Origin of the sequence: uncultured Shewanella sp., assembly GCF_947501665.1 — a bacterium.
Taxonomy (GTDB): domain Bacteria; phylum Pseudomonadota; class Gammaproteobacteria; order Enterobacterales; family Shewanellaceae; genus Shewanella.
On record NZ_CANMWS010000003.1, the window covers coordinates 173,014 to 230,684 of the forward strand.

Sequence of the window (57,671 nt, forward strand, 5' to 3'; positions counted from 1 at the left end):
TGTAAAAGAAACGGGCTCATTGGACACACTTGAACATAAAAGAGAAGCGCTTAATCAATCCTATACGACTCGAATACAGTTACTGGATTGCCAACAATCTTGGTTTAACAATCAGAGTCAATATGAACACATCAAGCTGCTGAGTCAAAAACAAGTGCAGGTTATATCTACTCTTGAGGAGAAACAGCAAACCTTACAGGTGAATGTTGATCAACAAAAACAGCTTATTGATGCCCTGCAGCGGCTGGTGACTCAAGAAGCCCATTTAGCTCGATATAGAAAGCTGCTGAAAGAGGGAGAGGATTGTCCTTTGTGCGGCGCTAAAGCGCATCCTAAGCTTGTTGATGATTCACAGCCACAAGCCGATCCTTTAATAACGCTTGAACAAGCGCAGCAGGTATTTGAGCAAGAAAGTGCTCAGTTATCTGATGTTAAATCACAATGGCATATTCAAGAGCGCTACCAACAAGAGTTGCAGCAAAAACTGAATGAGTTAAGTGTGCAACAACAAGGATCCTTGCAGCATTGGGAGCGATTGAATAATACATTAGGGATCCAATTAGCCTTAGGTGATCTGCAAGCGATGAGGACTTATCAGCAAGCCCAAGAAGAAGCATTCAATACCTTAACTGAGACTATTGCGGCATTAAAGACTTGTGAGCGCGATGAGCAAGCTGCAACACATGCCTGGGAAGTTGCTTGCAGAGCTCAAGAGTCATTAGAGCAAACGCAGTTGTTAGTGACTCAAGATATTAACAATCAACAGGGGATGCTAGATAGCATTTACGCAGATAAACAAGCTCGTCAAGCGAATAAGCACAATATACAAGTGGTGTTAAAGCATCAAACTCTTGATGCTGGTTATAATGAGTTTGATGTTAATGAGATAGACGCTTGGCTTAAACAAAAAAATCAAGATGCGCGAAACTGGAAGGAGCAAAGCCTTCAAAAAGAAGAGCTAACCCATAAATTATTAGCCTTATTACCTCAAATAGAAGGGGCGCAGCTTAGGTTAAGTGAAAAAGTGGAGCAACTAGCACTACTGAAAAAGGAACGGACACAGTTAGCGGCTCAGCTTGAGGAGTTGAAAGGGAGGCGTCATGCGTTATTTGGTGATAAGTGCGCGCAAACAGAAAGAGATCAGGGGTTGCAATGTATTCAGTTGGCTGAAACGGCGTTTAAGGTGAGCTTACAACAAGTACAACTAAGCCAGAATGAACATGTCGCGATGGCGACAGAGGTGAAAACCTTAATGGATCAAATCCAGGTGTTAATGACTAAAACACAAGGTTATCAAGCCAGTTGGCAAGATCAGCTTTTACAAAGCCCATTTGATTCACAATCTAAATTTGAAAAAGCGCTGTTAAGTAAAGAGGAGCATGCACAATTAGTGGCGTTGAAATTTGCATTGGATAAGGCGATCAATGAAGCGAATGCATTACTGCAAAACGCGAAGCAAGCCTTAATGGCTCTGTACGCTAATCCTTTCTTTGATGATTATCTCAAGTTACCTAAAAGTGAGGTTGAAGCTGAGCTGGAAAAAATAGGTTTAACATTAGATGAGCTGAATCAACGAATGGGCGACATTCGCGCGCAACAAAGAACCGATTTTGTTCAAAAACAAACTCAACAGGCGCTCTTTGATGAAATTGAAAATTACACTGAATATTATAATGATACTCAATATCTGCATGCTTTAATTGGTTCTCAAAAGGGTGATAAATTCAGAAAATTTGCCCAAGGGCTGACTTTAGATAACTTAGTGTATTTAGCCAATAAACAATTAGACTGTGTGCACGGTCGCTATCAATTAAAACGAAAACAAGAACAAGCACTGTTATTGGTGGTGATTGATACATGGCAAGGTGACATTGAGCGAGATACGAAAACCTTATCCGGTGGCGAAAGCTTTTTAGTGAGTTTGGCACTCGCATTAGCCTTGTCTGATCTCGTGAGCCATAAGACCAGTATCGACTCTTTATTTTTGGATGAAGGTTTTGGTACGCTTGACAGTGAAACATTGGATATTGCCTTGAATGCATTAGATAACCTCAATGCAAGTGGTAAAATGATTGGCGTGATAAGTCACATAGAAGCGATGAAAGAGCGGATCCCCGCGCAGCTTAAAATCAGGCCTGGTACTGGATTAGGGATCAGTGCATTGAGTCATGAGTACCGAGTTGCAAGTTAAATAGACCGTTATATTGTTGCTTAAATAAATTCAGGGACATATCGGTTATTTAACTCTGGACAGTAAAAACGTATCTTTTGCTTAAGGACCTGTTTAAAAGTTTCTCTTTGCGTAAAACTAAATGCCTTTAGGTCAATGACTAAAGGCATTTTTTGATTAAGTGCAAAAACAATGACACATTGAAAAGGCCCATAGCTATTCATTTGCATGCCAACAAACTTTTTCCAAGGGATACTGTCGATTTCATCGTGCTCCCCATAGTGGATCCCAAGGTGATCAATAATAAACCTAAGGCCGAGTGGTTTTTTTCTGTATTTATGATAGATGATGGTCGTGATGGAAAATAATAATGTGAATAAAGCAGTATATAGTGCAATGAATAAGGGCTGCTGAAACGCAATATTAGTGATATCCAGTTTTAAAGGTTGATTGATGAAGGCCTCATGAAATATTAAGCCAAAGAGCATTGTCACAATACCTGTATGTATCGATGTAATCACATCACAAATTAACACTCTAGACGGCGGTTGAATTAATTGCATGGTACATCCTTGTTTATCAAATAGCATGGGATCATGCCAAGAGACAGTAACATAAAAGTTTTTTAATACAATAAGATGAAAGTCAAAGGCTGAATATTATAGAGTCATTCTCCCCAATATTATTTTCAATAAGAGCCAAAATATTGGAGAGAAACAATTTTATGTTAAAGAGGTGGGATAAGGTTATTAGCTAATAAAATTATTTAAATGTTCATTCCATCTAGAGTTGCCCAAGAAAGCGCCCGTGATCTAAATACATCTTGCATTGTTTGTTCTTGATTGTTGGTTTCTTTTGTATGAGTTGTTTGATTTACGGTTGATGGTCTTTTTTGTATTTCAGACTCTACTTTCTGAAGATCGGATAGTTTTACATCAGAGAAGAGTGGAGGTGCCGTGGGGTCGCTTTTTATTTGTTCGCGAATATCGTTGTTTTTTGAATTTGGTTCTAGATCAACTAATGTTTTATCTACGAGTGCTTTAATATCGGTAAATGCATTTCCTAAGTATTTTGATGAAAATTGATTCGCAATTTTTAATTCATCATCAGTCGGTGCTTGCCCTAATTCATTACCTAATTGATAATTTGCCATATCGATGAGTTCAGAGTTGTGAACATCATACATTTGTTCCATTACTGCTTTTATATCTTCTTTGTTTTGGCCTGATAAATCAAGGTTATATTTTTGTGCGTTTTGCATAAGATGTTCTGCAACGGTATCCATCACATGCTCTTTAGTCGCTGTGGGATTGCTACGAATTACACTAAAACGAGAGTCACCAAACATGTTATAGAGTTGATCGCGTACTGCGGTATGCATCACATAAGTTAATGCCGCTTCTTTATGGGGGGAAAGTTTAGTTAATGGTGATGGTGCGCCATTAAACATTTTATCGACAAGATTAAATGCTATATTGATTTTAGTCTGTTCAGTATCTTTTTTAGCCAGCTCGCTATTGATTTTATTTTCAATTTTTGTAGCTGTACTTCCTGATCCATGAAGCCAAGCTGAAAAAGAGTTGCGCTTAGTTGCACCTTGTTTGCTTAATGAAATGGTACCATCTTCATTGCGATTTATTGAAAATGTTTTTTCACCAACAGTAATAGTATTATTAGTTTGTAATTTATTAATAAAGTCAGTATCGACATTTATATTGCTCAGACTGGGTACAGAAAATCCCATAAATAACCTCAGATTAGTTTAATTATCATTAGAAAAACATTTACTTTATGAAATGTATTTTCACGATTTTTATTTGCTTACCTACTTATTAACTCTTTATCCCACTGTTCAGCTTCTGTGATGAGTTTTTCAATTATTTCCATAACTTGCGTTGGATTGTTTTCGGATAGAAGCACTGTTTGGTAAACTGTGATACGGTTTGACCCCTCTAATATGGCAACCCCAATGTCACCACGTAAAGGACCTGCAGCTGCATGCAGTAATGATTGATACAGCGTTATTCCCATTTCTTGTGAGATGCTATGTTGAGTCATTACTGCAAGACGTAAGCTCATGTTGCTTTGATCACGATACGCAGAAAAAAATAATCCTGAAGAATCATTTTCTTGGGATTCTTCAGTCAGTTCACATGCAAAAACGTTTTCACTATCGAATTGAATTTTGACACCTAACTTGGATAATGCTTCTTCGAATATGTCCATTATAGTTTTTATCAATGAGTTAGAATTTATATAAGTATTAATGCTATTTAAAATTCGAGATATAACAAAAAACAATTAATGCTTTATTCTGGTTTGACCAGACTAAAGTGGTGCAGACTTTTTTTGATAGCGTTTATTTTTTAGTAAAATAGCGCTTAATTGTTTTAATTAGGGGGAATTGAGTAATTCTCATTAAAACATGGTGTTATTCTTATTTATTTCGAACTTCCTATGAAGGCGATCATTTTTTCGAACGCAAGTCTTTTTTTTGAAACAAATGTAAATATGTAATTGTGGAGTTCAAAAATGCAAAAAGCGCTCATTTGAGCGCTTTTTTATGACTTGATGTAATTGAGAGGATGTGAAAGAGATTAAGCTATTTTCTTTTTAGCGCGAACCATGTAGAAAATAAATAAGATTAATACGGCAAGTTGTGCGCTTATGCCTTCCCAGGTTGAGCCAATACCCACCCAGTCCATTTCAATATTAATCGGTAAGTTATTGATGGGGACAATGGCGGCCTCTTGTAAGGCGGTAATGGCTTTGCCCATTAAAATAAAGGACAAAATGAGCAGTAAATAAGTTGTGGTGGAAAAGAACTTAGCCAGCGGTAATTTAATCGAATACTTTAATAACCCCCAGGTGGTTAAGGCTAATAGAGCGATGCCTGATAGTATACCGCCGATGAAGTAATTAAACTGACTACTTTCAGATTGAGTGAGCAATGATTGATAGAAAAGAATGGTTTCAAATATTTCACGGTACACGGCGACAAAAGATAGCAGCGCGATACCCCACAAGGTTCCTGCTTTGAGCTGGCTATTAATTTTCTTATTAATATAGGCTTGCCAATGGGCGGCATGGGTTTTACTGTGCATCCATACACCTACATAAAACAGCATTAAGGCAGCGAAGAGAGAACCAAAACCTTCCATCATTTCTCGGCTGGCCCCACTTATTTCAATTAATGTTTGTGCCGCTACCCAAGTTGCGCCACCTGCTATTAGTGCAACAACCCAACCTAAATGCAGATATTTAAGTGCATCACGTCGATTGGTGCGAATAAGTACGGTCATTAAGGCGATAACCACTAATAAGGCCTCTAATCCCTCTCGCAGTAAAATGACCAAACTTGCACTGAATAAGGTGGTATTGGATAAGTTTGACTCTGTTAATAACGTTTGTGCTTGCGTGAGTTGCAGCATGCTGGTGTTAAAAGTGCTGTTGACTTGCTCTGTATGTTGACTGTTGCTAAATAAATGCCTCAGCTGCATTAAATTAACTTCAATGCTTTTACGTAATTGCTTATCATGGGCATCTAAGCTGTTTTCAACCAGTTCAAAACCATCGAGATAAGCGCTTACTGACAGTGTTTTTGCTTGGGCGTAATGGCCACTGTCAAAGGCTTTTTTAGCTGATGTCAGTAAATTTCTAGCAATAGTGAGCGGTGAGGGCTGATGGTCAAAAAGGGCGCTTGGTTGGGCTCTTAATGCGGCAATATCTTCTGAGGTGATGCCTTGTGATTGAAGCGAGTCGCTCAGTTGTGCAGGGCTGTGGTTTATCCATTCTTGTAGTGTTACTTTAGGGAGTATATTGGCTGTACTATCTTGATTATTTTTTTGAAAAGCAAGGCTGGAAACATAGAAGGCCAGTGACCAGCGTTGTTGTTCTTTTAGCTGTGTAAAGGCGGGCATAGCGGTATCATCTAAGCCATTGGAAATGGCATCAAACAATCCTAAAATAGAGCGGTTATCGGCCCGTTTTTTGTCGGTAAAATCAGTAGGCTCTGGTGATAAGTTAGCCGCTAAAATACCATTTCCTTGCCCTTCAATACCATGGCAAGTGGCACAGTTTTCTTGAAATAATTGTGCTGTAGCTTTACTTGATGAAAGGTGTTTTGGCAGTGAAGATTCAGGCATTAAAGCCAATAAGGCACTGCGAAGTTTGCCTGAAATTTGTCTGATTAAATTGACATCTTGTTTATTTTTAATACTGGTCTGTAAGGCTAAGGCTTCACGATAGAGTTGAGGGTTTTGTTGATTGAGATTAGTATTTTCAGTGAGTTTTTCAACAATTATAGCAGAAAATTCAAGCATTTCTTGATATTCATCTTTATTGACTATCTCGCCTTTTTCAATGGCTGCATCATAATCAACCCCAACATACTCGGCGAGCTGGGCTAATTGCCTTAGCTGTGCTTGCTCATCGCTAGCTTGTTGACTTGATGTCGAGGCAAGGCTGGCCTGTGACCATAATAATATGAGAGGCAATAATAAGAGGCTAAATGGAGGTAATAACCGCATATGAATAGGGCGGTTCATAGAGGCCGAAAGAGGTTGCATTGATGAAGTTTCCTAGTCAATGGACTGGTAATGATAATTATTTTAATTATAAACGTGTTAGCGCCCTCAGAGTCAAAGGATATTATGATTAATTTAGTATAAAGTTGAGCTTAATAGGCCAAAATAAAACAAGAGTGTCGAGTAAAAGGCTGTTAAGTAGAGGATTATTGAATGAAAAAGCTTGAGTCTTGGTTAATGTCATTAACACAAGGTGCGATGCCTGATTTTAAAGAATGTTTAGTTTATTTAGGGGGGTATTTTCCTTTACTTAAGCAATGTGATGCCTTAGAGCAAGCCAAACAGTGGCATAGTGAGGACAATGTCGCTATTCATACCTGTGGGGTGCTAACAGCGCTTTATCAGTTATTTGCCCAGGAGGCCCATCATCTGAGTGGTGAGCAAAAGCAAATATTGATTTTGTCTGTTTTATTACAGGATATAGTTAAGCCTATTACGAGCTGCAGTAGTGTTATTCAAGGGGGGGAGAGAGTTATTGCGCCAACACATGAAGCGCTTGGGCTGGATTGCCTAGCTATTAAGTTACTTGAGCTACCTATTGCATATAAGGCCATTATCAATGTTATGGGGCTGGTGGGGTACCATCGAAAACCTAAATTACTCGTGATAAAAAAGAGTGATTTCTCTGATTATCTATCATTAGCGTTAGAGGTTGATTTAACCATGCTTTATTGGTTAGGGAGGGTAAATTTACAAGGTAGACTTTGTGAAGATTTGCATCAGCAATTGGGTTACCTTGAGTTATTTAAAAGGGTTGCTAAGGAATATCAACTTTGGAATGTTAATGATCCTAGGGCTAATTTAATTAAAAAAGTACAAGTCAAACACAGCGCTGATGAGCAATTGTATATAGATAATTATAGGGTGAGTGAGCTGGCTAGTGGCAAGATTATGAGGGCTGAAGAGCTGGGAGCAACGACCTATACTAATGCAAAAAACTATGGCCATTTACATGTGATGTGCGGGATCAGTGGCAGCGGAAAATCCACTTGGATTGAACAAAACTTACAGAGTGTTGAGGTGATATCTCTTGATAATATTCGTCAAGAAATTAATGGAAAGCGAGCCTGTCAGAAAAACTTAGGCCAAGTATTACAGTTAGCCAAATTTCGTCTAAAAACGGCGTTGGCTAATAAGCGAGATGTGGTATGGGATGCAACTAACCTTCGTTTTGATCATCGAAAAATGATTTGTGATTTAGGCCGAGAACATGGAGCGTTGGTAACGTTAGTGGTGTTTCATCTTAAAGAAGCTACATTAAGATCGGGCAATCGACAACGTTCACATGCGATACCCAATGAGGTGATCACTCGGCAAATCGAGCAATGGCAATGGCCGTCGATGACTGAAGCCCATCGTACCTTGATTGTGGGTGATATTCACTCGCCGATAAAAAAACAAGCGATGAAAGCACATCACCAAAGGCGAAGTACTTTATTGGCATTAGGGTCCTTTTAGGGGAAAAGTTGGTTTTCTTTCACAAATCGTTGGCGAAACTGTTTTGGTGTGAGTCCCATGATGTGAACAAATACCTTTCGGCAAGCACTGCTATCTGAATATCCCACTTCAAGTGCAATGGTATCAAAACTTTTTTGAGTCTGTTCTAATAATTCGCAGGCTTTTTGTATGCGGATCCTTTGTATGTATTCTGAGGGATTGAAACCAGTTGAATGCTGAAAGTGCCTTAAAAAGCTACGTGGACTCATAAAGGCAAGATCGGCGAGAGCTGCGATTTTTATTTTATTAGCGAAATGACAATCTAAATGATCTTGAACCGTTAAAATAGCTTGATGGCCATGATCTCGTTTAGGTTGAAATTGTTGATAATAGCTTTGGGCTCGATAACCGGTATCGACAACCAAGTTTTTTCCCAATTGCCGCATCGCTTGAGCACCGGCGTACTGCTTGACAATATCTAAGCCTAAATCAATCCAAGACATGATCCCACCTGCAGTAATGATCTGTCCGTTGTTGACGAGAATGTGATCGCTGATGAGTTCGGTTTGCTTAAACGCTTGACTAAAGTCTTCGGCCAGAGCCCAGTGAGTGGTGGCTTGACGATGGGCTAAGAGTCCTGCTTTTCCAAGTATAAATGCACCTGAGCAGACTGAGCATAACATGCTGTTTTGTTGATATTGTTGAATGAGCCAATGTAATAAGTTTTTGTCTGGTTCAAGATAGAATTCAGGGGTTAAGGCAGGGGGTAAAATAATAATGTCATAATGTTCAGAATCGTTAAGTTGGTTGATGGACAGCTTATGACATTGGATATTGTCTGTGATCTCGGGTAGTAGATTGGCCATTTCAAAGAGATCTAATAGACCAAATACGGCAGATTGCATCGCAGTAGGGTAATGAATAATAGCAAGTTTCATTTTGGCGTAATTAAACTGTTTTATGTCAATTTAGCCGCTTAAACAGAATTGTTCAAGTTCTTATAATGAATTGATAAATCATTTTGTGTTGGAGCGGTTATGTCACATAGTTTAAGAATTTTAACGAGTATTCCAGAGCTAGAAGCCTTATTTGAACCTTGGAAAGACATTATTGGCGAAGATTATCATGGTTATCGAAACCATGTATATCGTATGGTGCAGTTTTGCTTTGGCTTAAAAGATCTGCGAGGCGAGTTCCTTTCTGACGATGATAGACAAAAAATCATGATTGCAGGTGTCTTTCACGATATTGGTATTTGGGTGCAGGGTACCTTGGATTATATCAGCCCGTCGGTGCAGCCGGCTATGACCTATTTAGCGAATAATGGGCTAAGCCACTGGCAAGAGGAGGTGAGGTTGATGATAGAGAATCATCATAAACTGATCAAATACAAGGGGGAATATCAAGACACTGTTGAGTTGTTTCGTCAAGGAGATGTCGTTGATTTTACTTTAGGCTTGGTTAAATTCGATTTAACTAAAGAGAATATTCAACAAATGAAAACCATGCTGCCGAATAATGGGTTTCATAAAGGATTACTTAAAAAAGGCCAAAAGTGGTTCTTATGTCATCCACTCAATCCCGTACCAATGATGAAATGGTAATTATCTTCAAGAGCTTAAAATAAAAGGAGGTCGTTAATAAAATGAATGAGAAACGTAAAGGAGCAACTCGAGTGACCGATGTGCCTGTTGATATTTTATCTCAGTTAAATCTAGGAACAATAGAAGCGGCAACATTAGCGGAGAATTTGGCCACTGATCTCCCCGAGTTAATGGGCCATGTGTTCCCTAAGTTGTTAGACAAAAAAGTGTGTATCGAGCCTAAATTAGGGATCACTAAAAAAATGGCCATGATTGCGACTCTTATTGAGGAAAACTATGGAGATGAAAAATTAGCTTATTTAACCACTCATAATGCAGACTTAGTGAGAGGGTGGGGGGCTTATTGCGTGGCGCAAAAACGTGACGTTGCTTTATCTGATCGCATTTTACAGATGCAAGTGTTTGCCGATGATCCTCATTTTGGTGTTAGAGAATGGGCATGGTTATCTCTTCGTCCTCACGTGGTGAAGGCCCCGTTAGAAGCCATTGAATATCTCTTACCTTGGGCGAGAGATAGTTCGGCGAATATACGCCGATTTTCCATTGAAGTGATGCGTCCTCGAGGCGTGTGGAGTGCGCACATTGGCTTACTTAAAAAAGAGCCGCAACATGCAGAAACATTACTGAATTCAGTTAATGCAGATCCATCAAAGTATGTGCAAGACTCTGTGGGTAATTGGCTAAACGATGCTTACAAAACGGCGCCTCAATGGGTGGAGCAATGTTGTCAGCAGTGGTTGGAACAAAGCGATTCACCTGCGACGGGTTATATTGTCAAAAGAGGATTACGAAGTGTGGGTTAATTAATCTATGAAATAGGTAAGGTCGTGGCTGAGGGGGGGGATTAAGACGTTAATTGGACTGATTGGGTCTTTAAATTTTTACGAAATAGTCCAAGATTGATTACTGACTCCTGTCGGAAAATGAATTTAAAGAGATTGTTATGATGTTGTCACGAAAGCTTGACGACTATTTACTCCGTTGTAATGTCAGATTTGATATTGATTGTTCATGTCGAGATGATTTGTACTAAGGTTAATTTAATTTATTTTTAGCACAAATTATTACAGACGAACATTTGCTCATTAAACGGAGTTAATCTTATGAAAAGTGACGATAAATCAAGTCAGGTGTCCATTATTGGTGGCGGTGTTTCAGGATTATATAGTGCTTGGCGTTTACTCAAGTCTGGGCATGAAAATGTGAAATTATTTGAAGCAACAGCCCATTTAGGTGGACGCTTGATGACTGTCGATCCGAAGAACTTGCTTTGTGGTGAGTATGATGGGCAATTGAATGTTGGGGCACATTGCGAATTAGGTGGAATGCGTTTACCCAGCAAAGAGTCTTATGATACCTATGCTTTGTCACTTGTCGATGAACTTAAGCAATCATTAATCAATGGACTTAAACAATATAATACCGAAGATAAAAAAGAAGCTGAAGGCTTAATATTGGGTTTAACAACGGTAGACTTTCCAACCGATGAACCTCAAAACTGGCATTATTTAAGAGGCTTTGTTCAGCAAACAGCTGATTTGAATAATCATGAGAAGTATGGTCAATATAAAAATGGTGGTGTGCCATATACATTATCCAGTAATGAAAAAAAATTGATAACCCAGAATTTAGGCATGAGTGGGCCAATGGGTTATGCAATTGAAGGTGCAGAAGATTTATCGATTTTATCACGCCCTTTGATAGATAAAGATAAATTACCTAATTCAACCGATAGAAAGAATAAACTGTTTGAATTTGTCAAAGAGACTTTAACAAATACTGTAGAGATCAATGGGGCGAGGGAAGAGCTATATCAGTACGGTTTCTCTGATATCGTGAATGTCAGTGGACAATTTGATACGCCACAAAAGGGAAGCTTGTCTAATCAGTATTGGCAATTATTTTCCGAAGCTGGAGGGTATGACACTGTTCCTGCGAGCTGGAATGCAGCGACAGCAGCATCCATTATCGGTCTTGATTTTGCTGGCAGTCCAAAATATAAAACCTTAGCGGGTGGACTAAGAACGATCCCTGCGAGTTTAGCATTCTTAATTAATCAATTTGATCCCGATTGCGTTGAGAAAGAGGCTGTTGCCAATCGTATTGTCTATGATGAGATGAATGAAGAGTTTGATCTGACGTTTACTCAACATGACAAATTGATTAATGTCATCACAGACTCCGTGGTGTTAGCGATGCCCCCTGCAGCGATAGAGAAGTTAATCGGTGGTCAAGAAGGCATTTATTTAACAGAAAGATTAAATGATGATAGCGTTATTGAAAGTCAGCGATTGATCAGGCAAAAATTGACTCAAGTAACGCCTATTCCTTTGCTTAAAATTTACCTGATGTATGATATTACCGGTCGAGATGCTTGGTGGGAGAAGTATGTAGGTAAAATAGAACAATACTCTCGAATGACTACGGATTTACCACTGAGGCAGATTTATAACTTTGGTGTTTATGATGATCATTTTTGGATAGAAGGTCCGCAAAAAAGGAAGTATGCCGTATTACAAATATCTTACGATGATGATTTGAATCCTGGATACTGGGCTGGTTTACTGTCTAAAGAGTCCGGTGGTGTTGTTGATTCTGGCATTTTTGGTGATGCGTTCACACAAATTGGGCAAAAAAGTTATCGCTCAGTCATGCCATTAGTGAAACGCTTTAGCTCGCAACATACCGCTTCATTTATACAAGATCATCCTTTGTTTTCTACTGCTCATGAGCAATTTGTCAATATTGTAAAGCAAGTGGCGAATAGAGATAAGAGTGGCGAGCCTATGGCTTTAGAAGGAGTGACGTTACCCACTGCCGGAGCGTGTATGGATTGGGGCGTTGCACCTTATGGTGGAGGGGTGAATTTCTGGAATGTAGGTGTGAATGTGGCAAAAGAATATTGGACTATGATGAGGCCTTATCAGGTAGAGACGAATAGTAAGGATGATAAGCAGCTTTATATTGTGGGTGAAGGTTATTCAATTTTTCAAGGGTGGATAGAAGGAGCTTTGTGGACCGCAGAAGCTGTACTTGAAGATTATTTTGGTCTAAATGAAGAGTCGTGGATGCCCTTTAATGTGAGTGAAAACTTATCTCAAGAGCGTCATGCTCATCCATTAGCGGCCTCAAGTGGAAAAGAAAATACCATTGAGGATCCTAAAGCACATTAATTGAACGCTAATATCTTTTTGTGGGTATAAAAGCTGAGAGTAATGCTCAGCTTTTATCATTTATTGTTCATAATATTCGCGTCTGATGGACTAAAACCGTTTCAATGCCTGTTAGATTATCGGCACAAAAAGAAGTGCTTTTTATCAACTATTTTGAGGATTGAGAATGCGATAAACACCCATTTTAATGATGGATGTTATAGCGAACCAGATTAAAATATAGAGCCAAGCGTAAAATGCCCATGTCCAGCCGATGCCAATAAAGTCATTCGAGTCAAAACCATAAACACTTATTAGCGTCCCCGTAGCGAGTGAGAAAAGGGTGGCACAGGAAAACTTCCATTCAGGAAAAGGGCGGTGCCATGGCATGCCAGTATTGCGGGTTAAATAGATGGTAAGGTTGCCGCCACATAATATGCCCATAAAAGCGACAGTATTGAGTTTGGCTTGTTTCAGTTCTGCAGGAAGCTCGGTAAACCAGTAATGATCGGCAATCCAATATAAACCAAAAGTTGAAATGACACCGACGATAGCGAGTGCTACCGCAACACTGAATACGTCTTTCATTTTCCAAATACCGGGATCTTTCGAGGCGGTCATATTGTCATAAGCAATCATCATAATGGGAATATCATTGAGCAAGGCAATGATAATAATCATAATCGCACTAAGTGGGTGGGTGTTATAAACCATAATGGCGCATAAGAGAAAGAGTAATAAACGAACGGTTTCACTGATCCGATAGATGGCATAACTTTTTAAACGACCAAAAATCTTTCTCGATTCATTAATGGCGTGAGTGATGACAGAAAGGCCAGGTTGTGTTAGTACTAAATCAGCGGCAGCCCTTGCAGCGTCTGTTGCGCCATCAACCGCAATGCCCACATTGGCTTGTTTGATGGCGGGGGCATCATTAACGCCGTCACCTGTCATACCAACAATATGTTGATTTTTTTGTAATGCTTTTACTATTTCAAATTTATCTTCAGGTAATACTTCGGCAAAACCATCTAGGCTATCGAGCGTACGTTTTTGTGTGAGAGGATCGGTATTATTGAATGTGGCCATAGGCATAATATAATTGCCTATGTGTAATGTATGGGCTAATTCTTGAGCGATAGCACTGTGATCACCAGTGATCATTTTAATACTGACACCGCGTTGCATGATCTCGTGCAATGTTTTTTCACTGTCTTCTCTGGGAGGATCGAATAGCGAAATAACCCCAACAAGCTCCCAAGAGTCGAGATTGATTGTGGTCACAGCGACGGTGAGAGCACGATAACCGTGTTGGGCGAGTTGAGTGACGGTTTGTTGGGCTTTATTTGTATCTTCTGCGCACAAATTCAAAATAACTTGTGGTGCGCCTTTTGCTACTTTCCGTTGAGTGTGGTTATGGCTAATGAGTGACTCGGCTTTTTTACTCGTTGGGTTAAAGGGGGTGTAATGTTCAATTTGAAATGATGGCGGATCTGAAGGCAGCCTCTTTTGTTCAGCGAATAGTACTTCATCGATAGCATCATGACCTTGAGGGTTGGAAGCGAGGCATGCATAGTGGATAACATCCTCTGGTGAATAATCATGATAATTGCTAATTTCACCTATTTTGAGTTTGTTTTGAGTGAGGGTGCCGGTTTTGTCGGAGCAAAGCACATTCATGGTCGCCAATTCTTCAATCGCACTTAATTTGGAGACAATCGCTTTGTATGTCGCTAATCGTTTTGCGCCAATGGCCAATGTGACGGACATGACAGCAGGCAGTGCGACAGGGATCCCTGCGATAACTAACACCAGCATAAAAATAATGCTATTCGAGATATCGCCTTGATGCGTGAATAGGCTTAAATATAAATCATGGGCGAGTACGACCCCGCAAATGACTAAGGTCAATATGATTAAAAATCGCCCTATTTGAGTGATGTTTTTCTGTAGATCAGATGGCGTATTGCTCTTATCGATTAATGAGGCTGTTTTACCAAAAAAGGTGTTCATACCTGTTTTATCGACAATGCCAATCATTTCACCTTGTTTAATAATGGTACCTGAATAAACCAAATCACCGACGCGACGTGTGACAGGTAAAGATTCCCCGGTGAGCGAGGCTTGATCAATCGATAAATAATCTCCCGACATTAAATGAATATCGGCTGGAATGATATTACCCAGTTTTATCAGTACCACATCACCAGGGACTAACTTGGAGGCCGATATGTCCTGCCATTGTTCATCACGTTTTACATAAGCGGTTAATGCGAGTGTACTCTTTAAAGCTGATACGGCGCTGTCTGCTTTAAATTCTTGTACTAACTCTAAAATGGCATTGATGATAAGTAGCGTTGTGATCATAATGAAATCAGGCCAACGCTGTAATATTAATGACAATATCGCGGCAATTTCTATCATCCAAGGTATAGGGCCCCAGAGCAGCTTTCGTATTTTTTGATAAAAAGAGATTTTGGTACTGGTGATTTCATTTAAGCCGTATTGTGCAAGTCGTTTTTGTGCAGTCTGTTGAGTCAGTCCCGTTAAATGAGTGCTATCAGGCATAATGGAAAGTGTTGTTGATTGGCTATATTTAGTATTGCAGATTTTGATTAAATTGCGCTTGAGACTTTAGGCCCATTGCTATTTAAGTTTGGTGTCATTAATGTCAAGGCTATATGTTAGTATTATGAGCAAACAATATGAGTATAAAAACAGCTATCGTCGGCTATGGTTTTTCTGCCAAAACCTTTCATATTCCTTTTATAACGACGTCTGCTGAATTTGTTTTCCACGCAGTAAGCAGTTCTAAAGCCGACATTTTGAGTCAAGATTGGCCGCAGGTTCAGCATTATCACACCGCCGCTGACATGATAGTTAACAGTGATGCAGAACTCATTATTATTACGGCGCCCAATGATGTGCATTATCCTCTTGCTAAATTAGCCTTGGAACACCATAAGCACGTGTTGATTGAAAAACCTTTTGTGACTCGTTCAAAAGAAGGGGAGGAACTCATTGCACTTGCTAAAGAAAAAGGCTTGCTGCTTAGTGTGTATCAAAATCGTCGCTATGACGGTGATTATTTGACGGTTAAAAAACTGATTGAGACAAACCAGTTAGGTCAAGTTCATGTGTATGAATCTCATTTTGATCGCTTTCGTCCCCAAGTGCAGCAGCGCTGGCGGGAACAGGCCTGTGATGGTGGTGGGATTTTGTATGATTTGGCGCCGCATTTATTGGATCAAGCGCTAAGTTTGTTTGGGCTGCCTGAAAGCTTGAGTGCCAGTTGCCAAGTGATGCGGGAAGGCGCATCGGTGACAGATTACTTTCATTTGGTATTGCATTATCCTGGCCTTGAAGTGATGTTGCATGCCAGCCTTTTTTGTGCGGGTCCAAACTTACGTTTTAATATTCAAGGAGATAAAGGTAGTTTCGTCAAGTACGGGCTTGATCCACAAGAAGACTGTTTACGTGCAGGGGAGCTGCCAACAAGAGTGGATTGGGGAGTCGAAGAACAGATTCATTTTGGCACACTTTATGACAGTGAAAGAGAAAGCCTGATCCCTACAGAGAAAGGCTGTTATTCTGTTTTTTTCACCGAACTGGCGCTGGCAATAAAGACTGGTGAGCATGTTCAAATGGGCGCACAGCAAAGCTTAAATACGATTAAGTTGATTGAGCTAGCCATGGAAAGCCAGACGACGGGTAAAAGAATGAATGTGGATTTTTAGCTTTTACTGAGGATAGCCAAGAGTCAATTGAGTTGTCTAACTTTTTAAAGTACAGCGGCTCAATTGTTATCTACCATTTTATTGCCTTTTAAGCTGTTGGTTACTTATTCTTTAAAAACAAAATTTTATGTTTGGCCATTTTAGCTTCTATGGTATTTATTTTTCATCTAATTGGGTCTAAGTCATGTGATATCAACTGCGTTGATTAAGGCTAAGTGGCTTGTTTCATTTAATGTATATTTTCGTGTATGTGCTTTATTACGTTTGGATCAACATGCAGCTCAAAGGCATCTGATGCTGTTTTGACTGTAATGGCGACAAGAATGCCAGCAAGCATTATGCCTAATCCTGCAATGAAAATTGATAATATACGCGAGGATTTTTGTTCTGGCCGTATGTCACCATATCCGACAGTGAGGGCGGTAATAAAAGCCCAGTATAGTGAATCAAATCGACTCCAAGACTCAATTTGGCCGACAATGAGTCCTAGGATTATGATAGCAATAAACATCATCAGTAAAATGGGGGCTGTTAACACTAAGCCCCATAAAAAAATCTGAATGAAACTGAAAGTAAATGCCATGTTTACGAGCCTTATGTAGCAGACATAGAAGGTTTAGATATCAATAACCATAGGATTAAAATCGAGTTTGTCAAAAATTGAGTAAAGGAAAGCGTGTTCTTTTACAGTGTTTATTGACTGCTGAACTTAATTTGCGAGATCACCTGTACATACCCATCCTAATAATGGGGCGACGTGTGTGCTTAATGGAGAAAATTGGGAGACATTTGAGCCTCTGTGTGTGTTACAAAATGAAGGGCTTTCGTCTTGTTACACGACTGGAGATGGCTGCCCAAGATTCAATAAATAAGCCTTATGTGGCAATAGGAGTGATGATGTTTATTTTTCTCGTTTGGCCAAGGGGTGGTTTTGGGAATAAATTGACTCTTCTCAGTGTCGATTAAATTTTTTTAGTTATTTTTAATTTTTTTATATTGGCAGACTTTTATTACTTATCATTAATTTAGGTGGTAATAATTTACTGTTTGCTAAATTCATGTCGATTCGAGCGGGATTACTCACTTTACTCTCTTAAAAATATCGATTAGGATTTTTTACGCCTCAAAGGGTTTACATTTGGTTGATGTTGTATTCACAAGTTGTTTTTAAGGCAAATAAAAACAAATTGTTTACTAACATGAAAACTGAAGGAAATCCTATGAAATACACTTCATTTAAACAGGTTTTGCTTGGTGTTGCCGCATTTATTTTCTCTTTGGCCGCATACAGTGGAGGCGGCGGGGGCGGGAGTGACGAGGAGCTCCCTCTACCTGATACCTGTCGGTCAAATTGTGGCTATGAAATAGGTCCCATTCCCACTTTAGACTTTTTACAAGAAGGCAGCGGGCCGCTTTCTGTTTCTTCTACTAGTGTACCGAGTTCCGTTGATGGCTTTGGTGGTGGTACCATCTATTACCCTAATAATGTATCCCAAGCATTGGCTGCTATTTCTATTGCACCAGGGTTTACGAATACACAATCAGCGATCCAGTGGTGGGGCCCCCTTTTGGCTTCTCATGGTTTTGTTGTTATCACGATCAATACTAACTCCCGTTATGATCAGCCTGAGAGCAGAAGTCGCCAGCAAGATAGTGCTTTGTCTTATCTCATTCAGGAAGGAGAGCGTTCGGGTAGCCCTATTTGGGGATTAATTGATGAAAATCGATTGGCAACGATGGGCTACTCTATGGGGGGAGGCGGTGCGCTTCATAGTGCTTCAAGAAACCGTTTAAGTGCCAGTATTCCTTTATCACCTTGGAATACGGGCAGTAATGATTTTGATCTAATTGGTGTTCCTGTGATGATCATGGCCTGTGAAAATGATGCGACTGCGCCAGTGAATAGTCATGCGAGTCCTTTCTACAATACCATTTCAGATAATACTGATAAAGCGTTCATGGAGATCTCGGGGGGGTCTCATGATTGCGCTACTGGCGATAACAGTAATCATGCCTTGTTATCCACTTATGGCGTTTCTTGGATGAAACGTTTTTTAGATAAAGATCATCGCTATAGTCCATTTTTGTGTGGGCCAAACCATGAGTCAAACAGTGGCATCTCTGAATATAGGGACACCTGTGATTATTTATAATTCGAACTAAGGTCAATGGTGTTAAACCTTTATACAAGGGTGGAAGAGTGATGCGATATTTTTCCAATAAACTCATGTTAGTCGCCGTTTCATTGTGTGTACTGATTGCCTGTTTGTTGCTTTCAATGTTTGTACCATTAGGGCAAGCTGAGCGTGATGTGGTGGCCTCGGCTCATAATACCTCTGACGTTGAGGGCAGCCAGAACGCATTAACACGTTATGAAACGGTTGCGAGCAATTGGCGCTGGCAAAGGGGTGAGGCGCAAACGGAGCCGATGTCACTCAATGACCAACAGGTGGCAAAATATCCTTTTACTCCTCAATCTGTGTTTGATGCTTTGCATGCGGTTAAATTGGATGTTGATGGGAATGTCGTACTGGATCATGATGCGCTTGTCTCCTTAGATGAAACATTAGAGAGGATCCATAATCGACTGGATGAGGAGAGTGTGGGCGTGCTGGTGAACTTGATACATCAGAGTCTCCCCGGTCAAGCGGGTTTGCAACTGGGGGAATTAGTAGAGAACTATTATCACTTTTTAGAATCCAAAGAATCATTTAGCCGAATAAATGAAGGTTTATTGGTAAAGCAGGATGTGGATCCACTCATATCGATTGAGCAAGATATAGGGCTTTATGCGGAGCTTCAGGCATTACGAGAAGTGCATTTAGGCAGTGATGTGACTGCTGAGCTATTTCGAGTGAGTGATGCTAACGCTCAGTATATGTTTGAGAGCATGAAACTAGAAGCGACTCAGAATTTAACGTTCCAAGAGCGTGAGCAAAAACGTAAAGATATTCAAGCACAATATATTGCACAATCTGTAAATGTATTGAATTGGCCTGTTCGCTATTCCACTTTTTTAAGCGCTAAACAGGCTATCACCTCTTCTTCGATTGATATTCAAGAAAAGGTTAAGCAAGTGAATGCATTGCTGAGTCAGCATTTTAGTCCTGAAGAACTCACTCGAATTGAGTATTTGAAGTTAAATGAGATTTAAGGTTTTAATTTTTATTAAATCTTATTGTTGTTTTAGCGAGTGAGGGCTAAGTGATGAGACTGAACTCCAGTTTATTGCGGCTGATTTTTTTGATATCTCTTGTGCTTGTGATTGCTTTTGTTCATGTGCACTTGCACCGAAAAGCCTTGCTATCAATAGCATCAAAGCCCGTTGAGCTTGAGCCTCATAATCTTAAGTCCGTTAATGTGTGGCGACAACCAGATGAGGCGTTTCGTTTTTTTCCTGTTCAAATAGGTGAGCAAGATTATCGGTTTCATTTCACGGATTTTGCCTCCATTCTGACTCGAGTCTCATTAGATTCAAATCAATTGCTGGTTATTAATGATCAAACAAAAAATCAACTAAAAAGATTGACAGAAAATTTGCCACCAGACTTGCGAGTGATAGATCGTGCTCGGCTGGATTTTTTAATTCAAAAAAGTATTACAGGGAAAGCAGGCGTGCAATTGACTCAGTTATTTCATGCCTATGTCCGATATAGTGAATTATTGCATGTTCATTTACAGCAAGTGAAAAGTGCTCAAAGTCGAGGCGAATATGAAGTGTTACAAACGAGTATGAAGAGGATAAAGCAACTTCAAGCCACTGTTTTCGGGAAAGAAACGGCAAGCGTTTTTTTTAAACGGGACAATATTAGCATGCACTACCTGATACAGCGCCGAATATTGACTTTGGACAATTCTATGAGCGCAGTGGATAAACAAAATATGGGCTTGCAGTTACAGCAAGCGTATTTATTGGATTTAGCCCAGTTGAAAGTGTTAGAGGAGAGCGAGGATGGCTAAAGTGCTCTTTATGAGCTCAAGGCCATTTCTGACAAGTTGGCGTTTTTGTGCGTCACTATGGCCACTGGCTCAATCATTACTGCTGGTTATGGTATCTGCAGGGCTTTTGTCGTTAGCTTTATTAGATCATGAACGTTTCTATTTAGTCTGGTTTGCCTTTATCCCTATCTTGTATGCGATAGAGAAAGCATCAATGATGATGGCTTATTCATTGGGGGTCATTGCAGGGATGGTGATGTTTGCCAGTTCAACTTATTGGGCGGCCGACTTCTTAGTGATTGCAAAAGGGCAAACTCGCCTAGTCAGTTATTTATGGGCGTCGCTTTATTGGTTTTATTGTGCTCAATTGTTTGGTTTATTATGTTGGCTGTTTACGCTATTGAAATGCTATACAAGAGTACATGAGTTTATTCTTTTTCCTTTAGTTGTTGCCTCATCGATTGCGGCTTTCCCCCAATTATTCTTATTCGATCTTGCACAGACTCAAGTGTCTTTTTTAATTGCCTTACAAGGGATTGCATTTTTTGGTGTATCAGCTCTGGATGCCATTATTGCACTGACTAATATTGTGCTGTTTAGATTGATCTATCAATGGACAACAAAGCCATTTTCTATCAAGCAAAGGGATAGAAGAGCAATGCTTGTTGCCGTCTCTGTGTTGGTGTTTTGGTTTGGATTTGGCATTTTTCAACGCCAAGAGTGGGCGGAAATTGTCAGCGGATCTGAAATGATGAAAGTGGGGTTAGTTCAGGCAAATGAATCACCGAATTTGGGACATGTGCAAGTGATGCCCGGCTTCGGGAAGGTTTATCCCCCTGAAATGGATATGACGACGCGGCTGGGTACTATAGGTGCTGAGTTAGTTATCTGGTCTGAAGCTCGGCCTAAAGGGTATCTAGATGATAGGCAAGTGCAGCGAGCGTATCAGCAGGAAGTCGCGAATATTGGTGTGAGTGTGCTGTTTCAAGATCTGAACAATGTCATTAGCCCTACTAATGGGCTTGTTGAGAATCGATACAATACCGCCGTGATGCTCAATCATGCAGGGAAAGAGGTGGGACATTATCAAAAGATAAAGCGTATTCCTTTTGGAGAATATATTCCTTTTGCTGATAAAGGAACCTGGGTTTACGCTTGGTTCAAATCCTATTTCGGTGGCTTTTCCAGTGAGCTCACTGCGGGTTATCACTTTAACGTCTTTTCTCATGCTAGAGCCGATATTGTGCCGCTTATCTGTTATGAAACCACCTTTTCAACCTTTGTTGCTAAGGGTGTTGCCAATGCCAATAATATCTTAGATCCCAAAGAGATGAATAAGCCTTTATTGCTTGTCGCCATGTCCAACGATGCTTGGTTTGGATCAGTTCATCAATCTCATCAGCATATTCTTGCCTCAGTACTAAGAGCCGTTGAAAATAGAACGCCTTTGGTGCACGTGGTGAACAATGGCCCATCCATTGTGGTATCCCCGACGGGACAAATAATGTTTACTTCTGACTTTAGGCAGGCTGGAGGGTATGTTGCTGAGGTGCCTTTATATCATCATAGTCGTGGCAGTTTTTTTAGTCGTTATCCTTCATTATTTTATCACTGTCTATTGTTTATTTGGGGGATTTTGTTGTTGGTGTTTATTCGAGGTTTGAGGCAAAGAGAGGTGACATAATGAGAGACAGCTTATATCAGTCACTCACTATGTCGGTACATTAATACTACTTATTCAATTATTATGTCTCTTCAATATCTTCAATGATAAAGTCGTCACCCTTTAATATACTAATGCAAGTCTCTGCAACTTCTTTGAGGAGCTCAGCTTGTGATGGGTTAGTTGCCATACCAATGATGTGTGCTTGTTGAATTATAGCCTCTTGTACTGAAAGGTCGGGAACTGATACATCATCAATGGGTAAATCTATTGCATTGATTTCAATTAAGAAACTTTCGTGGTGTTTTTCCAGTACCTCTATTAGCGATGGGTTTCTCGTAAGCCCTTCTATTAGCTTTTCGCACAAAGAAGCAATCCCTTTGGCTCTTGACTCCATGGTATGATTTTGATTTGTTGTGTCTATTTGCGCAAGAGCATTGGTAGTAATTTCGATTAATATTACTTCAATTGCAGGATTCCTTGATAAAGCATATAGCAGTCCACCTCCTATTATCCCTTTAGCAGCTAATGCATGAGTAACCATGTCTTCATCATTGGTGTCATGTTGAGGGGAAGATATGATCATTTCATCGATGGAGGTGATACAAGCCGTTGCGATTTCATTGAGCAATTCAGACAGTGATGGATTATGTGAAGTGTAAATGAGTTGGGCCTGTTGAACGGCTGCTTTATGGTGAACAAAATCGGAAATCATTTCATTACTATTTGATGATACTAATGAATTAATTTCTTGTAAGAAATGGTCATAATAGAGGCTCATTTCATCTGTTAATGAAGGATTTCTCGATACCCCTGCTATAAATCCAGAGCATAGAGCAGCGATACCCGCGGCTTTATGTTCAATGTTATGGTGTTGATTGACTAGTTCTATTTCCATCAGTGCTTTATTTAAGATTTCAACGAAAAAGGACTCGACTGCGGGGTTTCTGGAGTAAGCAATTAACAGACTTTCGCCTAGTATGCCGATAGCTTTTGCTCTGCGAGAATCGATGGTCATTGCTGTGTCTTGCATATCGATTAAGTCGGTTGAAGGCGCGACATCATTGATAAAGTTGATGCAGTCATTGGCGATACCATCTAGAATGTCCCGCAGTGATGGATTACGGGCGGTGTGAATGATTTGAGCACCTCGAATGACGGCTATTTGATGTGTCAAGTCGAGCATAAATTCAACTTCATTGGCAGATGTAAGTGAAGTGATTTTTTGCTCAAAATCGTCATAATAGCTTGTGAGTGAATCTGTCATAGAGGGATTTCTCGCAATCCCTTCTAATAATCTGGCGCACAAATAGGCGATACCGCTGGCTTTGGTCTCTGCTGTGTGGCCATCATCAGTGATGACTATTTGAGCAATTGCTTCGTTTGTAAGGTCAAGAGATTGAACTTTTAGCGAAGGGTTTCTTGATAGGGCATATAAAAAACTTCCTCCTATTCTTCCTATTGCCTCGGCAACGCCACTTTCGCTAACCAAAACGTTGGCAGTTTTTTTCATACCATTTTGTGAAACGGTGATAGTCACTTCGCCACCTGAATGTCCCGTCACTAGACCAGCATGAACACTGGCAACGGTATCGTTACTGCTTGTCCAAAGGGCGTCTTCGGAGATGTCGTTGCTACTCGCATCACTGTAATTACCTATTGCCGTTAATTGAATGGATTCACCAGCAGCAATGATTATTTTTTCGTGACTCATTGTGATCGTGTTGAGCTCTATAATGACTACAGTATCATCGGTGCTGGTAGTATCTGTATCATCAGTGCTGGTCGTATCCGTATCATCGGTGTTGGTTATATCTGTATCATCGGTGTTGGTCATATCCGTATCATCAGTGCTGCTAGTAGTGGAAGTGGTGTTACTACTAGTGGTCGTTGTGTTGCTAGAAGTTGAGCTCCCGCTATCATCACTTCCCCCGCACCCCATCAATAATAAGATGAATAGGCTTGCTGAAAAGAAATAACGCACAGCGGGTTTACACTTAGATGAATTAGACATAGTTGACTCCTAGCAGTATGAATATTCGTTATTCCGTTCAACTGGATTCCATTTTAAGTAAAGAGACAGAGTGATTCTGCAACCCTATTTATTTTTGCTTCATATCTTATTTATATACTAAGTGTTTTAATCAAATATTGAATGAGGCTTGGGTATGATATTAAGCTGATCTTATGGATATAATGCCATCATGGATTAATACTTTTTTACTACTTCCTTAATGCTTCACGTCATCATCTTGGCTATTTGTTGCTGGAGAGCCACCTAAAATGACTTATTTTTTGATGTTTCTCAGTGATGAATACCATGGTGTGTATTCCAAATGATTTTTTTATTTATCAATTAACGCCTATTTTCACTCCAGATACTATTCTTAAAACGTTGTTGCATTTACAACTTAGATTGCTACATTGGCTATGCAGGTGTGTACGGAAAAATCAAGCTGATGAGCGGTCAGCTAACATGTTACGGTTCCACTGACAGCCGAGAGGATGAGAGCAAGAAATTGTGATTAAACAAGGTGGAATGGTGATTTCGCCACCCCCAGTATTACCATGAAGTTGAGTTTCTAACGGATGGAACTAGTTTCAGAGTCGATTATTATGCTCAGCAGGATTCAGATATTGTGGCTGAAAACTACTCTGAGCGAGATGATTAAGGCTGTGGCTGATTATATTCACAGGTTAGCGTTCAAATGAAAGCGGATGGCATTTTGTGTGTTCCCTAGATTTATTTTGTATTGATGAAGTTTGCTTGTTTTCCAGAGCATTATGGGGATAAATTACTTACTGCTCTTTGTTATTACTAATTACCGTCGTTATTTTAATCACTTCATCCACTGGTAGGGGATATTTATAGCCTAATGTTTAAGTGGCAAAGATAACTATTCCCCGTTAATGCGTGACTGGTTGCTTAGCAATATAAAATCGATAATAACCCATTAAGTTACTGCTAATAAAGAGAGCTTCCATTAATACTGCAGTAGGAGATTGGGCGAGTGCATTATGAGTGAGCCAAAAACTGGTGCCTATTATCATCCAAAAACGTAATGCTTTGTCTTGTTGACTGAAAGCCGCTTTAGTTTGTAGACAAGATCCGATGCAACTCAATAGACTTAATGGATCTGTAAAGGTGATAATCGATACGAATACCGCCATTGCCATGAATACATACTCTAATGTTTTGGCTTGAGTGAAAATGCTGATCAGATAGCGACTCTCGGCCAGGAGCATTAAGCAGGCCGCAGTCCATTGCGACAATAAAAAAAGTGGGCAGAGATAAATAAACCTGCTATCACTAAACAACTTAAAATATGCTTTCGTGATTTACATTGAAATGCAAGCAGATCAAAGATAATAGCGACAGCTGTGAGGCATTGTGACAGCATGAAAGTGGATAGTTCAAACTGAAGTGGTCAACTAATTCTGGCCACGGATTTATGTTCATTCTTAAATATTTTCTCGAGTCTGTTTATGCGTTGCTGACGCAGACAATACAAGGCGGCGCGAAAGCTGAGTCTCGGAGTTGACTCTTGTCAATGAGAAACGAAGCTAAGCGCCAACACAGTAGTGTTAAGTCCAAGCAGCCATAAATTACTCGTAATTGCCGATTGGAATACAGGCGCAGAACAAATTTCTATCCCCAAACACATCATCGATGCGATTAACACTGGGCCAGAATTTATTGGCTTTGACGGCATCACAGGGGAACACGGCTTGTTCGCGGCTGTAAGGGCGGCTATCAAAGGCAGGATCTAAGATGTCATCCAAGGTGTGCGGGGCATGACACAGTGGATTATTATCAACGGGCCACTCACCGGACTCGACTTTAGCGATTTCTTCTCGAATGGCTATCATGGCATCGATGAAGCGGTCTAACTCGACTTTTGACTCAGATTCTGTGGGTTCAATCATTAAAGTACCAGCCACAGGAAAACTCATCGTGGGAGCATGAAAACCGTAATCATTGAGGCGCTTGGCAATGTCCATTTCACTGACACCTGAGGCTTCTTTGAGTGGACGTAAGTCTAAAATACACTCATGAGCGATGCGATCATGGCGGCCTGTGTACAAAATGGGGTAATGATGTGATAGTTTTTGGGTGATGTAGTTTGCATTGAGCATAGCCACTTGAGTGGACTGTGTCACCCCTTGGCTGCCAAGCAGTTTAATGTACATATAAGAGATGGGCAAAATACCCGCACTGCCAAAAGGCGCGGCTGATACGGCGCCATTATTGTCACTTTCAAGGCCTGATTTGAACTGAGTATGACCAGCGACAAAAGGCGCAAGGTGGGCTTTCACGCCAATGGGGCCCATCCCCGGGCCACCACCGCCATGAGGAATGGCAAAGGTTTTATGCAAGTTTAAATGGGACACGTCGGCACCAATAAAACCAGGAGAGGTGATCCCTACCTGCGCATTCATGTTGGCACCATCGAGGTATACTTGGCCGCCGTGCTGGTGGATGAGGTCGCAAATATCTTTGACGCTTTCTTCATATACACCGTGAGTCGAGGGATAAGTTATCATGATACAAGATAAGTTATCCGCCATCTCAGTGGCTTTTGCGGTCAAGTCGGTCATGTCAATATTGCCGTCTTTGTCACAGGCGGTGACCACCACTTTCATGCCTGCAAGCTGAGCTGACGCAGGGTTAGTACCGTGGGCAGATTGGGGAATGAGACAGATGTTACGATGAGACTCACCCCGCGACTCGTGATATTTTTTAATGGCTAATAGGCCAGCATATTCGCCTTGTGCACCAGAGTTAGGCTGCATGCAGATGGCGTCATAGCCGGTGATTTTGACCAGCCAGTCGGAGAGTTCACTTAATAGCTGAGCATAACCTTGGGCTTGCTCTTGTGGGCAAAAAGGATGCATATTGGCAAATTCAGGCCAACTGATGGGCAGCATTTCACTGGCCGCATTCAGCTTCATGGTGCAAGAGCCTAACGAGATCATCGAGTGATTGAGTGCCAAGTCTTTATTTTCTAATCGCTTGATGTAACGCATCATCTCGGTTTCACTTTGATAACGATTAAAGGTGGGGTGCGTTAAAATCGCATCAATACGTTTAAGGCTCTCTGGCATGCCTGTGTGTGACGTGGCTTGAGCCTGTTTGCTCGAGTGTGCTTGAAGCAGCTGCTCATCCAATGCGGTTACATCAAGACCGTGCCCTTGGCCTAAAATGACATCAAATAAGGTGTGTATATCAGTGCGCTCAGTGGTTTCATCTAAGCTTATGCCAAGGCGTGTATTACTGTCGATGCGAAAATTGATTTCGGCTTGTGCCGCGCGAGCGTTAATGGCCGCCACATCCACATTATCTAATGTGAGGGTATCAAACCAGCGGTTGTTAAAGGGCGTGATGCCTTTACTGGTAAGCCCTAAAGCTAAAATATCGGTTAATCGTAAAATTCTCTCAGCAATGGTTTTTAGACCGTCTGGGCCATGAAATACCGCATAGAAAGAGGCCATGTTGGCTAGCAATACTTGCGCGGTACAAATATTAGAGTTCGCTTTTTCGCGGCGAATATGTTGTTCACGGGTTTGCATTGCCATGCGCAGAGCGCGTTTACCCCGAGTATCTTGAGACACGCCAATAATACGGCCAGGCATGGAGCGCTTAAAGGTATCACGTGCGGTAAAAAAGGCGGCATGTGGGCCACCATAGCCCATCGGTACACCAAAGCGTTGGCTGTTACCAAAGACCACATCGGCACCCATTTCTCCGGGTGATTTGAGCAGCACCAGAGACATGAAGTCGGCGGCCATGGCCACAATGGCTTTCTTGTCGTGCAAGGCTTGAATGAGTGCGCTGCGATCCTCTATCTGCCCATAACGGTTGGTATATTGCAATAATGCGCCAAAGAGTTCGTAGTTAACGGCTTCTTCGGCGGGGCCAATGATTATCTCAAATCCAAAGCATTCGGCGCGGGTTTGTATGACATCGAGGGTTTGAGGAAATACATCATCAGCCACAAAAAAAATATTTGCTTTTTTAGCTTTTGAGACCCGTTTGGCTAGCGCCATCGCCTCAGCTGCGGCGGTGGCTTCATCTAGCAAGGAGGCAGAAGCTAAATCCAGTCCTGTTAAGTCCATTGAGAGCTGTTGAAAATTTAAAATGGCTTCTAAACGACCTTGGGCAATTTCAGGTTGATAGGGCGTATAAGCAGTATACCAGCCAGGATTTTCCAGTACGTTACGCAAAATGACACTGGGCACATGGGTACCATAATAACCTGCGCCAATATAGCTTTTGAAAACGTTATTTTTATTAGCGATTTGACGTAAGTAATCTAAACCTTCGGCTTCAGAGCAGGGCTGACCTGTATCTAAGGTTTGAGGTAAGCGAATCGACTCTGGCACAATTTGCGCTGTTAAATCGTCAAGAGAGGTGGCGCCAATGGCATCTAACATGGCCGCTTGCTGGGCATTATCGGGGCCAATATGACGGCGAATAAACCGATCGTGTTGCTCTAATTGTGTCAAGGTTGCAGTCATGGGTTACCAAAGTATCCTGTGGTTATATCCTGTGGCTAGGAGTGCAAGCACGTAAAGGAAATGTGCAGGCGTGATGTTTACCAAACTACAGGGTTAATTAAAAACAGACAATCAAGGGTGCATGTTAAAGTAAAGGTGATGTCTATGAAGTCAGTGGTGGCGCAAAGGCTAAACCTCACTCACCGATAGGTGAGTGAGGACTTCGCCATAAAATTATTCATCATCGATGACAGCTTGATAATCGTCGGCATCAAGCAGGTTGTCCAGCTCACTTTCATCCGATGGCATGACGCGAAAAAACCAGCCATCACCAAATGCATCGCTATTGACCAGTTCAGGTGAATCTTCTAAGGTTTCGTTAACGGCTAAGACTTCACCGGATAAAGGGGCATAAATATCCGAGGCCGCTTTTACTGATTCTGCGACTGCGCAATCATCGCCAGCACTGAGGGTATCGCCGACTTCTGGCAATTCAACAAAAACCATATCACCTAATAACTCTTGGGCATGTTCACTGATCCCGACGGTATAGCTGCCATCTTCTTCTCTACGGATCCATTCATGTGAGGCGGTATAGCGAAGTTCAGTTGGGATGTTACTCATTGCGTTTGTTCCTTGTTCGATTAATTTAAAATGCTTGTTTACCATTACGGACAAAGTTGGGAGAGACCACATTTACAGGGATACGTTTTTTACGCATTTCGACTTGAGCCGTTTTTCCTATATTACTGGGTACTCTCGCCATGGCAATAGAATAGCCTAAGGTGGGGGAAAATGTCCCACTGGTGATTAGACCTTCTTCTTCTATGCCTTGCTCATTGGTAAAAAAGACCTTCATGCCGTGGCGAATAACGCCTTTATCTGTCATGACGAGACCGACTAATTTGTCATGTCCTTTTACCTTGATAGCCTCCAGTGCTTCGCGGCCATTAAACTGCCGTTCATTAGGTTCCCAAGCAATGGTCCAGCCCATGTTGGCAGCAAGGGGATTGACGCTTTCATCCATATCTAAACCATAAAGATTCATACCAGCCTCAAGACGAAGTGTATCACGGGCGCCAAGGCCGCAAGGCCGTACACCGACATCAATCAAAGCTTGCCATAGGGCAGGGGCTTGTTCTTGAGGTAAAATAATCTCAAACCCCGCTTCGCCAGTATAGCCTGTGGTGGCGATAAATAAATCACCGGTTTGTTTGCCGAAAAACATTTTCATGCCTGCAATATCACTATTGTGCTCATCAGAAAGCACTTGTGTGGTTTTGGCTTTTGCATGGGGGCCTTGTACGGCAATCATGGCCAGTTCTGGACGCTCTGTGATCTGTACATCAAAAGATATTGCTTGGGCATTGATCCAGTTAAGATCATTTTCTCGTGTGGCTGAGTTGACGACGATACGATAATGAGTGTCAGATAAAAAATAAGTAATGAGGTCATCAATGACGCCCCCTTCGTTATTTAGCATGCCACCGTACAAAGCTTTACCGGGTAAGGTGAGTTTCGCGACATCATTAGCCAGTAATTGTCTTAAAAAGGGCTTGGCTTGTTCGCCTGTGACGTCGACAACGGTCATGTGTGACACATCAAACATGCCTGCATCTTGGCGAACGGCGTGGTGTTCTTCGATTTGAGAGCCATAGTTAAGCGGCATATCCCAGCCATGAAAATCCACCATTTTAGCGTTTGCTTCGAGGTGTTTTTGAAACAATACCGTTTTATTCGCCATGTTGACTCCCTTGTTGGGGTGTTGCTGTTAATGTCTAAAGGTTGCTGATGCTCATAATGCATAGCGTGAAGCAAATGGGGTAGCATTGCGATGAGCCGGGCTCAAAGGCACCTTTACGAATAAACAACTTGAATATGCATCAAAAATTGTTACTCAAACAGCGTTAATATTGAAATACGACAAAAGTATACCTTGAGGTTGGAAGGGAGATCACAAGGTTTTTTCTAATCTATGATGAGTTAGCATTACTTTTTCTCATGTCAAACGCAGAAACATTTGAGCATGAGAAAATGAATAAAAGACAGGTTTAGTTATAACTAATTAATATTAAACTATTTTGTTTTTTTGTCGCTGTGAAGCTGGCAAGACAAGGGCAGATCGGATTTATTACCGAGTGCTTGTTGAATAAACAGTGTTTTTAATGGCGCAAAATGATCCACGAGATTTAACCCCAATGCACTTATGGCTTTCTTGATGGGATTTTGGCCAGTAAATAAGCGTTTAAAGCCTTCCATTGCGGCAATCATTTCCATGGCATCGGCTTTACGCCAACGCTCTAATGCCCGTAAATGTCGATATTGACCAATGTCTTTATTATTGCGATGAAGTTGGCCAACTTCCTGGGCAATACACGCTGCGTCAAGAAACCCTAAATTAACGCCTTGTCCGGCAAGCGGATGAATTGTATGGGCGGCATCACCAGCCAAAATCAGTCGATGGCGCGCAAAATGACGGGCATAACGCATACGAAGTGGAAAGGCCTGTCTTGGGCTTTCCAGTTGGCAAAGCCCGAGTTTGGCATTAAATTGTGCCGTTAATGTGTGCTCAAATTCGTCTTTATCACAATTCACTAAATGGGCTGATTGTTCTGGTGGCAATGACCAGACAATGGAGCACAAATGAGGATCGCTAAGGGGTAAGAATGCAAGTGGGCCTTTTGCGGTAAAAATTTGTCTGGCGGTTTTACCGTGTGGTAGCTGTGTGCGTATGGTAGCCACTAAACCATGATGACCATAATCCCAGAAACTCAAGGGAATTTGACATGTCTCACGTACCCATGAGTTGGCACCATCGGCGGCGATCACTAAGGCAGCACTTAAGCTGTCACCATTATCTAAGCTTAACCAAGCTTCTCTTTCGCCAAAAGCAATATTGGTGACTTGAGTATTGTCGAGATGACTCAGTGAGCTGTAGTCTGATGCACTCTGACTCAGTGCATAACTAATGGCATCATTTTCGATAATACTGCCTAAATGGCCAATGCCTAAACGATGGGCATCAAAGTCGATTTTGCCTAAGCTATCTTCACACCAGACGTGCATTTTTTGATAATCACTCAGACGAGAAATTAATGGCCAAGCCCCTAAATGGGTGAGTAGTCGTTCACTGGCTTGATTAATGGCACTGACTCTGAGTTTTGGTGCGCCTGTTACGGCCTCAACTTCACCGTTATCGATAAGCACGACTCTCAGTGATTCTTTTGCTAACCCGATGGCGGTGGCGAGTCCCACCATTCCTCCGCCCACAACGGCGACATCAAAGGTTTGGGTGCTTAACATGTGCGATCCTTAACAAAATAACGACAATGGGGGGATTGGTATCATAATTTTTTCCAACCCATGGCGGTTTTGGCAATGGGGGTTTTAAGGGGAGGACACCAGGAGAGTAACCTTAGTCCTAGATCCCGCCCTAGCACTAAGGGCCAGTATTGATTTGAGAAACTGCGAACCAATAACTCAATATGCCCCAGTGTACTGTTTCTGTCTTGAATGCGCTGGGATAAATATTCATGAACCACTTGGCTTGTGCCTAGATCTTCTGTGGTTTGACAGGCATTTTTGATCACTTTAACGGCAGTAACTAGATCCCTAAGGCCTAAATTAAATCCTTGTCCAGCGATGGGATGTAAGGTTTGTGCCGCATTACCAATAAAAAGTGTGCGATGATAAATCGGCCTTGCCATACTTGATAGCATTAATGGGTAGCTAGTGCGCTGGCCAACATCAATCAATTCACCTGCGCGAAATCCAAATGCTTGTTGCAATGCTTGAATAAAAACGGGTTTTGATGCCTTGATTAATCGACGTGCTTCGCTATCGGATAAGGCCCATACTAAGGAAAGTCTGTGCTGTCCTTGATGGCTACTCAGTGGTAGTAAGGCTAATGGACCTTGCTTTGTAAATCGCTCATAAGCCCAATGCTGGTGAGGTTTGCGAGTATGAATGTTAGCCACGATGGCGGTCTGATTAAAATCCACTTGTTTTAGTGGCAAGTTCATACTTTGGCGCACTTTAGAATGAATTCCGTCTGCGGCAATGACTAATGGCGCTGCGATTTGTCGGCCATCATTTAAATGCAGCAATTGTTTTTTTGAATGCGTGTCAATATGTTCCAGTGTGGCAGGACAAAATAGCTGAACTTGGCTATTATCGAGTAATTCAAATAATGTGTGGCCGATAGCATCGAGCTCAACCACTTGCCCCAAATAAGGCACATGAAATTGGCTGTTGCTCAGCTCTGTCATACCAAAATGGCCGCGATCTGACACATGGATATGTTGAATATCGTTACCAAGATGGGCTAATTGGGGCCAAATCCCCAGTTGGGTTAATTCAAAAATAGAATGATGGGCAATCGCAATAGAGCGTGCATCGAAACCTGGATGATCATTATTGGGGCGCTGAGCCTCAATGAGGGCGATATTGATTGCAGCACCATTATGGAATGACAACTGTGATAAAGCTAAGGCCAAAATGGCACCTGTCATGGCGCCTCCGACTATCGCAATATCGACATTAATAGTTTCAGCTGACGCATTGTTTTGTTGTGTCATGGTAGGTAAAGGCTAGTGTAGGGCAGGCTTTTCTTGTTTGGGATCGACTAAATCAGGCCCAAACTCGGAATAACAAAGTAGCGCTGCGATGCGAGTAAACTCTAATAATTCAACATAAGCGGTCTCAGATTCATCATCATCACTGACATCAATTTCAACTTGGGCGATGTTAGCGAGATCTTGAATGACTTCTTGAACATCTTTGGATGCTTTATTGAGTTTTGGTTGTATGATAGCCAGACCAGTGAGAAAGCTTTGCACCCATAAAGATAAGGCTTCGACTCGTTGCGAAAGGGGCTCTTCTTCTTCAGGGAGAATGGGACTAAAACCAAAGTCAGGATCCGATAGTCGAGTCACGCTGTCTTGATACAATTCACTAATTAAATGTTGTAGATTGTGAGGTAAAGGTTGACCGTCATTGATAAGCTCAAGTAAAGGTTGCACCCAAGCATCATTTGTTTGTTTGATGCCACCGCAAATCAGTCCAACTAAGGCACCGTGCACTTCGACGGCTTGCTGACCGATTTCGGCCTCGTTAAGTGCCGCATGTAAATTATCTATCTGAAAGAAAGGGGAGGTTGCCATATGGGGGGTCCTGTCGCTATATTTACTTAATATACCTAGTTTATGCTAGCAGAAGTGATTGATTCGACCAAGGGGTGCTATCACAAACTTCAGCAAAACGATGACAAAATGCGTTTATTTATTCCATTGTTTGGACACAAGTGGTTATGTAAACAACAATTAATACAATTCATGTGCTTTAGTATCAGTCTCGTGTTGCACTTTATGGATGAGACCGATATAGTCCGCACAAGTGATGATAAAAGGATCCTTCGCGACATGAGTAGCAAGGCTATCGACATTACCCTGATGGGGCGCACCTACTCTATTGCTTGTCCAGTTGGTCAAGAGGCAGCACTTAGACAGGTTTCGCAACATTTAGAAGCACAATTATCGACATTAAAAGCGAAAACCAATAGCCTTAGTCGTGAAGAAATTGCTATTATGGCAGCCTTAAATATCGGTTATGAATTGCTGGAAGAACAGCAAAAAAGCCAAGATTATAATCAGCAGATTGATGAGAAGATCAGTTTGTTGCAATCAACCATAGAAGATGCGCTCGTTGAACGTTCTGCTAGAGTTGATTAACCCTGTTTTGACAGGAAAAAGATAGGTTTATTTGATATGACATCGCTTTCAAATAGACATAAAAAATTTGCTCCCTGGGATACGCGCTAGCTGGTCATGTCCCTGTGCCGATACTTTTAAACCCAGGGTGAATGTTATACTGACATTGAGCAAGCTCGGCTCGTATCGAGAAGCCTTAGGAGGTATTCATTTACCCGCCTTGAACCTACGGTTCAAGGGCTACGCCGGTAACGGTATTCTGGGGAGCATCTTATTTTTAATGATTTATTGTATTTTCAATACCTTGCTAAACGCTTCTGTATAGCCTTTCTACTGTTCTGTTAACTGGAGGCGAAATGGTTAAGTCTTCACCTTCCGATATGAGAACATCTATTCGCGCCAAACGCCGTAATATTCCGCTTCATCTTCAGCAAGATTTAAGTGTTACAGCCTGTGAGCGCATGTTATCTCAAAAGCCATTGTTAAAGGCTAAGCATGTGGCACTCTATTTAAGTCAAGATGGTGAGCTCGATACTCAGCCTTTAATTCAAGCTTTATGGGAAAGAGGTGTGAAGACCTATTTACCTCGATTACATCCATTTTGTGCAGGGCATTTATTATTTTTACATTACCATTCTGATACGCCATTGGTCGCAAATCGTTTTGGTATTTTAGAGCCCATTCTAGACGTGACGAATGTGATGCCGATAAAAGACATGGATGTGATAGTGACGCCACTGGTGGCTTTTGATGTGGCGGGTCAGCGTTTAGGGATGGGCGGCGGTTATTATGATCGCACTCTGGCTCACAGGCGTAATGTAGACAGACCGATACCGATGGGCTATGCCCATGATTGTCAGCAAGTGGCTCATATTGAGGCGCAAGCTTGGGATATCCCTCTGCCTTATATTGTGACGCCTACAAGAGCGATTATTAGTCACTTATCAAAGTAAACGATTGTGTCGCGAGTACGCCATAGGTCCAATCAACGTCAGTGCCGTTAATGTTGTCAACAGGATCAAATGTTTGGTAAGTATCGCTTAAATCATAACTGTCTTCTAAGAGCGCACCTTGAAAAGCCGCCCCTAAGCAATAATAAGGTAAATAATTGGTGCTGACATCTGGATAGTCTGCTTGTGCTTGCGTCCAAGTGAGTGAACAAAATACTTCGGCTGAATTTTGTAATGCCGTTAACGAGTAGTCATTTTCAATACCGAAAAAAACAGCTGAATTATAATAGTTTGATAGTAAATCATAGTTGGCAATGTCCACAGCATTTGGTGTATTGACGGTGACAGTACTATCAATCAGTATTTTAGCTGCTTGGCGGCACAGAGTATAATTGCCCGTTGCGGTGTCGGTATAACCGACCAAATTACAAGCATCAACGGATGAAAGATCATTGATAATGACATTTTGCCCCAATGGATAGCTATACCCTGTAATTGAATACTGAATATTCGCAATATCAATTCTAACATTAGGTACAATATCATCAAGATAGGCAATTTGTGTGGAGGCACCGCCTATTTCAGCAGAGCCTAATAAGGTTCCTTGAAAAGCATTGTCTAAAAAGTTAACTGCGGCCCACCCATAGCTGGCTTCTTCTTCGCCAGGAATGGTGCGCACATCTAAGGTGGACTCATCCAATGTGATATCGTTTGTGGCAAACCAATTTTTTATCCAAGCATCAATATAGGCATTTTTTATTGCTTGTTCAGTCATAGGTAAGGCTCGCATACCGGCTGTTGAGTAAAATTGAATACCATTGAGTAGAGGAGACATGCCACTGCTGATCGTTAGGCTTTTAAGGGTGAGGACTAAGTCGTTGTTAAAAATGGTACCTAAATAATTATCCAAATCATCATTATTGATATCTGCTACGCCAGGTTCAACCTTGTTTTCGGTCTGTATTATGATGTGCTCTGGAAGCGCATCAATATATGCGTATTCATATAAATAAAGCTTTGTTTTAGTGCTGCCAGCATCTAATACAATGCGGTATTTTGTGTTGTCATTGTCATCATTACAGGCAGAAACAAAGAAGAGTAGCAATAAGGCGAATAGGTATTTGGCACAATAGTGTGAACGCATTTTCTAACCTAACTTGAGCGATTAACAGAATAGTTAAATCTTAGCCCAATCGGGCGAGCTATGTTGTTTGTTGCAATAAAAAATGAATTGTTACTCAAGGAGTGATTTGTTTTTTCAGAGAGTGGGGAAGTGAAGGGGCCAGTATAATACTGGCGATTAGGTTTAATATAATTCTTGATATCGTTTGGTCAGAATAACCCCAATAGACCAAGCAATTTTCCTATGATTAAATTCATTCACTGGATGCAATTGCTGAGGATCGCTAATATGATAATTGTGCGTTAATAAGGTTGATTGATAGGCGGCGCCTAAACAATAGTTAGCTAAATATTTTTCATCAACGTTGCTGTGCTCTGCTTTTGCCATTTCCCAATTTAAGTTACAAAATTTTTCGGCTTGATCCTCTAATGCCGTTAATGAGTAATTACGTTCTATACCAAAGAAGCGCGCCGTATAATAAAAATTAGATAAAAGGTTATAGTGAGAAACTTCAGCCGCATTGGGAACAGGAACATTGATTTTATTGCGGATCAGCGTTTTGATTTGTGCTTTGCAACTGAAGTAATCGCCGTTAGAGGATGGCCTATAACCCGTTAGAAAGCAGGCATCTATTTTTGCTAATTTTTCGGCAAGCAGTTCTTGGCCTAATGGAAAGCTTTTACTGGTTAAAGGGTATTGGGTTTCACCGACAGTGATATTGACATTGGTTAAGTTAGGATCGTGATAAGTGATTTGAGAAGAAACGGGACCGAGTTTAGCAATACCTGAAAATACACCTTGAAAATGGTTTTCAGCATAATTTGTAGCGACCCAAGTATAGGCGCCTTCTTCGCTGCCTGACAGTGTTCGACTTTCAATTTGCTGCGGCTCAATTTGAAGATTATGAGTGCGAACCCAATGGATTAGCCAGAGTTTAATGAAGGTATTTTTAGACTGGCGTTCTGGAGGCGACAATAAACGCATGCCTTCGGTAGAATAAAATTGAATATGAGTCAGTATTGTTGAGTTTTTTCTTGGGTCAATCATCAAATTTTGCAGCTGATCCGCAAGCTGGGGCGTAAAGAGTGTATCTAGATAATCGCTAAGCTCGAGGATCGGTACATCAGCAACGCCGGGATAATGGACTTTTTGACTGAGAGCACGAATACTCGTTGGCATGTTACTGTTTTGGTTATATTGATATAAAAACAACTTGGTTTTATTCTGACTTGCATCGAGTACAATCTGGTATTGTGTATTATGACTTCTTTCTTGAAGATCCAAAGAGCCTACCGCACAGGCGATAGAGTATTCTCCAATAAAGAGTAAGCTTAATGCGATTGTAATGAGTTTGGGATATTGCATTTACTCTTGTTCCGTTGGAATGATGATTATGATTGACAGTGATACTTCAAAGACTTGTATTGACTTGGTCTAATAGGCTTAACGCCACCTGATTATGTCTGTAAAGTCAGTTTTATCTGTGCCAGTTTTGGCTATATTTGTATGTTTTGTCGCCTGTCATTGTTTGTATTCATCCTGTTTTTCTCTTCACTATTAACAATTCGTTAATACTTTGAGTCGCTTAATGAGTGACAAGGCTATATAATATTCGAAAATATTTACTCTAAATATGGGGTTAACACCTGACTTAATTGCAACTGTATTAGTAATAAGTCGTATAGTGGCAGTGGGGGAATATTTGATGAAGAAAAGTAGCATTTTATATTAATTTAGCTTGAGGTGAACTGAAATCTGAATGTCAGCATAGTGACATTTACGTTATTAGCGTCCTTGCTATCATCCGATTATCGTTTATTTTTAGTGAGTGTGTGTGAAGAGGGAGTGATTAATCTGCAAACTGCAGGTAGCGTTGAGTAATAATAACACCTATTGACCAAGAAATTTCATTGGTTGCAATGCTATCGATAGGCACTAAGTTTTGAGTGTCGCTCAATTGTAATGTATCGACAAGTAAAGCTGCTTGATAAGCCGCGCTCATACAATATTTTGATAAATATGCTTCACTGGTATTTGGATTCATTTCTTTGACAGTCTTCCAATCTTGAGTACAGTAGGCTTCCGCTTCAACTTGTAAATTGTTGAGTGAATAGTTACTGCTTAGGCCGAAAAAGTCAGCAGTATAATAGAAATTGGAGAGCAGATTATAATCGTAAATATTGATTGCATTAGGGGCAAATAGAAGACTGTTTTGCAATATGCTATCTATATATTGTTTTGCGTATTCTCTGCAGATAAAGTAATCTCCGCTTGAAGTCTCAGTGTAACTTGGTAAGTTGCAAGCATCCTTAGCCATGAGTGTTACTGAGGCCAAGTCTTGGCCTAAAAAGGCACTTTTGCTAGTCAAATAAAACTGTTGGTTTTCACTTTTAACCACTACGTTAGCCAAATTGGAGTCAATATAGGTGAGTTGAGCTGAGGCGCCTCCGAGTTCAATTATACCAAATGATCCATTTGCAGATTTTTGTTGCAAATAGTGAGCCGCAAGCCAAGCATATGTTCCTTCTTCTTCTCCGCTTATGGTTCTGACATCTAATTTATCAATTACTTGAATGTTATTGTTTTTTAACCACATAGTGATGACCTGACCGACGAGCTTGTTAATTGAAAACTGTTCGTCTATAGGCAGTTGTCGCATACCCGCCGTAGAATAAAATTGAATATTATCCAATGATGCTTGTGTAAACTTGAAATGATCATGCCCTGTAATAGCTTGTATTGTTTCTGCAAGTTCAGGAGTCAGAAGGGTATCTAAGTAAGTGGGAATATCCGAGTAGGCAGTACTTGCTAATCCTGGAGTGACTTTTGACTCTGAAAGTAATTGGATTTGTTCTACTTTTTCTTGGTTAAGTTGATACTTGTATAAATATAATTTTGTTTTGCTGCTACCAGCATCAAATACTATACGGTAATGGGTATTGTTTTCTTGTATTGTTGTATTGTCAACTTCACTCTGAGAAAAACATTTTGAACTCAGTAAGATAAGACTTAACATAGTGATAAATATCTTATTAATCATTCTAACTGCTACCTTTTATGTTGGTTAGACTTAAGTTGTATGATATAGGACGTGTGAGAGGGGGTGTATAGGGGGAATGCCTGAGGTGATAGATAAAAACCAAATTTTCCCCTTCATGTGGGCTTGTTCATGACTAAGTTATCATGTTGTTCGGGGAGGGGGCTGGTTTTATTGGGGTGATAAAGACAGGCTTTGCCTGTCTTTTGAGGATAGCGTGTGGTTATTCTTCGTACTTTTGCGTAATAAGCAGCCCCATCGGCCATGAAATGTTGGTGTTATTCACTTTTTGAATAGGCTGGAAATCATGTTTATCGCTTAAGTGATAATTATCTTCTAATAATGCCCCTTGAAATGCGCTCATCATGCAAAAAGGCTCCATGTATTCAGGATCTTCATTACTGTATTGCGTTTTTGCTGTTTCCCAATCAAGGTGGCAAAATTGTTCTGCTTGTTCTTGTATACGTTTGAATGAATAGTTTTCTTTTAGGTCAAAAAATTTGGCCTGTGAGTAAAAGCCTGTAAATAATCCAAATTCATTACTATATTGATTGCCTTGATAACTCTCACCAATCTTACGGTCAATAAAGGCTTTGGCTGTTTCTCGACATAGGTGATAATCGCCTCTTGAGGTGTCACTATAGCCGAATAAATGACATTCATCGGTATTTTTAAGCGCAGCTTGTACGACCTTTAAGCCTAATGAGTAGCTTTGGCTATAAACAGGATAAGCTTTGCCGCCAATGGTGATATTGGCATTATTGAGATTAACATCTTGATAAGCGATTTGTGTTGAAGCATCACCTAAGGTTAAGATCCCATCGAGTTCATCTTTAAACTGATGTTTGATGTAGTTATAGGCTGCCCAAGAGTAGACGCCTTCCTCTTTTCCAGAAATGGTTTTGACGTCGATACTCTCAGTTAACTGGACATTGTTGTCTTTGGTCCATTTGACGAGCCAATTATTGATGGTGGTATTTTTATCAGCTCGAGTGCTAAAGCTTAAGTCACGCATACCTGCAGTAGAATAAAATTGGATCCCTTGAATGCGTTTAGATGTGGCATTATTGTGATTTTTAGACGCAGCTTTAATTTTATCAAGTAAATCATCATTAAAGAGTTTTGTTAAATAAGCAGGGATTTGGCTGGCTTGAATATCAACAATGCCAGGGCTTTGGGTCATTAAACTAATGATTTCAATATTTTTTGCCAACTCGTTTTTTTCGCTGTTGTACTTATATAAATAAAGTGACGTTTTTGAGCTATCCGCATCAATAATAATATGGTTATGTAGGCTTTCTGCTTGTTCGTTTTTATCATCCTTGTGATCTTTTCCATGTATATCGTTTAATGCTCCATCACAACCAAGGAGTAAAAAGGGCAATAACAATAGACTATAAGCTTGTAAACGCATTTTGTATTGAGTTCCATTAGAGTGGAGAAAATGAAGCGCGAGCCTAGCACAGATAATTGAGCGATAATGTTTAGGCTTGATAAGCTGGGATAGTAGTAACGTTTTGACTAAAGGCTGCTAGATATTAGTCTATTTTAGTGTTGACAATGAGCAGGTTAAGTAATACCAATTTAATCAAATTGGTCTAAGACATGCCCAAGTTTTGAAACCTTGGGCATGCTTGCAAAAAGAGGTTATTGGTGCATGTTTTTTTGATTGCTACGGGCAACAAATTCACTTCTTTGTTGATAGTCTTGTGTGAGTAGCACACCCACAGGCCATGACACTTCTAACGTGCTTGATTCATTGATGGGAGTAAACTTTTGTTTGTCGGTCAGATGATAGCCTTCATCGAGTATAGCGGTTTGGTAGGCTGCTGCCATACAATAGTTGGCTAAATAGGTCTTATTGACGTCTTGATATTTGGCTTGTGCGCTGTTCCAGTCAAGATCACAAAACTGTGAGGCTTTAGAGGCTAATTGATCTATGGAATATTGGTTTTCTATATCAAAAAATTGTGCTGTGTAGTAAAAGTTAGAGAGGAGGCCATAACGGTGAATGTTGCTGGCGTGACCTAAGGCTAATTGTGGTTCATTCTCTATTAATTTAACGGCCTGACGGTGACACATGGCAAAATTGCCTTTGGCTGTGTCATTACTGCCGCTAAGTTGGCAGGCATCGAATTGTGACAGCTGTTTTGCAATGAGGTTTTGACCCAGCATATGGCTTTCACTACTCAGGGCATAACTTTTTCCTCCAACACTGATGGTGATATTATTATGTTGCTGATCAAGGAATGTGATCTGCATAGACGCGCCACCGAGCTCTAATATGCCACTGGTTTGGCGAGTAAAATTATCTTCTATATAGTTAAAGGCTGCCCAAGCGTAAGCGCCTTCTTCTGCGCCAGAAATAGTGCGGACATCTAAGTTTTTATCATTAAATTCAATATGGTTATCTGTTAACCACTGGGCTATCCAAGTGCTCACTGCTTGGTTTTTACTCTTGCGTTCGGTTTCTGAAATCAAGCGCATACCGGCTGTGGAGTAGACTTGAATTTGCTCGAGTAAACGTTTGGCTGCATCATCTTGCTCGGCATCAGATAAGTGTTGCAATTGTGAGGCGAGTTTGGGAGTGAAAAGCTGGCTTAAATAATCATCGATTTGAGTTAAAGGAATGCTAGCCAGTCCTGGAGTTTGCTTATTCTCGACTAAGGTTTCAATATGTTGAGGGGCTTGCTTACCTTGGGTATCATACTGATAGAAGTAGAGCTTAGTTTTGCTGCTGCCAGCATCTAACACTATTCTATGATGGCTTATTAGCTCATCGGTTTTCGGTGTCGGATAAAAACTGCAAGCTTGTAAAGTCAAAAGACTACCGATGAGTAAGGAGAATGTTGTCTTAGTCATGAAAAACAGAATCTTTGATAATGAAAATAAACGCGCACCCTAGCATAGGGTGTTGATTGAGCAAACACTGGGCATAAAATATTGAATTAATGCATCTTTTTAGTATACTTTATGTGAATGAACGGGTTTACATGTTTTTTGATGTTGATTTTTTGTTGGCAAAGTTTGATTAAGTTGTTGGTTATCTGGGTTGGTTTTTATGGCGGCTTTAGGCCGTTGACAACTGACAAACGCTGAATGCCAGTTGCCGTTTGAAAACGTTAATCTGCTTCTTTGAGACTTTGAGTCAACTCGACAATGGCTTTTTTACCATCGCCAAATAACATCAAGGTATTATCCATTGCAAATAGAGGGTTAGGTAATCCGGCAAAGCCGGGACTGAGTGAACGTTTTACTACCACGACACTTCTGGCTTTATCGACATTGAGAATAGGCATACCGTAAATTGGGCTGCCTTTATCTTCACGAGCCATGGGGTTAGTGACATCATTGGCACCAATGACAATCGCGACATCTGTTTGCTCAAATTGTGGGTTAACCTCATCCATTTCAATAAGTTGCTCATAAGGTACTTCAGCTTCTGCTAGCAGCACATTCATGTGCCCAGGCATTCGTCCTGCCACGGGGTGAATAGCATAAAGGACTTGTGTGCCTCTTTCTTCCAGTACATTCGCTAAATCACGTACTGCATGTTGTGCTTGTGCCATGGCAAGTCCGTATCCTGGAACGACAATCACTCGTTCAGCAGTTTCAAGCATCATGGCAATTTCTTCAGGTGAAGTGGATTTGACTTTTCCTGCGTAAATTTCATCAGCATCTATGGTTTCTCCACCTTCTGCCATGACGCCAAAAAGTACATTAAATAAAGAACGATTCATGGCTTTGCACATGATTTGCGTCAAAATAATCCCTGATGCGCCAACCAAAGCACCCGATACGATAAGTACCGTATTACCGGTAATAAAGCCTGTGGTGGCAGCCGCGATACCAGAATAAGAATTGAGTAAGGCTATCACCACGGGCATGTCTGCGCCACCTATGGGTAAGACTAATAAAAGTCCAAGTACTAAGGTCACAGCCACCAGTAAGAAAACCAAAATGTTGTCGTTGGGATTATTGACAATCATGATGGCTAACCCAATTGCAGCAATGAGTAATATGCCGTTGAGTAACTTATTGGCTGGAATGGCGATGGGACTTCCTGATATAAGTTCTTGCAATTTGGCAAACGCCACAAAGGATCCTGATAAGGTCACACTACCAATAATAATGGTGGCAGCGATAGAAATGAGGGCGATGGTATGGGTCGCTGACTCTGGATCTAAAAAGTTGGCAAGGGCAATAAATAAGGATGCGCCGCCACCAAATCCATTGAGTATGGCGACTAATTGAGGCATGGCCGTAACTTGAATTTTGGTAGCTAATGTGGCGCCAATCGCGCCGCCGATAATCACCCCAGCAATGATCCATTGATAATTAAGAATGCTTTGATCAAATAAGGTCACAATAACAGCGATAAACATCCCTAACGCAGAGAGCTGATTGCCCCTTACGGCGGTGCGAGGTTTGGTGAGGCCTTTAATGCCTAAAATAAATAATACCGCCGCGACTAAATACGCGAGGTAAATGATGTTAGTACTCATCATAATGAAAGCGTTCCTTATTTACGTTTAAACATGGCAAGCATGCGATTGGTGACCATGTAACCGCCGATAACATTAATCGTGGCAAGCACAACTGCAATAAAACCTAAAATATTGACCCAAATACCCGCACCAGAGCCTGCGGAGAGTAAGGCGCCGACTAAGGTGATCCCTGAAATGGCATTAGAGCCTGACATTAATGGAGTATGTAAGGTGGGAGGCACTTTAGTGATCAGCTCAACGCCGAGAAAAATGGCAACAACGAATAACGTGAGTAACAGTAATATATCCATTAGTGTGTCTCCTTATCGAGTGTGGCGTTGTTATCAAGGGGATTGAGTTCGTCAGTATTGAGTGTGGAACGTGGCGGCAGTTTAAGCACATCACGTAGCCTTGGGCTAATGATGTCACCTTGATGAGCAACGAGTGTATCTCGAATGATTTCATCTTCTAGATTGAGTGTCAGTTCGCCATCTTTATCGAAAATCAAGTTTAATAAATGCTCCATGTTAGTGCCGAACATTTGGCTAGCATGGGTGGCTGCTGTACTGGCGATATTACTGGGACCAATAATGGTGACGCCCTTGTGAAGTACTTCTTTATTGAGCTCTGTCAGTTCACAATTACCACCGGTTTCTGCGGCTAAATCGACGATAATACTGCCATTTTTCATATTATCGACCATGTCTTTGGTGATTAAAATAGGGGCGGTGCGCCCTGGAATTGCAGCGGTGGTAATAATGATATCTTGCTGGGCTAAGACATTGCTCATGGCTTGTTGCTGCCGTTTTAAAAAGTCATCACTTTGCTCCGTTGCATAACCCCCTTTGGTTTCGGTGTTGACGGTTTCTAAATCCAGCTCCACAGGTTTAGCGCCCACGGAAATAATTTGCTCGCGAGCAGCAGGACGAATATCGTAAGCTTCTACTACAGCGCCTAAACGTTTCGCGGTAGCACAGGCTTGTAATCCTGCGACACCGACGCCCATAATAAGAGCGCGGCTGGGTTTTAATGTGCCAGCCGCGGTCATCATCATTGGAAATAAACGGGGGGCTTTATAAGCGGCGAGTAATACGGCCTTATAACCTGCGATGGTCGCCATGGATGACAACACATCCATACTTTGTGCTCGAGTAATTCGAGGAACCATTTCCAGTGCAATGCCGCTGACACCAATATTGGTGAGGGTTTGTGCGTGTTCTGGGTGGGCAAGGGGGTCCATCATGCCAATAAGCAGTTGCTCTTTTTTTAAGTGGCTTGTTAATTCATCCAATGCGGCGTCTTTGGCGTTCACCACAATAATGATATTGGCTTGTTTAAGAATTGTGGTTCTGTCGTGTATGCTAGCGCCAGCAGCTTGATAATCTTCATCGATAAATCCTGCGTGTTCCCCCGCGTGTGATTCAACCATTATCGAGAGATTTTTCTTAATCAGACGTGTCACGTTTGCAGGGATGAGTGCGACGCGCTTTTCGTCAAAATGATGTTCTTTTAATAGGCCTATTTTCAAAAGGATCACCTGTGCGTGAAAGTAAGTGTAAAAAATTAAGGAATATAAAATTATTCCCAACATGTTATTTTTATTCTTTTTCAGCGGCTTGGCACTGAGTCGATGGGTGATGGCCTATATTAGAGAGTGGATCTTAAATGGCCGCTATTCGACTGAGTGTTGTGAATAGAAATTAACCTTATCGTTATTAATTCAATGTGATAAACCTTCCTTGTTACTTGTCCAGCGCTAGGCAATGCGTTATTCCTAATCACTAGAGATGGGGACTGTTCGCCATAGTGACATTGAGCTTTTATGTCTGTGTCGATTGAGTCGCATTGTATAAAGACACACAAGGCTGGCTTTTTATTACGCCGATAGCCCTGTCAATAAAAACAACAGACTTAATGCTTATCATCTTGCTTTGACGAGGTGCTTTTTTAATCGTTGTTATGTTGTAGCTTAATTTTTGCGCTTTGTATATTCCAAAATGGAATTAAAAATCAACTTTTATTCTTTTTTACTTTTGAGCGCAGCGGCTAAGCTATTCGACATTAAACTGATCTAGGGCCGTTTTCATGTTGTTAAAAGAGCTTTCATCACTGACTTCTCCGTTGTCGGAAGCACAAACCGAGAAATTAAAGCAACTCACGTCTGAGTTGAATGCCGTACAACTTGCGTGGGTGAGTGGATATTTATCTGCCACGGCAGAGCAAGGAGCACAAGGACAAGCAGGAGTTGCACTCAGCGCTGAAAGTAAACCCGCTCAAACTGTTACAGTATTGTATGGTAGCCAAACCGGTAATGGTCGCGGCATTGCTGCAGAGCTGGCGGCTAAAGCTCAAGCACTAGGTTACGGGGTTAATCTCGTCTCTATGGGTGATTACAAAGTTCGTCAATTAAAGCAAGAAACCTTATTATTGGCTGTGGTGAGTACCCATGGTGAAGGCGAAGCACCAGATGATGCCATTGAACTGCATAAATTTTTGTCATCAAAACGTGCGCCTAAATTGGATAACTTGCATTTTTCTGTCTTGGCGCTTGGTGACTCTAGTTATGAATTTTTTTGCCAAACCGGTAAAGATTTTGATGAAAAATTTACCGCGTTAGGTGCGACAGCATTATTGCCTATGGTGGAATGTGATGTGGACTATGAAGCGGCCGCTGAACAATGGCAAAATGAGGTACTAGAAGCGGCTAAACCCTTTATTCAGAATGAGGCGTCAGCCAGCGTTGTCTCTATTGCAGGCAACTCTGCACTGAGTGCAGTACAAAGCGGTTTTACGAAACAAAAACCTTATACTGCTGAAGTACTGGTGAGTCAAAAGCTCACGGGGCGCGATTCTGACAGGGATGTACGTCATGTTGAGATTGAGCTTGGCGAGTCTGGTATTCATTATCAAGCGGGTGACGCATTAGGGGTTTGGTTTACCAATAATGAAGCTTTAGTCGATAACATCCTTACACAACTGAATTTATCCGCTGATGAAAGCATAACCTTAGGTGATAAAGCGGTCACTTTAAAGCAAGCGTTAACGGATAATAAAGAACTGACTCAGTTGAATCCAAATACCGTAAAGGCGTGGGCGGCGTTGAGCCAGAATGCGAGCTTATTGACCTTATGTGAAGATAAAGCCCAATTACGTCAATATGTGATTAATCATCAAGTCATTGATTTAATTAGTCAGTATCCTGCCACAGTGACTGCTGTTGAATTTGTTGATTTGTTGCGTGGTATTACTCCGCGACTTTATTCCATAGCGTCGAGTCAAAGTGAAGTTGAAAGCGAAGTGCACTTAACGGTCGCGCTGGTGGAAGAGGAGCATGATGGTCAAGCACGCTTTGGTGGGGCGTCACAATTTTTAGCATCTGCTAACGAAGGCACACAAGTGAAGGTCTATGTTGAGCCTAATAACCATTTCCGTCTACCAGATAATCCTGATACACCCGTTATTATGATTGGTCCAGGCACCGGCGTGGCTCCCTTTAGAGCGTTTATGCAAGAACGTACCGCTCAAGGCGTGTCAAGTGACAGCTGGTTATTCTTTGGTAACCCTCATTTTGAGCAAGACTTTTTATACCAAGTAGAATGGCAGCAATACCTTAATGCGGGAGAATTAACGCGATTAGATTTAGCCTTTTCTCGGGATCAGGCGCATAAGGTGTATGTGCAACATAAAATTATTGAGCAAGGCGAAGATTTATGGCAATGGCTCAATCAAGGAGCGCATCTGTATATTTGTGGTGATGCAGAGCGAATGGCTAAGGATGTACATCAAGCACTCATTGATGTGGCGATGACTCATGGTGAACTGAGTCTTGAACAAGCAACGGCTTATTTTGAGACCTTGCGCACTGACAAACGTTATCAAAAAGATGTTTACTAACCCGCTTTTAAAATGATGAGTGAAACCTAAATTCATCAGAGTCAGAATGCACATTAAGTACAGACTGTTGAGCAGCAGTTTACGCATAAAAAGATGGCTGTGACATTGAGCACAGCCCGCATAAATCCAAGAGTGAGGCGATAGCCATGAGTGATAAAAAGAGCGATCAAAAAAACCAACAAAAATTGGCGGTTAATGAGTATTTAAAAACGGACAGTAATTACTTACGTGGCACCATTAAACAAGGATTAGGCACGGCAGTCACGGGCTCTTTTAGTGGTGGCGATCAACAGCTCATTAAATTTCATGGCTTTTATCAGCAAGATGACCGTGATTTACGTAATGAACGTAAAGAGCAGAAACTGGAACCATTATATAGCTTTATGTTACGCGCTCGTGTACCCGGTGGTGTGTGTACCACACGTCAGTGGTTAGGTGTCGATAAAATTGCATCAGAGCTGACAAGCTCAAACAGTATTCGTTTAACCACTCGGCAAACTTTTCAATACCACGGTATTCCAAAGCGTAATTTAAAAACCATTATTCGTGATTTAGATCGTGAAGCCCTTGATTCTATTGCAGCCTGTGGGGATGTGAACCGTAACGTGATGTGTAACCCCAATCCGGTTGAGTCTAAATTACATGCTCAAGCGTATGAATGGGCTAAAAAGCTGTCGGATAATATGTTGCCTCACACTAAAGCTTACGCTGAAATTTGGCTCGATGATGAAAAGCTGGTGAGTACAAAAGACGATGCTGAGCCTGTATACGGTGAAACTTATCTGCCGCGTAAATTTAAAATGGCCGTGGCCGTCCCCCCAGATAATGACGTGGATGTGTATACCAATGATTTAGGTTTTGTGGCGGTAGCAGAAGAAGGTGAACTCATCGGCTTTAATTTAGTGGCGGGTGGCGGCATGGGCTCAACCCATGGTGAGGTGGAAACCTTTCCACGTTTGGCTGATGACTTTGGTTTTATTAAGCTTGAAGATACCTTAAAGTTTGCTGAAGCGGTAATGACAGTGCAACGTGACTGGGGTAACCGCGTAAACCGTAAACGTGCTCGTTTAAAGTACACCATAGTTGATCACGGCTATGAGGCGTTTAAGGCGGAACTTGAAAAACGCGTTGGTGTGGCATTTGAACCTAAGCGTGATGTGGTGATTGGCGATCGTGGTGACCGTTATGGTTGGATAAAAGGCGTGGATAATGACTGGCATTTAACCTTGTTCATCGAAGGTGGCCGCATTAAAGATCTGCCTGGTGAGCCATTGCAAACGGGCATGCGAGAAATTGCTAAAGTCCATAAAGGCGACTTTAGAATGACGTCTAATCAAAATGTCATTATTGCCGGCGTGCATGAAGATGACAAAGCACAAATTGAAGCGCTTGCTCGTCAACATGGCTTAATGGGGAGATTGATCAGCGAGACCCGTGGGCATTCTATTGCCTGTGTGGCCTTGCCGACCTGCGCATTAGCCATGGCAGAAGCTGAGCGTTATTTCCCTGATTTTTTGAGCAAAGTTGAAAGCTTACAGGACAAACATGGCTTTTTAGATCAAGCCATTGTTATTCGCATGACAGGTTGCCCTAATGGCTGTGCGCGTCCCTTTGCCGCTGAAATTGGCTTAGTGGGCAAAGCGCCAGGGCGTTATAACTTATATTTAGGGGCCAGTTTTGAGGGGACCCGATTGAACAAATTACACAAAGAAAATATCCAAGAAGTTGAAATTATGGCGGAATTGGATAACTTGTTTGGCCGATATGCTGCCGAAAAAGACGCTGGCGAAACCTTTGGTAATTTCACGGTTCGAGTCGGGGTGGTTAAAGCCGTTCATGATGCTGCAAAGGAATTCCATGGCTGAGAGTATTGGCATGAGTATAAATGAGAGTATAGACAATAGCCCACTGAATAAAGAGGAGCTAAAGGCATTACTTGACTCACCAAAAGTTGAGCAGACAGCTGAGCTTGAGCGTGTTAACGCTTATTTAGCCCAATTAAGCGCTGAGCAACGAGTCGCATGGGCATTGGCATTTTTGCCTAATACCCATGCATTATCGTCCAGCTTTGGTATTCAGTCGGCGGTGATGCTGCATTTGGTGAGCCGTCAACAAGCGGATATTCCGGTAATTTTAACGGACACTCAGCACTTATTTACTGAAACCTATCGTTTTATCGATGAAATGACTGAGCGCTTAAAGCTGAATTTAAAAACTTATACCGCCCCTTACAGCGCGGCTTGGCAACAGGCACGTTACGGGAATTTGTGGGAGCAAGGGCTCGATGGCCTTGATCGTTACAATAAGATCAATAAAGTCGAACCCATGCAGCAAGCCATGGCGGACTTACAAGTGGGCACCTGGTTTGCTGGATTGCGTCACAGCCAGTCCAGTACTCGAGAAGCCTTGCCGATTTTGGCTATTACGGGTGGCCGTTATAAATTGCTGCCAATTATCGAATGGAGCAATAAGGATGTGCATGAGTATTTAACGCAGCATGAATTGCCTTACCACCCATTATGGGAGCAAGGGTATGTGTCGGTGGGCGATACCCATTCAAGTAAACCCTTAGAGCTGGGCATGAGCGAGGAAGAGACTCGTTTTAATGGGCTTAAGCGTGAGTGTGGTTTGCACTACGACATCTAATGCCTGCTTAGACGCGATAATCCGTCGTCAACTGATCATTTTCGCTGCTCATTTACTGGAGTAAACTCCGCGGCGAAAATGATCAGCTTCCTTGTCTTCTCTTTGTCAGCAACGCCATTAATACTTCAGAATAAGTGATTAAAATCGCTGAAGGGAAAGTAGCTGCTTGGACTTGTTTATACTGATCCAACTATTTACTCTCATTTAGCAATATTGGTTACCAGTGAGTATGCTTTAAATTATTACTTTTATTGTTGTTAATTGCCTGCGGCAGGCTTCTGCGCAAGCACTTTTATGACACGCTATGAACCCATCCTTATTTTTCGAAGGTCATAATTGCGCCTACACGGGATTTTAAAAGCAAAGCCATGGAGTAAACTCCGCGACGGCTCTTGTACTAGTATAAAGAGCCATTAGCTTCCTTGAGGGCTCTGAGTATGAGTCTTTGTCAGCAACGCCATTAATATTTCAGAATAAGTGATTAAAATCGCTTAGGGGAAAGTGGCTGCTTGGGCGGGATAATCCGTCGTCAATAGCGCTGATAACCAGCCTCAATGGCGACTGAATGAAAATTAGCCTCCGAGACTCAGCTTACGTGCCGCCTTGTCTGAGCACTTCATATGGGCCGAAGTCAGCGACGCTATAAATAATTATATGATTATTCATAGCAATTAGTGAAAACCAGCCTTAACGGCGATTGAGTGCACATTAGCAATCGTTCACCTTTTTTGAGGAGCTATTTTCCCGTATTTGTATTGAATAAGGTGGTTGTTAAGTATTTTTGACCTGTATGAGTAGTAGATAATGCCTTAAAATGATGGGAACATTTTTAGCCCTATAGCTTAACGAACGCTAATTTCATATTTGTTAAAAAGCCGTAGGTTTCTTCGAGTGGAGTATTTATTGGCTTTTTATTGTTGACTACACACGTTTTTTTGCGTCTTTGTAAACGCCTTCTTTGTCACGTTTACCAATCGCGACGACAAAAACAGTGATTTTTTCGTCTTGAACTTGGTAAATCATCCTATAGTCTGCTGTTTTTAATTTCACTTTATAACAATCAGGCAGTTCTCGTAGGCGGTTGCTCTCAATTCTTGGATCAAGAAGTACTTCAGCTAATTTTTTCTTAAATTGTTGTTTTATAGTATTACCGAGTTTGTGCCACTCTTTTAATGCTCTTTTATCGAACGTCAGTTCATAAGTCATCTAAAGAAACCTTTATCACTTGAGGGTGATTAAGTCGCTCTCTTGCAGTGGCGATTAACGCTTCATCTTCTTCATTGAGTAACATTTGTTTAAAAGGCAGTTTTCCATTTTGAGCAACGTACTCTAATGTTTGGCGTAACAAATCAGAAGGGGTTATTCCCAGTTTTTCCAATGTGGCATAGGACTGTGCCTTTAGTTCATCATCGATACGAATATTAATAGTGCCCATAATGCGCTCCTTTGAATGCTTTCTTGATAATAAAACAATATCGGGTTAATAAATGATATATTGTATATACGAATGTCATTACATCATGCTATATAGTAGCTTTTTTGACCTTATAGCGCAAATGGTAACAAGATGCTTGTAAATGAAAGTGGCTGCTTGGACTTGCTCATAGCAGTTACATCATGGTGCTCGCCTTGAAACCGACACTCACCCTTGTATCCACACGGAATGGTTAAAGCTGAAAGCAAGAAATCAAGCTTTAACCGTTGTGGGTTGTTTGGACTGGAGTGATTTCTATATAACTCCCTATATTCTATTTTTTTGAGTGGTTATTCATTGCATTTTTAAGCCCATGCCGCTTATAGTCAGTTGTTAACTTTTTTACCCTTGTTTTTTTGCTCTTTAACAACTTAACTAAAAATCAATAAGTTAGACTTCAGTGATTTAAATAAGGGTAAAACACGATTTTTTCTCTAACTGATTGCCATTCATAATCTTTTTGTTAAACTGCCATAGTTCACCGCCACACAGGCGGCTTAGAAAAACTGATTCAGAGTCAAAATCCTCAAGTAATAGTTCACCGCCACACAGGCGGCTTAGAAAATCAACAAGCGGCAATCATGCATTTTCAGGTGGTTCACCGCCACACAGGCGGCTTAGAAACCCAACCTTCATAGGCAAGAGGCTGAGTTAGCGTTCACCGCCACATAGGCGGCTTAGAAATATTAATTCCCACGGTGTATTAGTGGTTGATGGTTCACCGCCACATAGGCGGCTTAGAAATGTTGCCGTGTTTGCATTTTCAATACCATCCTGTTCACCGCCACATAGGCGGCTTAGAAAAGTTGTTAAAGAACATAAGCATTTTAGCTTCAGTTCACCGCCACATAGGCGGCTTAGAAAATCAACCAATCCGAATGATGAAGCGCTAATGTGTTCACCGCCACATAGGCGGCTTAGAAAACCTAATTTAACTTGATTTTCAGCATAATAATGTTCACCGCCACATAGGCGGCTTAGAAATGATGGGAATGTATACACTTATGAATATGATTGTTCACCGTCACATAGGCGGCTTAGAAAGACAACCCTGAACATTCAGTGCTAGTGATCTCGTTCACCGCCACATAGGCGGCTTAGAAAAACCAGCATTGATAAACTCACCAGCATTGATAGTTCACCGCCACATAGGCGGCTTAGAAAGGCTAGTGATATTATTAACGATGAAATGAGTGGTTCACCGCCACATAGGCGGCTTAGAAAACCAGCATTGATAAACTCACCAGCATTGATAGGTTCACCGCCACATAGGCGGCTTAGAAAATAGCAAAAATAAAAGCGTTTTTTGCTATGAATTTCGTGCTTTGCACGAGAAGAAGTATATCTGTTTAGATTATTGATTTTGTGAGCAAAATGAATAAGCCATTATACTGAAACTTGTTACAGTATTTCACTGCCACACAGGCGGCTTAGAAATAGCAAAAAATAAAAGCGTTTTTTTGCTATGAGTTTCGTGCTTTGCACGAGAAAAGAAATGTTTTTTAGTTTATTGATTTTGTGTGCAAAATGAGTAAACCATCATACTGAAACTTGTTACAGTATTTCATTGCCGTACAGGTTGTTTTGAAATAGAACGGTGAAACAGCTGGTTGCATTCATGGTTTTGCTTTTCCATCAGTGTAAGTGAACTTGAGGGCTTCGATTTCAAGGATGAAATCGCAGAGTGCCCAAGGACGGGTTCACAGCGTCCCGAGAGTTACTTACACATAAGCCCGCTGCAAGGCGAAGGTCATAACAATGATCGCTATGAGCGACAAATAGGGAGATTTGGCTGGCCGTTGTATAGGGATATACTTTATTCATTCAATGAATTCTCAATGTGTTGATGAATACATCATTTCAGCACTGCCACACTGGCTGCTTAGAAATAGCAAAAAATAACAGCGTTTTTTTGCTATGAGTTTCGTGCGTTGCACGAGAAAGTTATATCAGTATTATACTGTTGTTTTGCTTTCTAGCCTCTTTCTAGCCATAGCTAGTGAAAATTCGCCCACGACAGGACAAATAAATCCCTTTTATTATTAATCAATTGTGGTAAATTATCGCCCTTAGGGAAAGGATGCGCGAAGTGATCTTGATTAAGTAAGCAGGGCATGAAGTAGGCGTGCTTTAATAAGGGAATTAGGGAGCAGTATGTCAGGGAAGGTAGTGCAACTTCATCAATTGATGGAGCATGAAGCGTTAAGCATTGAAACGGATTTTACTCATCTTAAAGATAATGAATTAAAGGCTTACCTTGCCACAGGGGAGTCATTATCCAGTCTTAAAACCGCCCTCACTCGCGGTGAAAAGCTCTTACTCCTCGAAAAGCCCCGTGCGCCTATGTTCATCATGGACTTTCCCAAGGCTGAGCTTAGTACTGAAGACAGGGTTAAAATCATTTTGCATAGCTTAAAGCCGATGCAAGTCAGGCAAGTGCATTCCGCCATCAATCCCTCGTATCCAAAAGAGGTCATCAAGGCCATTGATAATCGCTTAGGCACTGCAGGTGGCACGATCGCTATTGGCGGCAATCCCTACAAAAGCCCCTCATCGGATGTCCTGCATCCTCCCGCGGAAATGCCAAAACGCACGAAAGAGCCGTTAGTAGCAGACCCTAAGTCTGAGCCACCGGGGCCTGATAAGTTCGCCAAGTTTAAAGAGCAAGCTTATGGGAATAAGGTGTTTGCAAAGTCGATTATACTGGGAAAAGACGTCTCAGATATGCGCACAGAAGAAGAGTCCGCCAAGAATTTTGGCGTATTAAGTTTGTTTAGTCTGGCATCGAGCAATGCTAATAGCGTGTCTTCAAATACATCCGTACAAAATAATGCTTATGAAAATCAAACATTATTGCTAAAGCGTGGCGATACCAGAGAGAGTGATAGAGGGGAATGGTCATTTTCAGGTAAAGCAGTCAGCCGCTTTACCTCTTATACCCAACTGCTTGCGGTGTGGGCCAAAGATACTGGCGGCGCTCAGTATGAGTACTTTGATTTTCCTGTGCTTAAAGAAGCCGATACACGCGTAAAGTTCTATTATGAATTGCCGTCAGAGCAAGCGTTAAAAAATGACAATAACCTTGATAGCAACCAGCCTGTGTTAAAAGCGGTGCATACCGATGATAAACAAGTCTATCCTGATAAAGTCAAAGTGATCCAAGCTGTGATGGATGGTGACGGCATACGCGCCGATTTAACCGACGAACTCAGTTTGCATTGGCGACCATCAACAACCGATCATGATGAAAGTGCTAACACAGCACCACAAAGCAATGAAAGCGCCAACACTCTAAGCGAAGAGATCAACAATGCCTTGTGGGACTTAAAAGTCCATCCGCAGACCGAGGACAATACCTGTGATATTGTTGAGCCTAACCTAGAAGTAATCGTAAATTTCCCTGCAGAATTGAAGATAAAAGCCGTGTATTTAGCCCTGCACACAGGCGAAGATGATGCAATGGATAAAAAATGGTTGTCTGTACCTAAAGGACAACTCACCTTTGATGCTGAGGGAAATGATTTTAACGATAATGCATATTTTTCAAGAGTTATACACTGGCCAGGAAATGAATTATCGGGTGTGACTATTGGGAGAGGGTATGATTTAGGAAGTCGTAGCCAAATAGAAGTTTATGATGAATTAGTTAAAGCGTATGTCAATAAGGATACTGCGAAATTGATTTCTAAAGGCGCTGGTTTAAAAGGAGAAAGTGCTGAGAAATTTGTAAATGAGAATAAAGCCAAGATAGGGGAAATAACAAGAAAATCCCAGCATTTTATTTTTGTGAATATTTTCCCCTTTTATGTGCAGCGTACCAAGAATAATTATAACAAATGGACAAAAAATTATTCAGAAAGAACGGATTGGGATTTACTAGATAATAAAATACAAGATGTCTTAATTGATTTTGTTTATCAGGGGTTTACCAAGGGGGAGAGACCCATGGTCAAAGGTATGAAAAATGATAAACAAGAACTAATCGGTTACATTAGGTCAAATCCCATTCTAAAGTCTTATGAAATGGGTAGGAAGCGAGCTAATTACCTACAAGGAAATAATTAATGAGAAATATCGTTATCTTAATAACTTTTTTAAGCTTTCAATCGATGGCTGATGTTAAGGATGAGGATTGCTTTAATAAACAATATCTTCCAGAAATTAATAATTGCTTCAATAATAAGCTTTCAATCAATAGGGGGAATTTGGAAAAAGAATATAAGAAACTTGAAACATATTTATCCAATTCACAGGATCACAAAAAATACTTGGAAGATATAATAAAAAATAAACAGGAGTGGGAAAAAGTAACAAATGATTTTTGCAAATTGGAAAGCTACTTTGTAGAAGAAAAAACAATAACTCATAAAATACAATTTAATCAATGCATGGATAGAAAAATAAAACATCAAATTTTGGAAGTTACTAATTTATATGGGATTGTTTCTTCAATGATGTGATCAATATTATTGAATATCAATGGTTCTTCTTTTATTTGAATTATAGCTTCGTATGATACAAATCAAGGTGGCGTCGGTGGCCCCATTGCCTGCGCCTCACTCTTGCTGGCCGCTAACGGCTGCAAGGCTGGCAAACTCTTTTTTAAAACCTGAGGAGAAGAAACCGTTGAAGTCTTAGGCGAGATGAAAGACGCCCTTAAAGTGGTGCGTAACAACAACCCCAAAAAACAGCTATACAAAAAAGATCCCTCCATCCCTAACCATCAAGCGGATCTCAATACTTGCATCTTTGAGATTAGTTTTGCTAACAAGTGGGTTAAAGCAGGCTTAGAGCCTTGGGTAATTCATGGGGCGGTATATTTTGATGTGTTTCAAAATTATCAATGAGATAAAGCAATGGTTTTTATAATTCAATTAATTAGTCGTAATGAACCTACTCAGTGAGGAGCTGCTTTCCAGTTATATTCCTATCTGTTTGAGCTCACAAAAACCACATTATTAGTAGTGAGTATTGTTAATACTTTGATAACTTACCGTGTTCGATATGTTTGTTGAGCGCAGATTGTTTTATATCACTCGATTATCTTTATGATTGGTATAGATGAGTGGCTGGCATTAACACAAGCGTGATGCGGTAATAGCAGTTTGATGTGATAGTCGTAAACAGGGACGTCACAGAGAGAGGATTAAAAATGGATAATTTATCGGCAACAGACCTAAAAGCTATATTGCACTCAAAACGTACCAATATGTATTACCTCGAATACTGCCGCGTGATGCAAAAAGATGGCCGTGTGCTGTACCTTACAGAAACGGCCAAAGAGAATCAGTATTTCAATATTCCTATTGCTAATACCACTGTATTACTGTTGGGAAATGGCACTTCTATTACCCAAGCGGCAATGCGCATGTTGGCGCAAGCTGGCGTCTTGGTTGGTTTTTGTGGTGGTGGCAGTACGCCTTTGTACATGGGTTGTGAAGTTGAGTGGTTTACGCCGCAAAGTGAATACCGCCCAACAGAGTATCTACAAGGCTGGCTAAGTTTTTGGTTTGATGACGCTAAACGTTTAGCCGTTGGAAAAGCATTTCAACAAGCCCGTATTCAG

43 protein-coding genes, 1 other RNA gene, 1 pseudogene and 1 CRISPR repeat array (2 of these 46 only partly in view) are annotated in these 57,671 nt (G+C 41.2%); of the genes and pseudogenes, 20 read left to right on the forward strand and 25 right to left on the reverse strand.

All coding sequences use genetic code 11. The features are described 5' to 3' along the window. Positions 1 to 2,191: the 3' portion of an AAA family ATPase gene (locus tag Q0976_RS03425; protein ID WP_299490992.1), read on the forward strand. The gene continues 1,487 nt to the left of window position 1, outside the view; only the last 2,191 of its 3,678 coding nucleotides appear in the window; its start codon lies beyond the left edge, outside the window; its stop codon occupies positions 2,189 to 2,191. Positions 2,192 to 2,211: 20 nt separating this feature from the next. On the opposite strand, the gene Q0976_RS03430 is transcribed toward Q0976_RS03425, so the two are convergent. The 4 genes from Q0976_RS03430 to Q0976_RS03445 form a co-directional block, all read right to left on the reverse strand. After that, a complete protein-coding gene (locus Q0976_RS03430) occupies positions 2,212 to 2,733 on the reverse strand; it encodes a hypothetical protein (protein WP_299490994.1) in 522 nt (173 codons plus the stop codon). A 203-nt stretch (positions 2,734 to 2,936) separates the two neighbouring features. After that, a complete protein-coding gene (locus Q0976_RS03435) occupies positions 2,937 to 3,914 on the reverse strand; it encodes a hypothetical protein (protein WP_299490995.1) in 978 nt (325 codons plus the stop codon). A 77-nt stretch (positions 3,915 to 3,991) separates the two neighbouring features. Further along, positions 3,992 to 4,396, reverse strand: coding sequence for a hypothetical protein (locus tag Q0976_RS03440; protein WP_299490996.1), 405 nt, complete (start codon positions 4,394 to 4,396; stop codon positions 3,992 to 3,994). Positions 4,397 to 4,767: 371 nt separating this feature from the next. Further along, entirely contained in the window at positions 4,768 to 6,738 is a 1,971-nt protein-coding gene (locus tag Q0976_RS03445) for a cytochrome c/FTR1 family iron permease (RefSeq protein ID WP_299490997.1), read from the reverse strand. Positions 6,739 to 6,909: 171 nt separating this feature from the next. On the opposite strand from Q0976_RS03445, the gene Q0976_RS03450 reads away from it, so the two are divergent. After that, positions 6,910 to 8,214, forward strand: coding sequence for an AAA family ATPase (locus Q0976_RS03450; protein WP_299490998.1), 1,305 nt, complete (start codon positions 6,910 to 6,912; stop codon positions 8,212 to 8,214). On the opposite strand, the gene Q0976_RS03455 is transcribed toward Q0976_RS03450, so the two are convergent. Further along, positions 8,211 to 9,131: a helix-turn-helix domain-containing protein gene (locus Q0976_RS03455; protein WP_299490999.1), complete on the reverse strand. Its 921-nt coding sequence runs from the start codon at positions 9,129 to 9,131 to the stop codon at positions 8,211 to 8,213. The genes Q0976_RS03450 and Q0976_RS03455 overlap by 4 nt on opposite strands. Positions 9,132 to 9,230: 99 nt before the next feature. On the opposite strand from Q0976_RS03455, the gene Q0976_RS03460 reads away from it, so the two are divergent. The 3 genes from Q0976_RS03460 to Q0976_RS03470 all read left to right on the forward strand — a co-directional run bounded on the left by Q0976_RS03460 (position 9,231) and on the right by Q0976_RS03470 (position 12,970). Then, positions 9,231 to 9,797: an HD domain-containing protein gene (locus Q0976_RS03460; RefSeq protein ID WP_299491000.1), complete on the forward strand. Its 567-nt coding sequence runs from the start codon at positions 9,231 to 9,233 to the stop codon at positions 9,795 to 9,797. A gap of 41 nt (positions 9,798 to 9,838) precedes the next feature. Beyond that, on the forward strand, positions 9,839 to 10,600 hold the full coding sequence (locus tag Q0976_RS03465; protein WP_299491001.1) for a hypothetical protein: 762 nt from the start codon (positions 9,839 to 9,841) through the stop codon (positions 10,598 to 10,600). Between the two features lie 300 nt (positions 10,601 to 10,900). Next, complete coding sequence (locus Q0976_RS03470) at positions 10,901 to 12,970, forward strand: FAD/NAD(P)-binding protein (protein ID WP_299491002.1); 2,070 nt, start codon at positions 10,901 to 10,903, stop codon at positions 12,968 to 12,970. Positions 12,971 to 13,114: 144 nt separating this feature from the next. On the opposite strand, the gene Q0976_RS03475 is transcribed toward Q0976_RS03470, so the two are convergent. After that, complete coding sequence (locus Q0976_RS03475) at positions 13,115 to 15,517, reverse strand: plasma-membrane proton-efflux P-type ATPase (protein WP_299491003.1); 2,403 nt, start codon at positions 15,515 to 15,517, stop codon at positions 13,115 to 13,117. 137 nt (positions 15,518 to 15,654) lie between these two features. Here Q0976_RS03475 and Q0976_RS03480 point away from each other — a divergent pair, with 137 nt between their 5' ends. Next, positions 15,655 to 16,686 carry an oxidoreductase gene (locus Q0976_RS03480; RefSeq protein WP_299491004.1) on the forward strand — a complete coding sequence of 344 codons (1,032 nt, stop codon included), beginning with the start codon at positions 15,655 to 15,657 and terminating at the stop codon, positions 16,684 to 16,686. A gap of 229 nt (positions 16,687 to 16,915) precedes the next feature. On the opposite strand, the gene Q0976_RS03485 is transcribed toward Q0976_RS03480, so the two are convergent. Beyond that, complete coding sequence (locus Q0976_RS03485; protein ID WP_299491005.1) at positions 16,916 to 17,269, reverse strand: potassium channel family protein; 354 nt, start codon at positions 17,267 to 17,269, stop codon at positions 16,916 to 16,918. Positions 17,270 to 17,906: 637 nt separating this feature from the next. Between Q0976_RS03485 and Q0976_RS03490 the strand changes: the two genes are divergently transcribed. The 4 genes from Q0976_RS03490 to lnt are packed head-to-tail and all read left to right on the forward strand — an operon-like array spanning position 17,907 to position 22,309. Further along, positions 17,907 to 18,839, forward strand: a complete 933-nt coding sequence (locus tag Q0976_RS03490) for a dienelactone hydrolase family protein (RefSeq protein WP_299491006.1) — start codon at positions 17,907 to 17,909, stop codon at positions 18,837 to 18,839. Positions 18,840 to 18,889: 50 nt separating this feature from the next. Continuing rightward, a complete protein-coding gene (locus tag Q0976_RS03495; RefSeq protein ID WP_299491007.1) occupies positions 18,890 to 19,840 on the forward strand; it encodes a hypothetical protein in 951 nt (316 codons plus the stop codon). 53 nt (positions 19,841 to 19,893) lie between these two features. Further along, entirely contained in the window at positions 19,894 to 20,646 is a 753-nt protein-coding gene (locus Q0976_RS03500; protein ID WP_299491086.1) for a lipase secretion chaperone, read from the forward strand. Further along, complete coding sequence (gene lnt / locus Q0976_RS03505; RefSeq protein WP_299491008.1) at positions 20,639 to 22,309, forward strand: apolipoprotein N-acyltransferase; 1,671 nt, start codon at positions 20,639 to 20,641, stop codon at positions 22,307 to 22,309. The genes Q0976_RS03500 and lnt overlap by 8 nt, the downstream gene beginning before the upstream one ends. A gap of 61 nt (positions 22,310 to 22,370) precedes the next feature. On the opposite strand, the gene Q0976_RS03510 is transcribed toward lnt, so the two are convergent. The 8 genes and pseudogenes from Q0976_RS03510 to Q0976_RS03545 all read right to left on the reverse strand — a co-directional run bounded on the left by Q0976_RS03510 (position 22,371) and on the right by Q0976_RS03545 (position 33,948). Next, positions 22,371 to 24,302 carry an Ig-like domain-containing protein gene (locus Q0976_RS03510; protein ID WP_299491009.1) on the reverse strand — a complete coding sequence of 644 codons (1,932 nt, stop codon included), beginning with the start codon at positions 24,300 to 24,302 and terminating at the stop codon, positions 22,371 to 22,373. An 893-nt stretch (positions 24,303 to 25,195) separates the two neighbouring features. Beyond that, a pseudogene (locus tag Q0976_RS03515) lies at positions 25,196 to 25,689 on the reverse strand (YgjV family protein). 205 nt (positions 25,690 to 25,894) lie between these two features. Then, positions 25,895 to 28,807, reverse strand: coding sequence for an aminomethyl-transferring glycine dehydrogenase (gene gcvP / locus Q0976_RS03520; RefSeq protein ID WP_299491011.1), 2,913 nt, complete (start codon positions 28,805 to 28,807; stop codon positions 25,895 to 25,897). 213 nt (positions 28,808 to 29,020) lie between these two features. After that, positions 29,021 to 29,410, reverse strand: coding sequence for a glycine cleavage system protein GcvH (gcvH, locus tag Q0976_RS03525; RefSeq protein ID WP_299491012.1), 390 nt, complete (start codon positions 29,408 to 29,410; stop codon positions 29,021 to 29,023). Positions 29,411 to 29,435: 25 nt separating this feature from the next. Further along, positions 29,436 to 30,530 (reverse strand): glycine cleavage system aminomethyltransferase GcvT, encoded by a 1,095-nt coding sequence (gene gcvT, locus Q0976_RS03530; protein ID WP_299491013.1) that lies wholly within the window; start codon positions 30,528 to 30,530, stop codon positions 29,436 to 29,438. Positions 30,531 to 30,862: 332 nt separating this feature from the next. Next, positions 30,863 to 32,089, reverse strand: a complete 1,227-nt coding sequence (locus Q0976_RS03535; protein ID WP_299491014.1) for an FAD-dependent oxidoreductase — start codon at positions 32,087 to 32,089, stop codon at positions 30,863 to 30,865. 41 nt (positions 32,090 to 32,130) lie between these two features. Then, on the reverse strand, positions 32,131 to 33,363 hold the full coding sequence (gene ubiH / locus Q0976_RS03540) for a 2-octaprenyl-6-methoxyphenyl hydroxylase (RefSeq protein ID WP_299491016.1): 1,233 nt from the start codon (positions 33,361 to 33,363) through the stop codon (positions 32,131 to 32,133). A gap of 12 nt (positions 33,364 to 33,375) precedes the next feature. Then, positions 33,376 to 33,948, reverse strand: a complete 573-nt coding sequence (locus Q0976_RS03545; RefSeq protein WP_299491017.1) for a UPF0149 family protein — start codon at positions 33,946 to 33,948, stop codon at positions 33,376 to 33,378. A 258-nt stretch (positions 33,949 to 34,206) separates the two neighbouring features. On the opposite strand from Q0976_RS03545, the gene Q0976_RS03550 reads away from it, so the two are divergent. The 3 genes from Q0976_RS03550 (at position 34,207) to Q0976_RS03560 (ending at position 35,447) form a co-directional block, all read left to right on the forward strand. Further along, positions 34,207 to 34,515, forward strand: a complete 309-nt coding sequence (locus Q0976_RS03550) for a cell division protein ZapA (protein ID WP_299491018.1) — start codon at positions 34,207 to 34,209, stop codon at positions 34,513 to 34,515. 68 nt (positions 34,516 to 34,583) lie between these two features. Next, positions 34,584 to 34,764, forward strand: a non-coding RNA gene (gene ssrS, locus Q0976_RS03555) — 6S RNA. 86 nt (positions 34,765 to 34,850) lie between these two features. After that, positions 34,851 to 35,447, forward strand: a complete 597-nt coding sequence (locus Q0976_RS03560) for a 5-formyltetrahydrofolate cyclo-ligase (protein ID WP_299491020.1) — start codon at positions 34,851 to 34,853, stop codon at positions 35,445 to 35,447. On the opposite strand, the gene Q0976_RS03565 is transcribed toward Q0976_RS03560, so the two are convergent. The 8 genes from Q0976_RS03565 to Q0976_RS03600 form a co-directional block, all read right to left on the reverse strand. Next, positions 35,428 to 36,588, reverse strand: a complete 1,161-nt coding sequence (locus Q0976_RS03565; protein WP_299491021.1) for a hypothetical protein — start codon at positions 36,586 to 36,588, stop codon at positions 35,428 to 35,430. The two genes, Q0976_RS03560 and Q0976_RS03565, sit on opposite strands and share 20 nt — an antisense overlap. A gap of 162 nt (positions 36,589 to 36,750) precedes the next feature. Continuing rightward, positions 36,751 to 37,932 (reverse strand): hypothetical protein, encoded by a 1,182-nt coding sequence (locus tag Q0976_RS03570; RefSeq protein WP_299491024.1) that lies wholly within the window; start codon positions 37,930 to 37,932, stop codon positions 36,751 to 36,753. Positions 37,933 to 38,416: 484 nt separating this feature from the next. After that, the gene (locus tag Q0976_RS03575; protein ID WP_299491026.1) at positions 38,417 to 39,607 is read right to left on the reverse strand and encodes a hypothetical protein; all 1,191 of its coding nucleotides are present in this window, start codon (positions 39,605 to 39,607) and stop codon (positions 38,417 to 38,419) included. Positions 39,608 to 39,827: 220 nt separating this feature from the next. Next, complete coding sequence (locus Q0976_RS03580; RefSeq protein WP_299491029.1) at positions 39,828 to 41,018, reverse strand: hypothetical protein; 1,191 nt, start codon at positions 41,016 to 41,018, stop codon at positions 39,828 to 39,830. 233 nt (positions 41,019 to 41,251) lie between these two features. Then, on the reverse strand, positions 41,252 to 42,466 hold the full coding sequence (locus Q0976_RS03585; protein ID WP_299491031.1) for a hypothetical protein: 1,215 nt from the start codon (positions 42,464 to 42,466) through the stop codon (positions 41,252 to 41,254). Between the two features lie 260 nt (positions 42,467 to 42,726). Continuing rightward, positions 42,727 to 44,109, reverse strand: a complete 1,383-nt coding sequence (locus Q0976_RS03590; protein ID WP_299491088.1) for an NAD(P)(+) transhydrogenase (Re/Si-specific) subunit beta — start codon at positions 44,107 to 44,109, stop codon at positions 42,727 to 42,729. A 17-nt stretch (positions 44,110 to 44,126) separates the two neighbouring features. Beyond that, the gene (locus tag Q0976_RS03595) at positions 44,127 to 44,402 is read right to left on the reverse strand and encodes an NAD(P) transhydrogenase subunit alpha (RefSeq protein ID WP_299491033.1); all 276 of its coding nucleotides are present in this window, start codon (positions 44,400 to 44,402) and stop codon (positions 44,127 to 44,129) included. Beyond that, positions 44,402 to 45,619 carry a Re/Si-specific NAD(P)(+) transhydrogenase subunit alpha gene (locus tag Q0976_RS03600; RefSeq protein ID WP_299491035.1) on the reverse strand — a complete coding sequence of 406 codons (1,218 nt, stop codon included), beginning with the start codon at positions 45,617 to 45,619 and terminating at the stop codon, positions 44,402 to 44,404. Before Q0976_RS03600 ends, Q0976_RS03595 begins: the two co-directional genes overlap by 1 nt. A 557-nt stretch (positions 45,620 to 46,176) precedes the next feature. Here Q0976_RS03600 and Q0976_RS03605 point away from each other — a divergent pair. The 3 genes from Q0976_RS03605 to Q0976_RS03615 all read left to right on the forward strand — a co-directional run bounded on the left by Q0976_RS03605 (position 46,177) and on the right by Q0976_RS03615 (position 50,631). Continuing rightward, positions 46,177 to 47,985 (forward strand): assimilatory sulfite reductase (NADPH) flavoprotein subunit, encoded by a 1,809-nt coding sequence (locus tag Q0976_RS03605; RefSeq protein WP_299491037.1) that lies wholly within the window; start codon positions 46,177 to 46,179, stop codon positions 47,983 to 47,985. Positions 47,986 to 48,131: 146 nt separating this feature from the next. Then, positions 48,132 to 49,850: an assimilatory sulfite reductase (NADPH) hemoprotein subunit gene (gene cysI / locus Q0976_RS03610; protein ID WP_299491039.1), complete on the forward strand. Its 1,719-nt coding sequence runs from the start codon at positions 48,132 to 48,134 to the stop codon at positions 49,848 to 49,850. Beyond that, positions 49,843 to 50,631: a phosphoadenylyl-sulfate reductase gene (locus Q0976_RS03615; RefSeq protein ID WP_299491042.1), complete on the forward strand. Its 789-nt coding sequence runs from the start codon at positions 49,843 to 49,845 to the stop codon at positions 50,629 to 50,631. The genes cysI and Q0976_RS03615 overlap by 8 nt, the downstream gene beginning before the upstream one ends. Before the next feature lie 921 nt (positions 50,632 to 51,552). On the opposite strand, the gene Q0976_RS03620 is transcribed toward Q0976_RS03615, so the two are convergent. Both Q0976_RS03620 and Q0976_RS03625 read right to left on the reverse strand, forming a co-directional pair. After that, on the reverse strand, positions 51,553 to 51,837 hold the full coding sequence (locus Q0976_RS03620) for a type II toxin-antitoxin system RelE/ParE family toxin (RefSeq protein ID WP_299491044.1): 285 nt from the start codon (positions 51,835 to 51,837) through the stop codon (positions 51,553 to 51,555). Beyond that, the gene (locus Q0976_RS03625) at positions 51,827 to 52,066 is read right to left on the reverse strand and encodes a type II toxin-antitoxin system RelB/DinJ family antitoxin (protein ID WP_299491047.1); all 240 of its coding nucleotides are present in this window, start codon (positions 52,064 to 52,066) and stop codon (positions 51,827 to 51,829) included. Before Q0976_RS03625 ends, Q0976_RS03620 begins: the two co-directional genes overlap by 11 nt. A 515-nt stretch (positions 52,067 to 52,581) precedes the next feature. Continuing rightward, positions 52,582 to 53,389: direct repeats of the CRISPR family, unit length 28 nt; unit sequence GTTCACCGCCACATAGGCGGCTTAGAAA. Positions 53,390 to 54,259: 870 nt separating this feature from the next. Between Q0976_RS03625 and Q0976_RS03630 the strand changes: the two genes are divergently transcribed. The 4 genes from Q0976_RS03630 to cas1f form a co-directional block, all read left to right on the forward strand. After that, entirely contained in the window at positions 54,260 to 56,170 is a 1,911-nt protein-coding gene (locus Q0976_RS03630; RefSeq protein WP_299491050.1) for an S-type pyocin domain-containing protein, read from the forward strand. Next, the gene (locus Q0976_RS03635) at positions 56,170 to 56,565 is read left to right on the forward strand and encodes a lysozyme inhibitor LprI family protein (RefSeq protein WP_299491052.1); all 396 of its coding nucleotides are present in this window, start codon (positions 56,170 to 56,172) and stop codon (positions 56,563 to 56,565) included. The genes Q0976_RS03630 and Q0976_RS03635 overlap by 1 nt, the downstream gene beginning before the upstream one ends. Before the next feature lie 183 nt (positions 56,566 to 56,748). Then, positions 56,749 to 56,952: a hypothetical protein gene (locus tag Q0976_RS03640; RefSeq protein WP_299491053.1), complete on the forward strand. Its 204-nt coding sequence runs from the start codon at positions 56,749 to 56,751 to the stop codon at positions 56,950 to 56,952. 305 nt (positions 56,953 to 57,257) lie between these two features. After that, positions 57,258 to 57,671, forward strand: partial view of a type I-F CRISPR-associated endonuclease Cas1f gene (gene cas1f / locus Q0976_RS03645; RefSeq protein WP_299491055.1) — the beginning only. 597 nt of this gene lie beyond the right edge of the window; the window shows 414 of its 1,011 coding nt (coding positions 1-414); its start codon is at positions 57,258 to 57,260; the stop codon falls past the right edge of the window.

What these genes read in the sequence shown, in the direction of transcription:
- Q0976_RS03430 (WP_299490994.1), bottom strand. Translation starts at nt 2,733, where the DNA reads ATGCAATTAATTCAACCGCCGTCTAGAGTGTTAATTTGTGATGTGATT.
- Q0976_RS03435 (WP_299490995.1), bottom strand. Translation starts at nt 3,914, where the DNA reads ATGGGATTTTCTGTACCCAGTCTGAGCAATATAAATGTCGATACTGAC.
- Q0976_RS03440 (WP_299490996.1), bottom strand. Translation starts at nt 4,396, where the DNA reads ATGGACATATTCGAAGAAGCATTATCCAAGTTAGGTGTCAAAATTCAA.
- Q0976_RS03445 (WP_299490997.1), bottom strand. Translation starts at nt 6,738, where the DNA reads ATGCAACCTCTTTCGGCCTCTATGAACCGCCCTATTCATATGCGGTTA.
- Q0976_RS03450 (WP_299490998.1), top strand. Translation starts at nt 6,910, where the DNA reads ATGAAAAAGCTTGAGTCTTGGTTAATGTCATTAACACAAGGTGCGATG.
- Q0976_RS03455 (WP_299490999.1), bottom strand. Translation starts at nt 9,131, where the DNA reads ATGAAACTTGCTATTATTCATTACCCTACTGCGATGCAATCTGCCGTA.
- Q0976_RS03460 (WP_299491000.1), top strand. Translation starts at nt 9,231, where the DNA reads ATGTCACATAGTTTAAGAATTTTAACGAGTATTCCAGAGCTAGAAGCC.
- Q0976_RS03465 (WP_299491001.1), top strand. Translation starts at nt 9,839, where the DNA reads ATGAATGAGAAACGTAAAGGAGCAACTCGAGTGACCGATGTGCCTGTT.
- Q0976_RS03470 (WP_299491002.1), top strand. Translation starts at nt 10,901, where the DNA reads ATGAAAAGTGACGATAAATCAAGTCAGGTGTCCATTATTGGTGGCGGT.
- Q0976_RS03475 (WP_299491003.1), bottom strand. Translation starts at nt 15,517, where the DNA reads ATGCCTGATAGCACTCATTTAACGGGACTGACTCAACAGACTGCACAA.
- Q0976_RS03480 (WP_299491004.1), top strand. Translation starts at nt 15,655, where the DNA reads ATGAGTATAAAAACAGCTATCGTCGGCTATGGTTTTTCTGCCAAAACC.
- Q0976_RS03485 (WP_299491005.1), bottom strand. Translation starts at nt 17,269, where the DNA reads ATGGCATTTACTTTCAGTTTCATTCAGATTTTTTTATGGGGCTTAGTG.
- Q0976_RS03490 (WP_299491006.1), top strand. Translation starts at nt 17,907, where the DNA reads ATGAAATACACTTCATTTAAACAGGTTTTGCTTGGTGTTGCCGCATTT.
- Q0976_RS03495 (WP_299491007.1), top strand. Translation starts at nt 18,890, where the DNA reads ATGCGATATTTTTCCAATAAACTCATGTTAGTCGCCGTTTCATTGTGT.
- Q0976_RS03500 (WP_299491086.1), top strand. Translation starts at nt 19,894, where the DNA reads ATGAGACTGAACTCCAGTTTATTGCGGCTGATTTTTTTGATATCTCTT.
- lnt (WP_299491008.1), top strand. Translation starts at nt 20,639, where the DNA reads ATGGCTAAAGTGCTCTTTATGAGCTCAAGGCCATTTCTGACAAGTTGG.
- Q0976_RS03510 (WP_299491009.1), bottom strand. Translation starts at nt 24,302, where the DNA reads ATGTCTAATTCATCTAAGTGTAAACCCGCTGTGCGTTATTTCTTTTCA.
- gcvP (WP_299491011.1), bottom strand. Translation starts at nt 28,807, where the DNA reads ATGACTGCAACCTTGACACAATTAGAGCAACACGATCGGTTTATTCGC.
- gcvH (WP_299491012.1), bottom strand. Translation starts at nt 29,410, where the DNA reads ATGAGTAACATCCCAACTGAACTTCGCTATACCGCCTCACATGAATGG.
- gcvT (WP_299491013.1), bottom strand. Translation starts at nt 30,530, where the DNA reads ATGGCGAATAAAACGGTATTGTTTCAAAAACACCTCGAAGCAAACGCT.
- Q0976_RS03535 (WP_299491014.1), bottom strand. Translation starts at nt 32,089, where the DNA reads ATGTTAAGCACCCAAACCTTTGATGTCGCCGTTGTGGGCGGAGGAATG.
- ubiH (WP_299491016.1), bottom strand. Translation starts at nt 33,363, where the DNA reads ATGACACAACAAAACAATGCGTCAGCTGAAACTATTAATGTCGATATT.
- Q0976_RS03545 (WP_299491017.1), bottom strand. Translation starts at nt 33,948, where the DNA reads ATGGCAACCTCCCCTTTCTTTCAGATAGATAATTTACATGCGGCACTT.
- Q0976_RS03550 (WP_299491018.1), top strand. Translation starts at nt 34,207, where the DNA reads ATGAGTAGCAAGGCTATCGACATTACCCTGATGGGGCGCACCTACTCT.
- Q0976_RS03560 (WP_299491020.1), top strand. Translation starts at nt 34,851, where the DNA reads ATGGTTAAGTCTTCACCTTCCGATATGAGAACATCTATTCGCGCCAAA.
- Q0976_RS03565 (WP_299491021.1), bottom strand. Translation starts at nt 36,588, where the DNA reads ATGCGTTCACACTATTGTGCCAAATACCTATTCGCCTTATTGCTACTC.
- Q0976_RS03570 (WP_299491024.1), bottom strand. Translation starts at nt 37,932, where the DNA reads ATGCAATATCCCAAACTCATTACAATCGCATTAAGCTTACTCTTTATT.
- Q0976_RS03575 (WP_299491026.1), bottom strand. Translation starts at nt 39,607, where the DNA reads ATGATTAATAAGATATTTATCACTATGTTAAGTCTTATCTTACTGAGT.
- Q0976_RS03580 (WP_299491029.1), bottom strand. Translation starts at nt 41,018, where the DNA reads ATGCGTTTACAAGCTTATAGTCTATTGTTATTGCCCTTTTTACTCCTT.
- Q0976_RS03585 (WP_299491031.1), bottom strand. Translation starts at nt 42,466, where the DNA reads ATGACTAAGACAACATTCTCCTTACTCATCGGTAGTCTTTTGACTTTA.
- Q0976_RS03590 (WP_299491088.1), bottom strand. Translation starts at nt 44,109, where the DNA reads ATGAGTACTAACATCATTTACCTCGCGTATTTAGTCGCGGCGGTATTA.
- Q0976_RS03595 (WP_299491033.1), bottom strand. Translation starts at nt 44,402, where the DNA reads ATGGATATATTACTGTTACTCACGTTATTCGTTGTTGCCATTTTTCTC.
- Q0976_RS03605 (WP_299491037.1), top strand. Translation starts at nt 46,177, where the DNA reads ATGTTGTTAAAAGAGCTTTCATCACTGACTTCTCCGTTGTCGGAAGCA.
- cysI (WP_299491039.1), top strand. Translation starts at nt 48,132, where the DNA reads ATGAGTGATAAAAAGAGCGATCAAAAAAACCAACAAAAATTGGCGGTT.
- Q0976_RS03615 (WP_299491042.1), top strand. Translation starts at nt 49,843, where the DNA reads ATGGCTGAGAGTATTGGCATGAGTATAAATGAGAGTATAGACAATAGC.
- Q0976_RS03620 (WP_299491044.1), bottom strand. Translation starts at nt 51,837, where the DNA reads ATGACTTATGAACTGACGTTCGATAAAAGAGCATTAAAAGAGTGGCAC.
- Q0976_RS03625 (WP_299491047.1), bottom strand. Translation starts at nt 52,066, where the DNA reads ATGGGCACTATTAATATTCGTATCGATGATGAACTAAAGGCACAGTCC.
- Q0976_RS03630 (WP_299491050.1), top strand. Translation starts at nt 54,260, where the DNA reads ATGTCAGGGAAGGTAGTGCAACTTCATCAATTGATGGAGCATGAAGCG.
- Q0976_RS03635 (WP_299491052.1), top strand. Translation starts at nt 56,170, where the DNA reads ATGAGAAATATCGTTATCTTAATAACTTTTTTAAGCTTTCAATCGATG.
- Q0976_RS03640 (WP_299491053.1), top strand. Translation starts at nt 56,749, where the DNA reads ATGAAAGACGCCCTTAAAGTGGTGCGTAACAACAACCCCAAAAAACAG.